A 45,651-nucleotide genomic window follows, 5' to 3' on the forward strand; every position below is an offset into this window, starting at 1 on the left:
AATTGCCGGCCAGATTCTTGCGGGAATCTATGTGCGTGAGTTGTATCAGGTTGGGCAACAAGTGCGTGTTGGCGAGGTCGAAGGTCAGATCGAAGAGATCGGCACGGTTAAAACCACATTGCTGACCGATGAGGGTGAGCTAGTCTCTCTCTCCAATCGGATCCTCCTGGAGCAGCATGTGAGTAGCCGCTAACCCGGCAAACCCTGCTAATGTATGCCGCCGCAAAATGCCCTGAAGGGCTGCGGCGGACATTGACCTGACTGTCGGCCCGACTTGTTTTGAATAAAGCTCAATCGCTCTCCACGCGCTACGACCCCCGCGAGCTCTCTGATGAGGAGTTGGTCGCGCGCTCGCATACCGAGCTGTTTCACGTAACGCGCGCCTATGAAGAATTGATGCGGCGTTACCAACGAACATTATTTAACGTCTGTGCACGATATCTTGGGAACGATCGCGATGCAGACGATGTCTGTCAGGAAGTGATGTTGAAGGTGCTGTATGGACTGAAGAACTTCGAGGGGAAATCGAAGTTCAAGACATGGCTATATAGCATCACGTACAACGAGTGCATCACGCAGTATCGGAAAGAACGGCGAAAGCGTCGCTTGATGGACGCTTTGAGTCTGGACCCCCTCGAGGAAGCGTCTGAAGAAAAGGCGCCGAAACCCGAGGAGAAGGGCGGACTTGATCGCTGGCTGGTGTATGTGAACCCGATTGACCGTGAAATTCTGGTGCTACGATTTGTCGCAGAGCTGGAGTTTCAGGAGATCGCAGACATCATGCACATGGGTTTGAGTGCAACAAAAATGCGTTACAAACGCGCTCTAGACAAATTGCGTGAGAAATTTGCAGGCATTGCTGAAACTTAGTTCGGCGCAAATATCTCTTACGTGTAGGCAAGTTCTGATAGACTTGCCGCCGAGTTGTCCCCCGGTTTGCGGGACTGCTTCACAATCACCAGATGGGGATTTAACGGATGAAACTGAAAAACACCTTGGGCTTGGCCATTGGTTCTCTTATTGCAGCCACTTCGTTCGGCGCACTGGCACAAGGCCAAGGCGCAGTTGAAATCGAAGGCTTCATGAAGAAAGAGTACTACGACAGCCAGCGCGATTTCAAAAACGACGGCAACCTGTTCGGTGGTTCGATCGGTTACTTCCTGACCGACGACGTTGAACTGCGTCTGGGCTACGACGAAGTGCACAACGTTCGTGGCGAAGATGGTAAGAACATCAAGGGCTCCGACACCGCCCTGGACGCTCTGTACCACTTCAACAACCCAGGCGACATGGTACGTCCGTACGTATCCGCTGGTTTCTCCGACCAGAGCATCGGCCAGACCGGCCGTGGTGGTCGTAACGGCTCCACTTTCGCCAACGTTGGCGGCGGTGCCAAGCTGTACTTCACTGACAACTTCTACGCCCGTGCCGGCGTTGAAGCTCAGTACAACATCGACCAAGGTGACACCGAGTGGGCTCCAAGCGTCGGTATCGGTGTGAACTTCGGTGGCGGCTCCAAGCCTGCAGCCGCTCCAGTTCCAGCACCAGCTGAAGTCTGCTCCGACAGCGACAACGACGGCGTTTGCGACAACGTTGACAAGTGCCCGGACACCCCAGCCAACGTAACTGTTGACGCTGATGGCTGCCCAGCAGTTGCTGAAGTTGTTCGTGTAGAGCTGGACGTTAAGTTCGATTTCGACAAATCTGTTGTTAAAACCAACAGCTACGGCGACATCAAGAACCTGGCTGACTTCATGAAGCAGTACCCATCCACCACCACTACTGTTGAAGGTCACACTGACTCCGTCGGTCCTGACGCTTACAACCAGAAACTGTCCGAGCGTCGTGCAAACGCCGTTAAGCAAGTTCTGACCAACCAGTACGGTGTTGAATCGTCCCGCGTTCAGTCTGTTGGCTACGGCGAATCCCGCCCAGTTGCTGACAACAAAACTGAAGCTGGTCGCGCTGTAAACCGTCGCGTAGAAGCGCAGGTTGAAGCTCAAGCTAAGTAATTAGCCCGCAGCTCTGAGAAAAGCCCGGCTTAGGCCGGGCTTTTCTTTGCCTGCGATTTGGGGGCCAGCATTGGATCTGCGGCGTGGCGAGAAGATCGCAGCCTGCGGCAGCTCCTACAAGGATGTACGCAGGGCCAATGTATGAGCTGCCGCAGGCTGCGATCTTTTGATCTGCTCGTCAGCCGCCACCGCGCCAATCACCAGAATGGCCGGGCTTTTCAGCTCAAAGGCGTAGGCATCTTCTTCCATCGCCGTCAGATCGCTGCGGCATTCCCGCTGGTGTGGCAGGGACGCGTTTTCAATCATCGCCACCGGTGTATCTGCCGCCATCCCGCCAATCAGCAACTGCTCGCGAATTTCACTCAGCTTCGCCACGCCCATATAAACCACCAATGTCGTGCCGCCTTGGGCGAGGGCTTGCCAGTTCAGGCTGCTGCCATCCTGGGTGTGGGCCGTCACCAGCGTCACGCCGCGCGCAACGCCCCGTAGCGTCAACGGAATATCGCATTGCGTTGCACCGGCGAGTCCGGCGGTGATGCCATTGACCAGCTCGACATCGACCCCGCGCTCGCGCAGCCACTGGGCCTCTTCACCGCCGCGACCAAAAATGCACGGATCGCCGCCCTTGAGCCGCACCACGCATTTTCCCTGACGGGCATAACGCAGCATCAATCGATGAATGAACGCCTGAGGCGTGGAGCGACAGCCACCGCGTTTGCCCACGGCAATGATTCGCGCCCGTGGACAATGCTCCAGCACCGCTTCGTTCACCAGATCGTCGATCAACACCACATCAGCTTCGCTCAACGCTCGAACAGCCTTGAGGGTCAGCAATTCCGGGTCGCCAGGACCTGCACCCACTAGCCAGACTTTTGCGTTCATAGTGTTTTCCTCACGAGATGACGGCGATCGGCTGCGCAGTGGCGGCCAACAAACGCTTTATTTCCGGGACGCAGGAGCCGCATTGCGTGCCGCAGCCCAATTCTTGTTTCAAACCTTGCAAGTCCAGGCCTCGGCGGATGCCGGCGCAGACCGCGTTCTGGCTGACGTTTTTGCAGTTGCACAGGGTTCTGGTGCCGGCGGCCGGCGCGCTGGCGTTACCAGGCGGCGCGCTCAGCGGTGCAAGCAGCCAGCGCCGCAGTTGCTGGTCGACGCGACCTTCGTGCCAGAGATCCTGCAGCCAGTGCTGGGCGAGGGTTTCGCCAGCGAGACGAATCGAGGTAATTCGGCCGTTCTCGATCCGCACCCGTTTACCGATGGAGCGCCGAGGGTCGTCGTAGGCCAGTACCGGACCCTCGTTGAGCCTCAGGCAGTGGTCGATATCACGCAGTAATTGCGGGTCTGGCGCTGTGGCGCTGGAAGCGCGTATGAGCAGCGCGGGGCGTTCACGGCCAACAAGGCTGAGGCTGGCGTAGGAAAACGCCTCGCAGAGTGGTCGTAGCGTCTCAAAATGCTGTTGGATATCGCCCTCGACCAAGGCGAAAAGGTTCCAGGGCAGGTTTACCGGGTCAATTCTTACTCCGGTGTGTTTGAGTTCCGGTTGTTTCGACAATGGATCAAACGCCGGTTGGGTGATCGAATTGACACCACCCTTCAGGAAGCGATCGCCCCAGTGCATGGGCAGGAAGGCCTGGCCAGGACGCACACTGTCGTCACTGCCGACGGCAACAATGAGCGCGCCGCGACGGCTTTTCAGGCTGACCAGCTCACCGGGTTGCAGTCCATGGCGGTGCAGGTCATCCGGGTGCAGGCTCAACACGGCTTCACTGACATGACCGAACAACTGCGCGGCCGTACCGGTGCGGCTCATGCCGTGCCATTGATCGCGCAGGCGGCCGGTGATCAGGGTCAGCGGGAATTCCCCATCACGTTGTTCCCGGGCGGCAAGATACGGATCGGCGATGAACCGGGCGCGTCCGCTGGCGGTCGGGAAAATCCCGTCCACGTACAATCGGGCCGTACCTTCACTGGCGTTTGCAGGAAATGGCCATTGCTGCGGCCCGAGACGGTCGATCAGCTCATGGCTGATGCCGGACAAGTCCAGATCACGGCCGCGAGTCAATTGCTTGTACTCATCGAAGATCTGCGCCGGGGTCTCGAACGCAAACAGACTGGCTTGATCGGGACGCAGATGTTTTTCCAGGCGCTGTGCGAAATCTACCGTGATCGCCCAGTCGGAACGCGCTTCACCGGGGGCGACAATCGCACGGCGGACATGGGAAATCCGCCGTTCAGAGTTGGTGACCGTCCCTTCCTTTTCACCCCAGCTGGCGGCAGGCAACAGCAGGTCGGCGAACGCGGCGGTTTCGGTGGTGCGAAAGGCTTCCTGCAACACCACGAACGGGCAGGCTTCCAGCGCTGCGCGCACGGCGGTCTGGTCCGGCATCGATTGCGCGGGGTTGGTGCAGGCAATCCACAGGGCTTTGACGGTTCCGCTACGAACCTGCTCAAACAGCTCGATCGCGCTGAGCCCGGTGCGTTCAGGCAATGGGTCAACGCCCCAGTAGGCGGCCACTTCCGCGCGGTGCTCGGCATTGGCCGCTTCGCGATGGCCGGGCAGCAAGTTCGACAAACTGCCAGTTTCCCGTCCCCCCATGGCATTCGGCTGGCCGGTCAGGGAGAAAGGTCCTGCACCCGGACGGCCAATCTGCCCGGTGGCGAGGTGAAGGTTGATCAGCGCGCTGTTTTTCGCGCTTCCGGCGGTGGACTGGTTCAAGCCCATGCACCACAACGACAGGAAACTCGGCGAGGTACCCACCCACTCGGCACATTGTTGCAGTTGTTCAACGCTGATCCCGCACAGCTGCGAAACCATTGGTGGCGTGTAATCGCGAACCAGGTCTTTCAGTTCGGCCAGCCCTTCGGTGTGGGCCTTGATGAAATCGCGGTCGATCCAGCCTTCCCACAGCAACAGGTACAAGATCCCATGGAACAACGCGACATCGGTGCCCGGAAGAATCGCCAGATGCAGGTCAGCCAAGTCGCAGGTGTCGGTGCGACGCGGGTCGATGACGATGACTTTCATCTGTGGCCGGCGGGATTTTGCCTCTTCGAGGCGCCGAAACAGTACCGGGTGGGCGTAGGCCATGTTGCTGCCGACGATCATCACGCAGTCGCTGGATTCCAGGTCTTCGTAGCTGCATGGCGGTGCATCGGCACCGAGGCTGCGCTTGTAGCCGACCACTGCCGAGGACATGCACAACCGCGAATTGCTGTCGATGTTGTTGGTACCGACCAGTGCTCGCGCCAGTTTGTTGAAACTGTAGTAATCCTCGGTCAGCAGTTGCCCGGAAATGTAAAACGCCACGCTGTCCGGGCCGTGTTCGGCGATGGTTTTGGCGAAGACGCTGGCAGCGTGATCAAGGGCCGTGTCCCAATCGGTGCGGCTGCGGGCCAGGCCCTTGCCGAGGCGCAGTTCCGGATACAGCGCTCGGGCCGCGAGGTCACCGGTCAGGTGCAGGGTCGAACCCTTGCTGCACAGTTTGCCGAAGTTGGCCGGGTGGGCCGGATCGCCGTTGACGCCGAGGATGCGCTCGCCGTCATGCTCGATCAGCACGCCGCAGCCGACTCCGCAATAGCAGCAGGTGGAGGCGGTGATCTGGCGGTTCATCAACTGGCTTCCTTCAAGGTTTCACCAAACATCAGGTGATCGCGGCGCTCGCCGATGTCCTGGTTCTCACGAATCTGCCGGAAGTACCAACCGCCATCTGCCGTATCGCCGTACAGGCAGGCACCGACCAGCACGTCATCCTTGATGACCAGCTTCTTGTAAATCCCGCTGATGGGGTCGGAGAGGGTGATGGTTTCGGTGCCTTCGCCGCCCATGAAGTCGCCGGCGGAAAACAGGTCGATGCCGGTGACTTTCAATTTGGTCGAGGTCACCGAGCCCTTGTAGGTGGCGAACCCCAGCCGGGCGAGATGGTTGGCGCAGACCCTGGCCTGTTCGAACAGCGGCGCGACCAGGCCATAGGCGATGCCACGGTGGCTGGCGCACTCGCCGATGGCGTAGACCCGCGGATCGTAGGTTTGCATCGTGTCGCTGACCAGAATCCCGCGATTGCAGGGGAGGCCGGACTTTTCCGCCAGTTCGCTCGCAGGGCGAATGCCGGCGGCCATCACCACCAGGTCGGCGGGAATGATGTCGCCATTGTGGAACTCGACCGAGCCGACCCGGCCATTGCCGGCATCGTGCAGGGCCCGGGTTTGCTCGCGAAGGCGAAACTTCAGGCCACGAGCCTCAAGCGCGGTTTGCAGCATTTGGCCGCTGACGTTGTCCAGTTGCCGCTCCAGCAACCACTCACCGTTGTGCACCACGGTGACGTGCATGCCGCGCAGCATCAGGCCGTTGGCCGCTTCCAGACCCAACAGGCCGCCGCCGATGACCACGGCGTGCTCGTGGGTTTTGGCGGTGTTGATCATGGCCTGGGTATCGGCGATGTCGCGGTAGCCGATCACGCCATGCAAAGTGTTGCCGGGGATCGGCAGGATAAACGGAGTCGAACCGGTGGCGATCAGCAGGCGGTCGTACTCGGCTTCGGTGCCGTCGTCGGCGATGACCCGGCGTTTGACCCGGTCGATCTCCACCACTTTGCGGTTGAGCAGCAACTTGATGTTGTTGTCGAGGTACCAGTCCAGGTCGTTGAGCACGATCTCTTCGAAGGTTTGTTCGCCGGCCAGTACGGGCGACAGCATAATGCGGTTGTAGTTGGTATGCGGTTCGGCGCCGAAGACGGTGATGTCGTACAGCTCGTTGCTCAGCTTGAGCAACTCTTCCAGGGTCCGAACCCCGGCCATGCCATTGCCGATCATCACCAGTTTTAGTTTTTTCATCAGGTTCTCCGGGTGCTCGGAACACATTTCGCGCAAACAAAAAAAGGCGTCCCGCTAGTTGCCTAGCGAGGACGCCTTTGTCCTGGTCCCGTTACTTCGGGAAGCGCATCCTTCGTCGTTGAAGGCTGGGCTTTATGTAAGTTGAAAGAGGTAATGCAGTGGTTGTGCCAAGTTATTCAAGGAAAGGATTTACGGGGCTGCTGGAGGGCATTTGAGGAACCGATTCAAAATTTTTGCACTGATTAGAGGCGGCTTGCCCGGTACTGGAGCATGCGAACCTGTGGCGAGGGAGCTCGCTCCCGCTCCCTCGCCACATAGGATCTGTTCGAATCAGGATGAATGGAGAACCAGAAACAACAGCACCAGATTTACCAGCAACGACCCCAGCGCCAACGTCCGCCAGACTTTCACCGGCTCGCGTTCCAGCAAAGGCCTTGGCCGCACACTCAAACTGCGCCGCTCGCCCTGTTCCAGTACCAGCAACCATTCTTCCGCCGTTTCATATCGCTCATCCGGGTTCGCCGCCACCGCGCGCTCCAGACTTTGCGCGATCCACTCGGACAGGTCGGGCCGGTAGCGACTGGCACTGACCGGTGCACCGAACCGCGGCCGCTGGAACGCTTCGATTTCGCCGTAGGGATAATGCCCGGTGAGCAGGAAATACAAAGTCACGCCGACCGCATACAAATCCTGTTGCGCCGACGGCGGATCGCCGCGAAAGGCTTCCGGCGCGATATAACTGGGCGTTCCAGGCAGGGTCGAGGCCTGGTCTTCAGACAGACCGGGGCAGTAGGCGAGGCCGAAGTCCAGCAGGCGCAGCTCGCCGTCGTCCCCCAGCAGCAGGTTTTCCGGTTTGATGTCGCGATGGAGAATCTGCCGGCGATGCAGCATGCCGACTGCCCGCAGCAAACGTTCCGCCAGGTCCTGCCATTGAGCCATGGGCAACATTGCGTTTCGCGCGCTCAGTTGTGCCAGGGTAGACCCGGAATATTCACGCATCACGTAGTACAAATGCTGACGCTGATGGGCGGCATGGACTTCAGGAAAATGCCGGCCGGCCACACGCTTGAGAAACCACTCTTCCGACAGCAATGCCTGCCCGGCCAGGTGATCGTCGCGCAGTGCCGCGGGCAAGGTTTTCAGCAGCCAGGGTTGTTGCTGAGCGTCGCGCACCCGGTAAAGCAGGGACTGCTGGCTCTGCCCGAGTATCGTTTCTACCTGCCACCCCTCAAAGGACTGGCCCGGTTTCAGCGCCGGCGGCAGTGGCCATTGCTGCAGATGAATCAGCGCGTCGCCGATACTCGTTTCACCGAGTGCGTCGACCCGCACCAGCAAAGCGCTGGCATTGTCCTGACTGCCCGCAAGATGCGCGGCACTCACCAGGGTGTGTGCCGCGCTGCGCAGATCCGGTTGATCGCGCAGGATCGCCGCAATCGCGGTGTCACCCAGCACAGCCCAGATGCCATCGCTGAGCAGCACGAAACTTTCATCCTGGCGCAACTCGCCATCGAGAAAATCCAGCACCAGATGCTGATCGAGGCCCAGCGCCCGTTTGAGCACATGCTGCATGCCCGGTTGGTCCCAGACGTGGTCTTCGCTGATCCGTTGCAAGTGATCGGCGTGCCAGCGATAAACCCTGCAGTCACCGACGTGCGCCAGGGTAAATCGCCTGCCGCGCATGACCAGGGCACTGACGGTCGTGAGCAGCGGTTGCCCACCGCCATTGGCCTGCAGCCAGCGATTCTGTGCCAGTAGCAGGCGGTCCAGTGCCTGGGCGACGCCCCAGGTTTCCGGGGTGGCGTAATAGTCCAGCGCCAGCGCCTGCAAGGTCGAACGGGCGGCGAGCCCGCCATCGGCGCACTGGCTGACGCCGTCGGCGATGGCGAACAGGTAGCCCTTGCTCGCCGCCAGCGCCGGCGCGGGAGTGACCAGGCGCAGGGCGTCCTGATTCTCCTCGCGCGGCCCCATGGCGCTGGCTTCGGCGAAACTCAGTTGCAGGCTCATTCAGCCCTCACACCCGCGCGGCGGTGACGGCCGCGGAGCCCCAGGTGGTTCTCCAGCGACGTTTCACACCGTGCAGGCCGAACCAGGCGAGGACGCCAAGACTGGCGAACAACCACAGGGCCAGTTGATAGCTGCCGGTGCTTTGCTTGATCGCACCCATGCCCGCCGCGAGGGCGAAACCGCCGATGCCACCGGCCATACCGATCAAACCGGTCATCACGCCGATTTCACGACGAAAGCGTTGTGGGACCAATTGGAAAACAGCGCCGTTACCCGCACCCAGACCGAGCATGGTGCACACAAAAAGTGCCAGCGCCGCGTAGGAACTTGGCAAGTTGAAACCCACCGCCGCAATGCAGATCGCCGCCACCGTGTACATCGCCAGCAACGTGCGAATCCCGCCGAAACGGTCCGCCAGCGCACCACCCAAGGGACGCATCAGACTGCCGCCAAACACGCAGGCCGCCGTGTAGTAACCGGCGGTGACCGGGCTCAGGCCATATTGGTCGTTGAAGTAGCCGGGCAGGGCGCTGGCCAGGCCGATGAAGCCGCCGAAGGTCACGCTGTAGAAAAACATGAACCACCAGCTGTCACGGTCACCCAGGGCCTTGAAGTAGTCGGACATCGACTTGGCTTTCGGCCGTTCAGGGGCATTTTTGGCCAGCCAGGCGAAGACGATAATGGTCAGGATCAGCGGAATCAGGGCGAAGCCGAACACGTTGCTCCAGCCAAACGCTGCGGCCAGCACCGGAGCGATCAGCGCAGCGAGCACAGTGCCCGAGTTACCGGCCCCGGCGATGCCCATGGCCTTGCCTTGATGCTGCGGCGGATACCACTGCGACGCCAGCGGCAAGGCCACGGCGAAGGACGCACCGGCCATGCCGAGGAACAGGCCCAGCAACAGCGCTTGTTCATAACTGTGGATGCCCAGTTTCCAGGCGCCGAACAGGGCGCAGATGACGATCACCTGGCCGATCAGCCCGGCGGTTTTCGGCGACAGGCGATCGGCGAGCATGCCCATGATGAAGCGCAATACGGCGCCCGCCAGAATCGGCGTGGCAACCACCATGCCGCGTTGTTGGGTGGTCAGGTGCAGGTCGGCGGCAATTTGCACCGCCAATGGGCCGAGCAGGTACCAGACCATGAAACTCAGGTCGAAATAGAGGAAGGCCGCGAACAATGTCGGGGTATGGCCGGATTTCCAGAAGCTTGAATTCATCGCGCACCTCAGCTGTGAGTCGTCTCGAGAAGGAGTCATGAGCTTGCAGGTGGGGCGCCGCAACGGCCGCACCACCGGCCCCGGGCTGTGGGGCCAAAACAAAAAAACGCCGCCACCGGATTCGCCTTGGGCAAATGAGGTGAGCGACGTCTTTGTCGTAGGTGGGGCAACCGCCGTTGGTTACCTGTAGCGGTTACCTAGCGAGATCTGTGCCACATCATGAATTGTGGCGAGGCTGCGATCTTTGCTTTGTCAGCCCAGCAACTCACTCATGGCAATAATCTGCTCCGCCACCTGAATCAGCTTCTGCTGCCGGCTCATGGCCTGGCGGCGCATGAGGGTGTAGGCCTCTTCCTCGTTGCAGTCTTTCATCTTCATCAACAATCCCTTGGCCAGCTCGATGCGCTTGCGCTCGGCCAGTTGCAGGTCGCGGGCGTGCAGCTGGGCGCGCAGGGCCTGGTCGCTTTCGAAGCGCGCCATGGCCACGTCGAGAATCGGCTGCAAGCGTTGTGCGTGAATGCCTTCGACAATGTAGGCGCTGACCCCGGACTTGATCGCCTGGCGCATCACATCGGGGTCATGTTCGTCGGTAAACATCACGATCGGCCGCGGCTGGTCGCGGGATACCAGCACCACTTGCTCCATCACATCGCGGCCCGGTGACTCGGTATCGATCAGGATGACGTCCGGACGCACCGTTTCGACGCGCGCGGGCAGGTCGATGGTCAGGCCGGATTCGTCGATCACCTCGAACCCGGCTTCGGTCAGGGCCGCTTTCAGTCGGCCGACTTTCTTCGCGGTGTCGTTGATCAGCAGGATACGCAACATGTTCGCAGTCTCCTGTCAGCGGCTGGCGAGTAGGGGCGAGCTGTCGCTCATGGCGTGCAGCTTGAAGCTGCGGGCATAACCGGCAGGGTCGCAACCGTCCCAGCGTTTGCCGTCGATCAACTGGCTGCTGCGCATTTCCTCGCCCGACGAGGCAACACCGACGGCGGCCGCGGCCTCTCGATACAAGTCTAGTTGCTGGACCTGACGGGCCACCGCGAGGTAGTCCGGGTCGTCGCGCAACAAGCCCCAGCGGCGGAACTGGGTCATGAACCACATGCCATCGGACAGGTACGGCAGGTTGACCGCGCCACCGCCATGGAAGCGCAATGCGTGCGGATCTTGCCAGTGATTGCCGAGGCCGTCGTTGTATTCGCCGAGCAGGCGCGGTTCGATGCAATCGAGCGGTGCATCGAGGTAATCCGGAGCGCTTAACAGCTGCGCGGTGCTGCGGCGATTCTCGACGCTGTCTTCGATGAAACGGCTGGCTTCCAGAATGGCCATCACCAGTGCCCGGGCGGTATTGGGGTATTGCTCGACAAACGCACGGGTGCAACCGAGGACTTTTTCCGGATGGTCGGGCCAGATCGACTGGGTCGTCGCCATCGTGAAGCCGAGCTGCTGTTTCACCGCGCTGGCGGCCCAGGGCTCCCCGACGCAGAACCCGTCGATACGGCCCGCTTGCAGGTGCGCGACCATCTGCGGTGGCGGCACCACCACGTTGTCGACGTCGTGCAACGGATGAATGCCCTGGCTTGCCAGCCAGTAGTGCAGCCACATGGCGTGGGTGCCGGTCGGGAATGTCTGGGCGAAGGTGAGTTTTGGGCGAGTTTGGTGCACGTGGCGGTCCAGTGCTTCAGGACCGGTCACGCCGAGCGCCTGCAAGCCATGGGAAAGGTTGATGCTCTGGCCGTTCTGATTCAGGCCCATCAACACCGCCATGTCGGTGGCCGCGACGCCACCGATGCCCAGGTGCACGGCGTATATCAGGCCGTAAAGACTGTGGGCGGCGTCGAGTTCGCCGCTGACCAGTTTGTCTCGCAGGTTCGCCCAGGAGGACTGGCGCTTGAGGTTCAAGGTCAGTCCATAGGGCTGGGCAAAACCCTGGGTGGCGGCGACCACCACCGAGGCGCAGTCGCTCAGGGCCATGAAACCGAGGTTGATGTCGGTCTTTTCCGGGGCGTCGCTGCCGTTGACCCAGGCCAACGGGCCGGCTGATGGTTCGTTCATCGCGTCTTCACCTTGCAAAAAAAAGCGTCGTCCCGGGTCCTCGCATGAGCAAGGCCGGGTGACGACGCCATTGTCCTGGCACTCATCCCGCCGTTGGCATGAGTGCTGATACCTCAATGGGTGCAAGGCATATGCCAGCCCGGGGTTCATCAGTTTTCCATCAGGACTTGCCGCGCCATGTCTTTCATCCTGCCGACCCTTCATCGTCAGGCTGCAAAGGAGGTTGGCGTGCAAACCGAATCATTTCATGCCCCCACATTCCCAGAGGTTCGTTCCGGCGAGCGGGTGTTGCATCTGCGTGTCAGCGAGTCGACCGACCTGCTGGGTTCGGCGCAGTGCCACCGGTTGCCCGGTGGTTGGGAGGGGCTGATCGCGGTCAGCGAGGCGCTGCAAATGCGCGGTGGCTGTGTGCAGGTGCTGCCGCTGTCCGAAACACGGCTGGTGAAACTGCAGGTCTTTTTCGATCTCAGTGACACGTTGACGGAGCAACGGCCGGGCCATGCGCCGTGGGCGCTGTTGCCGGTCACGTACGAGACCGTTCGGTCGGAGCGCGCGCTGGAGCGCTGGTACATCGGGCAGGCCATGAGCGCAAGTCCGGCCTACCACGCTTTCGCCAGCGTGCTACGTCATACCGAGAGCTACGGGCTTGTGCGATTCCTGCTGGAGCAGGGCACCCGCAGTGAAAAACTGAGCGACCTGGCGCAACGCTATGGCGTTTCCGTATCGCACTTTCGTCGATTGTGCCGACAGGCGCTGGGCAGTGCGGCCAAGCCTGCATTGCGCGGCTGGCGCACGGCCCAGGCGCTGTTGAACATGAGTCTGCGGGACTGCTCGCTAACGGATGTCGCGCTGGAATTCGGCTTTGCCTCTTCTTCGCATTTCTCCAAGGAAATCCGCGAACTGGTGGGCTTCACGCCCAGCAGTCTTGCCGATATCACCTACCTTCCAGGCAAGTGAGCCGATGAACCGCCGATCGTTCTCCTTATCCCTTTTGCCCGTCTGCCTGGCCACGGTGTTGCTGCTCGCACCCTTTGCCGCACAGGCCTCTGTCTATAATTTCGAGGCCCGCGAACAAAGCGCGCGCACTTTTTTCAGCGAGCTGTCCGGCCCGCTGGGCAAGCCGGTCATCGTCAGCAAGGCCGCTGCGGCCAAGCGGATTTCCGGTACGTTCGACCTGCTCGCGCCGCAACGCACCTTTGAGCGAGTCAGCGCGCAAATGGGCCTGATCTGGTACAGCGATGGTCAGGCGATTTATCTGTATGACGCCCCGGAACTCAAAAGCGCGATGGTGTCGCTGCAAACCCTGACCGTGGCGAAGCTGCAGGCGTTCCTGGAACGCTCCGGGTTGCACGATCGCCGTTATCCGTTGCGCCACGATGGCCTGCGTACGTTCCATGTCTCCGGCCCGCCGATGTATGTCGATCTGGTCACGCAAGCGGCCGGCCTGATGGATAACCAGCGCTCGGAACTGTTGCTGGGCAAGCAGCAGATCGGCGTCATCCAGGTGCGAAACACCTTTGTGAGCGACCGCAAATACGAGTTGCGTGATGACAAGGTGACGATTCCCGGGCTGGCCACCGTGATTGAGGCCTTGCTGCGCGGCGAACGCAACGGCGTCGAGCCCGCGGTGGCGCACGTCCCGGCACAGCGACCGCAGGGCTTGATGCCGGCGTTTCCTTTGGAAGGCCTGGCGAGTTCCCCTTCGGATCAGGACCCGTCCGCGCCGCGAATCCTCGCGCGCGACACGGCTGCCGGGAACATTCGGGTCGTGGCCTATCCCGACACCAACAGCCTGTTGGTCAAGGGGTTGCCGGAGCAGGTGCGTTTTATCGAGAACCTGGTCAGTGCGCTGGACACGCCCAAACGCCACGTGGAGTTGTCGTTGTGGATCATTGATCTGCACAAGGATGAGCTCAATCAGTTGGGCGTCAATTGGCAAGGCGTCGTGAATTCGGGCGGAAAATTCAGCGCGTCGCTCAACGCCGGCTCGGCGACCACGCTCGATGGTGCGTCGTTCGTCACCCAGGTCATGGCGCTGGAGCGCACGAGCCGGGCGAATGTGGTGTCGCGACCGGTGATCCTGACCCAGGAAAATGTGCCGGCGATTTTCGACAATAACCGCACCTTTTATGCGCCGCTGGTGGGCGAGCGCAGTGTTGATCTGCAGCACGTGACCTACGGCACGCTGGTGAGCGTATTGCCGCGTTTCGCCCAGGCGGACGAGATTGAAATGTCGCTCAATATCGAAGACGGCAACGAAATCGAGAACCCGGGCCAGGGTGAGCGGCCCAGCGCTCTGCCGACAGTCGGCCGCACCCGCATCAGTACGGTGGCGAGGGTGCCGCCGGGCAAGAGCCTGCTGGTGGGCGGTTTCACCCGCGATGACCACGGCGAACAGATTGGCCGGATACCGGTGCTGGGGTCGATTCCGTGGATAGGCCGGCTGTTCAGTTATCGGCAGAGTCGCTCGGCGAATACCGTGCGGGTCTTCCTGATTCAACCCAAGGAAATTCGCGACACGCTGGAGCCGAACGCCGTTGAACCGGCTCCACAGTTGCTGACCCCGGAACAGCACGAACGTTTGCGCCGTTCCTATTTTCGGGCGGCAATAAAATGATCCTGCCAGCGATTTCCAGCGGTGGGCGCGCGGCCCAGGCGCGGCTGAATGCCGAGAAGGCCGCCGAGCATCCGCAGCCACAGGCGACGGCGGAGACTGATCTCGACGACAGCGGCACGGCTGCCGTCCTGCAGCGTTTCGTGCAGATCAGCGATGAAATGTCGGCGGCATTGGCGCAGTTTCGTGGCCGCCGGCAGTTCGAACTGAAGTCCGACACCTTGACCGACAACTTCGAAAGGGTCCTGGACGACGACACCGTGCCCAAGGTTCGGCAGATTCTCAGCCTGGCACGGCTCGGCGACAAACCCATCAGCTGGTTGCTGCAAATGGCGCGGAAGCTGTTTGCCGATGACAGCGATCTGGCGTTGGTGCTGCGAGAACTGTTGCGCCGTAAAAAACTCGAGAAAAGCACCCGTCAGCGGCTCGAAACCCTTTTGCAGACGGTGGTCGCCCAGGCGTCTCCCAAGCGCATGAACGCCGGCATCAACGCCGCGCTCAAGGCCAGGATGTTCGGCGCGAGCATGGCTGTGCGCGCCGCGCTGTTGCGCGAAACGTACCGGGATTTTCTCGAGTCCGATGAAGGGCCGGTCAGCTGTTATCAGGACTGGATTGCGCTGTACGGCCCACTGCAACGCACGAATGTACTGGCCTTCATCGAAGCGGCGCTGCTCACCGATATCAGCGCCCAGGACCCGAGTTGCTCGCGCGCAGAGTTTGGCCAACTGCTGGCCCGGCTGAATGACCTCAAGCGCCTGCGTTCAGCCGATGGTCTGTTCATCGGCGGCCTGCTGGGCGATGAACTGATCTGCCGGCACAACCCCGATGAATCCGACTGGCTGGTGTTCCTGTTCGGCCTGTTGACCTGGCCCGATGAGCTCGACCAGTTGTTGCTCGGCGTGCTCGGTGAGCGCGTGCTGCTGAGCCTGCACCGTGAGCGCTCGACGCTGCTGCAGACGGTGCGCCGGTTCAGCCTGCAGTTGCCGTTGCAACTGTTTGCCGATGAAGAGGCGCCGCTGCGCCTGGCGCGACAGTTTTCGCTGCTGGCCGACGTTGCCTACACCCACGAATGCATTGAACAGCGTCGTCTCGGCGGTTGCTCATGATTTTTTTCCGGAACTGACCTGCCATGTTCAATGTGTTTTTGCGCAACGTCAGCGCTCGCCCGGAGCTGCTGATCCTGACTCTCATGGTGATGATCATCGCCATGCTGATCATTCCGCTGCCGACGGTGCTGGTGGATTTTCTCATCGGCCTGAACATCGTCATTTCGCTGCTGGTGTTCATGGGCTCGTTCTACATCGAACGCATCCTCAGCTTCTCGACGTTCCCGGCGTTGCTGTTGCTGACCACCCTGTTTCGCCTGGCACTGTCGATCAGCACCAGCCGCTTGATCCTGAGCCAGGCCGATGCGGGCGAGATCATCGCGTCCTTCGGCGAGTTCGTGATCGGCGAAAGCCTTGTTGTGGGCTTCGTGATCTTTTCGATTGTCACCATTGTGCAGTTCATCGTGATCACCAAAGGCTCGGAGCGGGTCGCCGAAGTCGCGGCGCGCTTCTCGCTGGACGGCATGCCGGGCAAGCAAATGAGCATCGACGGCGACCTCAAGGCAGGCGCCATCACGGCCGAGGAAGCCAAGGAAAAACGCAGCGTGCTGGAGCGTGAAAGCCAGCTGTATGGCTCCTTCGACGGCGCGATGAAATTCATCAAGGGCGATGCGATCGCCGGCATCATCATTATTTTCGTCAACTTCATCGGCGGCATGGCCATCGGTGTCGGGCAAATGGGCATGGACATGTCCACGGCCCTGTCGACCTACACCTTGCTGACCATCGGCGATGGCCTGGTCGCACAGATTCCGGCGCTGCTGATCGCCATCGGCGCCGGCTTCATCGTGACCCGCGTCAACGGCGACGACAGCAACCTGGGGCGCAACATGCTGGCCCAGATGCTCGGCAATCCGTTCGTGATGGGCGTCACCGCGCTGCTGGCGGTGGGTGTCGGTCTGCTCCCCGGGTTCCCGCTGATGACGTTTCTGCCGATTGCCGCGGTGCTGGCGCTGGTGGTGTTTATCCGGCATCGAAAGGCTTCCAGGGGCACTGTTGACGGTGAGAGCCGTGTTGCAGCCACCGAGCAGGACGTGCTGCAAACCGGGTCGGGATTGCTCGATGACGTCGATAACATCGCCACAGAGACCATCGCCTTGATGTTGCTGGTGCCCACGTCGCAACTGGCTGCGCTGAACAAAGCCCGTTGGGCGGCGCGCTTTCGCAGTCAGTTTTTCGTCGACTACGGCTTGCGGATACCCGAACCGCAGTTCCGCGCGAGCGAGGCGTTGCCGGCTCATCAAGTGGCGGTGCTGATCAATGAAGTGCGTGCCGAGCAATTCGATATCCATTTCGATCACTGGCGTCTGCTCGACTATTCGCCGGACCTCGAGCCCCTGGGTTTTGCCCTGGTGCGCGGCAACGACAGCAATCGCCTGGGCGGTGTCTGGGTCAACGCCGTCGACAAGGAGCGAGTGCAACAGTTGGGCTATCAACTGCGCCCGGCAGACGAGGAATGCTACCGCTGCCTGGTCACGTTGCTGGCGCGCAATATCCAGGAGTTTTTCGGCGTGCAGGAAACCAAGCAACTGCTCGACGAAATGGAAGCGAAATATCCCGACCTGCTCAAGGAAGTCTATCGCCATGTCACGGTGCAGAAGATCGCCGAGGTCCTGCAACGCCTGATCGGTGAGCGCATTTCCGTGCGCAACATGAAGCTGATCCTGGAGTCGCTGGCCCACTGGGCGTCACGGGAAAAGGATGTGCTGGCGCTGGTCGAACACGTTCGCGGAGCGATGGCGCGCTACATCAGCAACAAATTCGCCCACGGCAATGACTTGCGCGTCCTGCTGCTATCGGCGGAATTCGAAGAGGTGGTACGCCGGGGCATCCGGCAAACCTCGGGCGGCAGCTTCATCAACCTGGAGCCGGCCGAGTCGGAAGAGCTGATGGACCGCCTGAGCGTCGGCCTGGACAGCCTGCACATCGCGCACAAGGACATGGTGCTGCTGTGTTCGGTCGATGTGCGGCGCTACATCAAGAAACTGATCGAGGGGCGTTTCCGGGAGCTGGACGTGATGTCGTTCGGCGAAATCTCCGAGACCATCTCGGTCAATGTCATCAAGACCCTCTGAGGAAACCCTGTAAATGAGACCGATCGATATTGCTGACCTGCTGCGTGAAGCACTGCGACACAGCGGCTGCTTGGACAGCCAGATAGGGCACTTCGACAGCCACAGCACCATTGAAATGCAGATGAAAAACCTGCCCGATATCAGCGTGGCCGTGGTGGAAGGCGATGTGTGGATCTGGGCCGCCGTCGCGCAGGCGACCCCCGGCGTCATGAACCATTGCGCCTTCGAATTGATGCAGTTCTTGCTGGAAGGCAATGCTTTTTCTCGCACCGGCCAACTGCACCTGTGCGAAGTCCAGGGGCAGCTCGAACTGCGCTTGATGGCCAATGACCACGCCCTGGGGGACGCCGAGCGTTTCGCGCAGGCCCTGGATGCTTTTGTGCAGTCGATTGAAACACTGTGCGAACTGTTGCGCCGATGAGCATCCGGCTGGAACGGCAGGCCGCCCATCCCTTGCGCTTGAGCGGTCCTTTGATCGAAGCGGCGCTGGACGACGTGGTGGTCGGCGAGGTCTGCGAAGTGCGTCGTCATTGGCGTTCGCCGCTCGTGGCGGCCCGGGCGCAAGTCATCGGATTCAAACCCGGCGCCGTACTGCTCAGTTTGCTCGGCGACGCCAAAGGATTGTCCAGGCAGTCGATGATTGTCCCGACGGGTTCGACATTGCGCCTGAGTTGCAGCGATGCCTTGCTGGGCAGCGTGGTCGATCCCCAGGGCAATATCGTCGAGCGACTGGCACCGTCGACAGCCTTCGAGCCGCAGGATTATCCGGTGGATGCCGACCCGCCGTCGTACCACCAGCGTCGGCCGGTAGCAGAACCGCTGAGCACCGGAGTCCGCGTTATCGATGGCTTGTTGACCTGCGGTGTCGGTCAGCGCATCGGTATTTTTGCCGCGGCCGGGTCCGGCAAAACAACCTTGATCAATATGCTGATCAGCCACACCGATGCGGACGTTTTCGTCATTGGCCTGATCGGCGAACGCGGGCGTGAAGTGACCGAGTTCATTGAACATCTGCGCCAATCCACGAAGCGATCACGTTGCGTGGTGGTGTTTGCCACATCGGATTTTTCCTCGGTGGACCGCTGCAATTCAGCGTTGCAGGCGACAGCCATCGCCGAATATTTCCGCGATCAGGGCCAGCGTGTGGTGCTGTTGCTGGACTCGTTGACCCGTTACGCCCGTGCTCGCCGCGACCTGGCCCTGGCCGCGGGTGAAGCACCGGCCCGGCGCGGCTATCCGGCGTCGGTGTTCGATGCGCTGCCACGTTTGCTGGAGCGGCCCGGCGTGACGGCTTCCGGGAGTATTACCGCCTGGTACACGGTCCTGCTCGAGAGTGACGATGAGCCGGACCCGATCGCCGAAGAGATTCGCTCCATTCTCGACGGCCACATTTACCTCAGTCGTGCCCTGGCGGCCAAAGGTCATTACCCGGCGATCGATGTCCTGCGCAGTGTCAGCCGCGTGGCGACGCAAGTCACCAGCGCGCAGGTGCAACAACTGGCGGCGTCGACCCGTGAAACCCTGACGCGCCTGGAGCAGTTGCAGATTTTCCTCGACATGGGCGAATACACCCAGGGCGCCGATGCCGCCAACGACCAGGCCTTGCAGCGTCGCGAAGCCTTGACTCACTGGCTGCGTCAGCCGACGGACGAATGTTGCGAGCCTGACGAAACCCTGCGGAGCCTCAATGAACTCATTGCCTGACCGGCGCCGCCTGTTGGTGTTCAGCCAGTTCCGTCAGCAACGCGGTGAACAGGCCGTGCTGCGCACCCAACAACAGTTGCAGCCGCTGCGGGGGGAACTCGCCGGTTTCGAGGGGCAAGAGGCCTCGCTGCAAAACCTGCTGGCCAGCCATCGCGCCACCGATTGCGTTCTGGATCATGGGCAGTTGCTGGCGTTGCTGCGAACCCAGGCGGTCATCCGGCGGCAGATTGATCTGGTACGCCTTGAGCGCGACCGCGTGGACGGGCAGTGCAGGCAGATCGAGCTGTCGTTGCAAGCGCAACGCGAGCAACTGCGTGGCCTGCAGCGTAAACACGACACATACCAACGGTCGGTGCAGCAACTGGTGCGCGCGCAACGGCTGGAGCAGGTGCGCCGGGAAGAAAGGGAGACAGAAGAGATGACTGGAGTAAAGCGATGAAGGGGGTTTCTACGGTTTCACCGGGACCGGCGCCAACGCTGGAACCTGCTACCGAGGGTTCTGCAGATGAACTGCGCGACACACTTGTACCGGCGCAAGAAGATGAGCTGCCGCAAGGTGTGCAGGATTTGCTTGCAACGCTGATTGTGCGTCATCGGCCTGTCATGGAGGCTGGCCGCAAAGGGGCCGGGCATTCGTTGATCTCCGCCCAGGGGGTCCCGGAGCTGATGTCTCATCCGCAACCGGTCCGGTTCTCCGGCCAGCCAGTCCAACCTTCGTTGAAACAACGAATGGAGGTTGTTGCCCCGGCCTTCGACAGGGTGGCCATGCCTGCGCAAGGGATTCCAGGGCGCATTGACGTGAACCCACATTCGTCGAGTACGGCTGAATCGCTGCCGGTCGAGCGGACAGCCACCGCCAGTACCCCGGCAACACTCGCCGCCGACGCGCCACCGCCCGAAGCACTGATGAACTTTCACACCGTGCGGCATGCACCTGCGGCCGCAGCGGTTTCCATCCCCTTGCCCCCGATGCCTATGCCCAAGCCAGCCCTCGACATAATGATCGAAACGCTGCCCGGTTCCAGCCGTGGCCTGCTGCAGGTGCCCTTCAACAAAGGCGCCGCCAGCGGGCAAGTGACGATTTCCCGATTGCCCGACGAGCCCACTCAGAACTTGCTGCTCAGCCCGAGCAACACCCTGGTCTTCGAACAACTCAAGGCACCTTTTGAACTGGCTCGGGATCCCGGCTGGCGGTTGACCGACGACGGTGGCGAGCAGCAGCACCAAGGCTCCCATCACTCGCCGGATGAAGAGCAGACGGAGCAGCAGGAATTTCCAGCATGAGAGCGCTGACGTTGCGCCGGGTCGACGCAACGGCGCACGCCCGTACGCAAGCAGTTCAACGCTGGTGCGATGCCGGTCATGGTGCCGGCGTCGGCAGACCGGACCGATTGCCCGGCTACTTGCGGTTTTGCGCTCGCAGCAAGGAAGGGGACTGGCATGGCCTGATCCTGGCCCGCGACTGGCTGGATCAAGCATTACCGCAGTTGCGCTCATTGCTGATCGTCGAGTGCCCGCCGGCGAGCATCGTCGAGTTGTTCCGGGCTGTGCCGCGACCGCTGCCCATGGTGGACGAGCTGTCTTATCAAGCGTTGGTCGATCTCGAACTGATCGACGCCCCGGCCGAACTGCCGGCGCACGATTTGCTTTGGCTCGACACGGCTCATGGGCGCGTGTGGTTGACGCAGTTGCCACCGACACAGGCGTCCCGTCGCTCGCCTGGACCGTGGTCATGGCTGGCTGATTTGCCGCTTCGCCTGCAACTGCTGCTGGGCTTCAGCCACCTGCGTCCAGTGCGGCTGGGGCAGGGCGACGTCCTGCGCATCACCCACCGGACAGACCAATGCCTGTTGGCCGATCAACGCATCGGTGTGTTCACGTTCACTGAAGAGGGATTACACATGCAATCGACGGTTGCCGATTCAAATCAACAGACGGATGGCCCAGCCGATGCGGACATCGAACTGGGTGCTTTGCCGGTGCGCCTGGAATTCCTGCTCGCCGCTCATGAGATCGACCTGGGGACGTTGTCACAGATCATCGATGGCCAGCTCATTCCGCTGGCGGCCGATGCCGCCCGGCACATCGAGGTTCGCGCCAATGGCAAGCGCGTGGCCCGTGGGGAACTGGTGCAGCTGGACGATCAGTTGGGTGTGGAGTTGCTCGAAGTCTATCGGAACGACTTATCGGAACAGCGGCGATGAATGATGTCTCGCTGATTGCGCTGCTGGCGTTCGCTTCACTGCTGCCGTTCCTGGTGGCCGCCGGTACCTGTTACATCAAGTTTTCCATCGTGTTTGTCATCGTGCGCAACGCGCTGGGATTGCAGCAGGTGCCGTCGAACATGGCCCTCAACGCGATCGCCTTGATGCTGGCGATTTTCGTGATGACGCCGGTCATGAAGCAGGGTTACGGCTACTACAAGGAAGAAGCGGTGGCCTTCACCGACATCGAGTCGGTGGTGAACTTTGCCGAGAACGGACTGGGTGGCTACAAGGATTACCTGCGCAAATACACTGACCCCGAACTGGCCCTGTTCTTCGAGCGTGCACAAGCGGTCCAGAGTAGTGATGCCGAGGTGGAGCTGCCCGCTGATGAACAACTCACACCTTCACTGTTTTCGCTGTTGCCGGCCTATGCGCTGAGTGAAATCAAAAGCGCATTCAAGATCGGTTTTTATCTCTATCTGCCGTTTGTGATCGTCGATCTGGTGATCTCCAGCATCCTCCTGGCGCTGGGCATGATGATGATGAGTCCGGTGATCATTTCGGTGCCGATCAAACTGGTGTTGTTTGTCGCGCTGGATGGCTGGGCGTTGCTGTCGACCGGTCTGGTCAAGCAATACCTGACGTTGCTGACATAGGGGAATAGACATGAACGATCTGGTCTATGCCGGCAATAAAACCCTGTACCTGATTCTGTTGATGGTGGCCTGGCCGATCATTGTCGCCACGGTGGTCGGCCTGGTGGTGGGGTTGATTCAGACCGTGACCCAGTTGCAGGAGCAGACACTGCCGTTCGGATTCAAGTTGATGGCGGTGGCGGCGTGCCTGTTTCTGCTCTCGGGTTGGTATGGCGAAACCCTGCTCGATTTCAGCCGTGAAGTCATCCGTCTGGCATTGGGTTAGACCGATGTCGGTGACGCTGTTTTTCGATCTGTACGCGCTGTTCGCGGCGGCGGTCCTGGGGGTTGCACGGCTGGCGCCGATTTTTTTCATGTTGCCGTTTCTCAACAGCGGCGTGCTGACCGGGGCTCCGCGCCAGGCTGTCATCGTGCTGGTGGCGTTGGGGTTCTGGACCTCTGTCGGCGAGCCGCTGCCGCGCCTCGACGGGTTGGCATTCTTAGGCTTGTTGCTGCGCGAGGCCGGCATTGGCGTACTGCTGGGCTGCCTGCTGTGCTGGCCGTTCTGGGTGTTGCACGCCATGGGTAACCTGATCGATAACCAGCGCGGGGCAATGCTCAGCAGTACGGTGGACCCGGCCAACGGCGTCGATACGTCGGAGCTGGCGAATTTTCTCCAGTTATTCGCCGCCGCGGTTTATCTCGAAGGTGGCGGCATGCTGTTGATGCTCGAAACCGTCGGCCACAGTTATCGCATTTGTACGCCGGCAAACGGCTGTGAGATGCACCTGCCAGCCGTGCTGAGTCTGCTGGATGCGCTGGTGAGCAAAACCCTGGTGATCAGCGCGCCGGTGGTGGCGACGCTGCTGGTCAGCGAAGCGCTCCTTGGATTGCTCTCGCGTTATGCACCGCAAATGAATGCATTCTCGGTGTCGCTGACGGTCAAGAGCCTGGTGGCGCTGGTGGTGCTGATGCTGTACTTCGGCGTGCACTTGCCGGACGAAGTCCTGCGCATGGGGAGCAAGTCCCAGGCACTGGAGCACTATCTGGCTGGCGACGGGGAGGGTGGCGATGTCGTCCAGCGCCTCGAAGACTGAGAAGCCCACCCCGAAGAAACTGCGGGATGCGTCGCGCAAGGGGCAGACGTTCAAGGCCAAGGATCTGGTCGTCACCTGCCTGACCCTGTGCGGCATCACCTACATGGTGTTCAACAGCTCGTTGCTTGAGGTCATGGAAGTCTACCGGCGCATCATCGCCAGCGACTTTGATGCCGACCTGCAAAAGTACTCGGCGATGTTGGTGGTGGTCGGGCTCAAGGCACTGCTGCCGCTGCTGCTGGTGTGTGTCTTGACCAGCGCGTTGCCGGCGTTGCTGCAAAGCGGTTTTGCCCTGGCCAGCGAAGCCTTGAAGCTGAATCTCGGGGCGCTGAACCCGATCAATGGCTTCAAAAAACTGTTCAGCCTGCGCACGGTCAAGGACACGGTCAAAGCGCTGTTGTACCTGGGCAGCTTTGCCCTGGCGCTGTGGATTGTCTGGGTCACCCAGCGGCAATTGCTGTTTGCCCAATTGTTTGCCCAGGCCCCGGAGCTGTTCGCGATCTGGGGGCACTTGCTGCTGGTGCTGGTGTTGGCGTTTCTGGGCTGCGTGCTGTTGATCGTGGTGCTCGATGCGCTCAGCGAGTACTGGCTGTTCATGAAAGACCAGATGATGGACAAGGACTCGGTCAAGCGCGAACACAAGGAGCAGGACGGCAATCCCGAAATCAAGGGTCGCCGGCGTGACCTGCACCGGGAGTTGCTGTCGGAGCAGGTCAAGTCCGATGTGCGCAGCTCGCGGATGATCATCGCCAACCCCACCCACATTGCCATCGGCGTGTATTTCCGTCCGGAAATTACCGTGCTGCCGTTCATCTCCCTGATGGAAACCAACCAGCGCGCCCTGGCCGTTCGAGCGTATGCCAAAGAGGTCGGGGTACCAGTGATCAACGACATCGCCCTGGCCCGACGGATCTTCAAGACCCACCAGCGCTACAGCTTCCTCCAGGTGCAGGAAGTCGAGGAAGTCCTGCGCCTGTTGATCTGGCTCGAGCAGGTGGAGCAGGCCTGATCCACCCTTTCTTTATCCATCCCATCGTTGGCATGAGCGCAATTTGGCAGCGGGTCTGCCAGCGCTTTGGCTCAATGCGTTCGTCAGCGGCGCTGACGTTTTTTCAGGAGTGTGGCCGATGAGTCGCAACAACCAACAAGACGAGCAAATCGCTCTGGAAATCGTGGATGCCGTGCTCGCGGGGGCGCCGTTAAAGGACGTGCAGGGTCTCAGCGACGAGCACATGGACGGTCTTTATGCCTTTGCTTACCAGTTTTATGAGCAAGGCCGGCTGGACGATGCCGAGAAGTTCTTTCACTTCCTGTGCATCTACGACTTTTACAACAGCCAGTACTGGATGGGATTGGCGGCGGTGTACCAGCTCAAGCAAAACCATCAGAAAGCAATCGACCTGTACGCCATCGCCTTCGCCCAGGGCAAGAACGATTACCGACCGATGTTCTACAGCGGTCAGTGCCAGCTTGCCCTGGGCAAGATCGGCAAGGCCAGGTTGTGTTTCGGGTACGTACTGGAGCAGGCCACGGAAGAGGACCTGCGCAAACAGGCACAGGTGTATCTCGACACCTTGGCTCACATTGAAATGGACTGTTCGGAGGACTGAACATGAGTGAAATCAGAAGTACATTCAACCCGGCTTATGCCGGAGGGCTCAGCCGTACCGAAGCCTTTGAGATCTACGGCAAAGCCGCCAGCCAGGCAGCCAGAACGGTGGATTTTCAGAAGGCTGGCCAGGACGCGCTGGCCGGTTTGATGTCGGTGAATTACGACGGCGAGCACGGTAAATCCACAGCCACCCCGGGACGTCCACAGTTGCATCTGCCACTGGCCCGCACGAGTGGCAAAGAGTCGGAAGGCGATTTGTTCACGCTGCTGATGGCGATGATCAGCGAGCTGATTGGCGAGGTCGACGTCAACAAGCTGAAAAACCGTTTGGCGATGTTGCAGAGCATGGCCGGTGCCAAGCAACAGGGTCATGAAAAACTGGCGTCTGATTATGCTGAGGCCGTCGCGGCTCTGGAAGCCGCCGAGGGCGCAGTTGGCGGCAGTCAGGAACAGCTCGAGAAATTGCGCGAGCGGGTTCAGCAACTCCAGGGCTTGCTGGACGAAAGCGAGGCGCGTCTGGCGAAGCTGGACCCCGAATCACCCGAGTATGCGAGTGAGTTGGCGCGTCGCGACCAGCTCAAAGGCGAGTTGGCGACTCATACCCAGACCTTTGAAAAAGCCACCGATGCCCATCTGAAATTGATCGAAACCGCCAACGCCGCCGCAAAAGTCCTCGCGATCGTGACCGCAAAAGTCCTCGAGGCAGGCGTCGGCGGACCTCAGGTTAAACAATCGGATGAAAAGGCGCTGAGCAGCAGCGCACTGGCCCTGCTGAACCGCTTGAAGATCATCGAGTTGCTCGGCGAGTCGGCGCAGAACAAGGAGGAGCTCAATCAGGAGCTGTTTCTGGAATTGCAGGCCAAGTTGCAGGAGAAAATGCAACTCGAGTCGGAAAAGTACCTGGAAGAAGTGCGTAAAGCCGAAGCGTTGCAGAGGACCATGGGCTGCATCGGCAAGATCGTTGGCGCCTTGGTGGCCTTCGCCACCATCGCCGCCGGCGTTCTGACCGTCAACCCTGTCCTTATCGCGGTAGGTGTGATCGGGGCCGCGGTCATGATTGCCGACGAGGTGGTCAAGGAACTCACGGGCGTGTCGTTCATGGCCGAGGCGATGAAGCCGCTGATGACGGTGATGCAGGAAGCCATCCAGTTCTTTACCGACCTCTACACCAAAGCGCTCGTGGCGTTTGGTGTCGATTCCGAAACGGCGAAGGAAATCGCGCAAATCGCCGGCATGATCGCTGGCATCGCCGCCACCATTGCTGCCATCGCATTGGCCGCCATCGTCGGGGTTCAGGTAGTCGGGCCGATGATCGGCGCAGTCGCTTCGAGACTGGCATCCGTGGTGGCGCAGGCCGCTCCCGCAGCAGTGCAGGCAATGAAACAGGTGGCTTCCTCGGTCGGCAACACGCTGACTCAGATGCTGACCCAATTACGCAGTTTAGTTACCAAAGGCGCAGATGCCGTATCCCTGGCCCGTTACACCTCCAATCTCGAAATCGCTCAAGCCCTCACCGAGTTTGGCGGCGTGGCAGCCCAGGGCGTGCTGGGAGTCCGAAGCGGCGTGCATCAGGCCCAGGCGGCCGAACACCTGGCGGACGTGAAGGTGCGCATGGCAATCAGCGAAGAAATTACCTCCTACCTCACTCGGCTGGTCGAAGACTACGGCAAGGCGATGCAAGACCGGACCCGGCATATCGAACATGTTTTTGCCGATATGCAACGCAGTCACTCCGTCAGCCTGCAAATGGTCAGACACGTCTGAACCCACTCATAAAAGGTATTTGTCATGACCACGATCAACAACACCGGGGTGGTGTTTTCACGCCCAATGATTAGCCAGCAAGATGCGCTTCTTACTCAGAAAAGACCCGACGCGCTCAAAGAGCTTTCCCTTAGTAATGCGCTCACTGACAAGCAGATTCTTAATGACTCTTTGACCCGGACTCCTTTAGCGGTGGAGCTCCAGAGCGCTATTGACGCCTACCAGATCGGGGAATCCGACTGGCAGGATTTTGCCGCAACCGCACTGATGCTCAACGATGAGGTCCGCGAAGATTTGGTGTTTGACCCAGGTGCCTGGGAGAAACACGCCAACGTGCTGGTCGCCGCGATCATCGCGTTGAACATCGCGCGGGTCGCCAATGCCCAACTGCGCGGGCATTTCAGTGTGATGGCCGCTGATGCCGCCAAGTCCCAGGGCGCCGCCATCATGGAATCCGGCAAGGCCGCCATGTACAGCGCCATTACGGCAGCAGTCGTCTCCGGTGCCATCGCCGGGTTTGCCATGGCCAAGACCTTTCAGGGGCAAGGGCTCAAGCATACGGATATCGACCTGCATAAGCGCAGTTCCCTGGACGCCGGCAACATCGAACGTGACCTTAAACATGATCGCAGTCGCGGTGACTGGAACCCGGAAACGACCTACAAGATCAAGGTGTTCGATGACTTCGGCCGGACGAAATCGGTGGATTTCAAACCTCAGGGTTCGACCCTGACACCCAAGGAGCAGGCATGGTTCGACGGTGAAATTCTCAAGGCGCAAAAGGTTGGCCAGACGTCGGACTGGCTCAGCCAGATGGGCAGCAAAGGCATTGAGAAGAAACTTGATATCGGCCGCGCGCTAAACGCCATTTCGATGGGCATGAGTCAGATGGTCTCCAGCATGGTTCGCATGGCCGAGCATGCGGCGCGGGAGAAAGAGGTATTGCAACAAAGTGCGCAAAACACGCAGAAGAGCTTGAGCGATGAAATTGGGCAGAAAGACTCGGCGGATGCGGCGCTGTTGCAAAAGCTCATGGATATCGTGATGCAGCTGTTTCAATCGCGGATTGAAGTCATTGGCAAAATGGCCTGAGTAGGGACGAAAATATGAGAATTTCCGATTTCACACCGCCATCGGCTAATCTGTCGGTCGATTTCAATGTTGTGACCAACGCACCTTTACCAACTGAAATGCCCCTCGAGGCTCAGGCCGCTTTTTCCCTCGCGCAATTGCTGGAGCGTTCGGCAAAGGTATTGAATCGCAATCTTGAAAATATGCTCAAGTGCCAACCGGCCGCCAAAAAAATGGTTGAGAACCTGTTGGCTGGCGGAGCGGCGCAAACCCTCATCGCGGAGTTTGGCGAGCGGGTTCAAACGAAAGACCTTCGCTGGCAAATGTGGGCACAGTATTTACCCCAATATGGTGCGGTGATGACGCATTGCCGGGAAACCCTGCCGATGGAACAGCGTCAGCGCCTTGATGCTGCGCAGGAAACTATCTTGCTCGGCCTGGGAGCAGGACAACCGCTGCCAACGCAAATCGACGAGAAGTTCAGTCAGAGTGTCAGTTCGTCTGATGATTTCTTCGACAAACTGCTCGAATTGATCGACCTGATCAAGAACGGCTACCTGGCCGGTTATGAACATATCATCAAGGCTTACTCGGACTTCTTTGCCGATTTCAACAAAGACATTACCGCAATGATGAAGGAGTGGATTGAAGGCGCGAATGACGGGAAGGAAGTCGAAATAAACGCGGGCGCGATCAGGATCGCTTTGCAGAAGCTGATTGAAAAGTACTCACCTCCGAATCCGACGGCAGTATTGTTCCCGGCCCCAGGCATGGGCGGTGCCACAAAGGAGGAAGCAGAAAAATGGCTTAAAGCGTTAGGCTTGCCGGCCTCCTGCCTCCACCAGAACAATGACGGTACGTACAGCGTGGTCATGGACCTTAGCCCGTTGATCACCATGAGGGACAGTCTGCCACCTGACGTTTACGAGATTATTTGGGACACCGCCAAATTCCAGGCCTGGCAAACCGGCTTCAATGCCCAGGAAGAACGCATGAAAAACATGCTGCAATCCTTCACCCAGAAGTACTCCAACGCCAACTCCTATCATGACAACTTCAACAAGACGTTGTCTGCTCATCTTAGTCAGTATGCGGACATGCTTAAGGCGATGTTGAATTTCTGATCTAAGAAGTTTTTACGAAATACGTGGTTTTAAATGTTTATAACAGACGCGGTTTCGAACCTGTCAGGTCGGAGCTGTGTCTGTTGTTCTGTGGTTTCGATTGATAGCGGTGATCAGGATGCGGAGTAGTGATCTTGAAATTGAATGTCAGGTAATAAAAACCTTGTCGGATTATCTTTCGGTGGGCCACGGGGCAATCAAAACCAGTTCGCGGTTGGTGGAGGATTTGTATTTCGATTCCATGAGTATTATCGAGGTTGTCATGATGCTTAATGAAACATTTGGCGTCGAATTACCTGCCGTCGCGGTGTCCGAATGGAACACGGTCGCGGATATTCGAAATTCGGTGATACGTGTAAGGGACGTATGATGCCGGGTGGTGCGGGCTTTTTATTTTTAAGTTTGACAGGCGTTTAAATGATTAATGGTGTTGGCGGAAGTTCTCAGGTTCTAGCGGTGTCTAATATGCATTTGGCTGGCGCTGTTTTGCATGAGGTATTGCCATCGTATGAAAGACTGGATGTTCGAAGTGAATATTTTCTGGGTGATTTTTTAAGTCTTCACGGTGCACAGATCGGTAGGGATAGCGATGTTAGAGAAATGATGACCTATCATTCAGATAATAGTGATTGGTCCATTACTCCAGCGTGTAAAGAACAGTTGATGAGTGCGCTGATGGACCTTGTGCCTGAAGGCGGCAGTCAGGTGCATAATCGTGTTTTTCTTGATGCGATACGCGATTGGTATCAGGGTTTGGATAGTGCAAGTAAAGTCGATAATTACACAGCGGCTAAAGATCACTTGAGCGATAAAGGAAAAAATATCGCCAGAATGATTTTGCAAGCTAATCACAATCTTGGCAGTGGTTCTAATGAAATTCGGTTGCTGGATGTTGGTGGTAATGACGGGAAGCTCACGTCTTATGTTGCATCGCATATTGGCGATTATTTGCATGTGCCCATCAGCCCCTATGTCCTTGAGATCGAAACAGGTATAGCTTGGGATCACAATAGCAAGGTCGTTTCACTTGTTCAAAGCGAAATGTCTCGCCCCGTTAAAACTATTTATTACAACGGTAGTGACATGGCTTCTGGCAGAGTATCTGGTCAGGATGAGGGTAATCCACTTTCAGATGGTAAGGGCTTCGATTGTGCAATGTACCAGCACTCGCTGCATCATTTTCCCAGTCCGGAAATTCAGCAGGAAAGTCTGGCACGAATTTCCGAACTTCTAAATGATGGAGGCGTACTGACAATAACAGAACATGACAGCGTTTTAGGCGGGCATGAGCTTGACTTGATGCATATGGTGCTGCAAGTGTATGTGGAACTTCATCAGAATCCGGATATTTCAAGCTCGGAGTTGGAGGCTGTATTCAATGAGTTTGTTGAAAAAGAAACGCCCGCTAATTTTTTCTCCCAAACAAGACTTGTCGATATGGCGCAAAAAGTCGGGCTGACGCCGAGCAGCGTAACTGCGGTGGGAGAAAAGGCTGACCGAACTTACTCGATGACTTTCGTTAAAGACGGAGGGCTGCGCCTGGATCGCGATCGTTCATTCGAAGCGCTTGTTGATCCGGATTCATTAAAGGCCGGTATGAAAAAGTTTGAGACATCTTCTATGTTTAGTGGGAGTCGATCTTTGGATGGGATGTTTTAACCTGTAGTCAGTGGCTGTGTGTAAAACCGTGCTGATTGAATGTGTTATGGCGAATGCCTGGTTTGGAGCCAAGGCTTTTCAATCTGCAGTGCTCACGGCACTGCAGATTTTTTGTGTGGCAAGGCTGTTTTGTGACTTTGAGTGGTGCGATTTTCCAAAGACTTTTATTGTAGAAATGGGCCTACATGCTTAGTCGTATATTCCTCTTTTGTCTGTGGCGTTTTCCTACGGAATTGTCTCTACCAACTTTCTATAGTCGCGCAGCTTTCATCTTCAAGCCGGTTCAATAACGGCTTGATCGCGCTTCAGTACCTTTCTATAGAGAAGTCTCCGAGTATGGACAGTGCCACTGATCAATCGCCATTCAGGTCGTTCGTTTTCGACCGTTGGCTACTGCAAAGCGATGGAACGCTGATGCGAGACGGACATGGAGTTCACGTCCCCCCCAAAGAGCTGAACGTACTGCGCCTGCTGCTCGGTTCGGCCGGCACAGTGATCAGCAAGGATTATTTGCTCGACATGGTATGGCCCGACGCCGATGCCGCCGAAGAATCGTTGACTCGCTGCATTTATGCCTTGCGCAAGCTGCTCAAGGAGAACAAGGATTTCATTGCGACGGTGTACGGCCAGGGTTACCGATTCACTTGTCCGGCTGTCGAACTCGACGGGCCGAGCCAGGCGAGAACGTCAGCACCCTCGCTGGCCGTTTTGCCTTTTCGCCATCTGCACGAGTCAGCCGCACTGGATTTGCAGGACGCAATGACCCGCCAGTTGTCCATGGCATTCGGCGATGCGCTGCACGTCATCCCCTCAGGTTTGATGGCTGCTTATGGCCAGTCGACCGACGCCCGTTATCTGGTCGAGCGTTTGAAGCCTGACTTTTACCTCAGCGGTCGTTGCACGCTCCGGGATGACCCGTCGCAATGGTCGATCGAGTTGATCCGTAGCAGCGATCATGTGCTGCTTCATGGACAGAGCGTGGGCGGAGGGGACCTGGGGGAGGGGCTCGGTGCATTGACCTGTCTTGTTGCCCAGCGCCTACCGGGACTGCGTCCTTCTGAAAGGGGCTGTGCTTCCTATCCGGCCCTGGTCGCCTATCTCAATGGTTTGTGCAATGTGGAGCGGCACACGCCACAAAGCCTGCGCGATGCGCTGGTGCAGTTTCGATACAGCCTGCAACTGGATGACCGTTATGCCCCTGTCTGGCGTGGCGTGGCCGATGTCTGGCTGGGCCAGGCGATGCTCGGGTTATGTGAGCAGGGGCATGCGCTGGATGAAGCTCATCTGGCAATTTCCAGGGCGTTGCCGCTGGACCCGGGGAGTACGCAAACCATCGCGCGGCTAGCCCTGCTGACCAGCCTTCGCGGATGCGAGGAGGCTGCGCAGGTGCTTTTTCAGCGCTGCCTGTCGAGCGCCGATCAGGCTGATGTTCATTACTTTCACGCCTGGCATCACTGGTATTGGCAGCGCCATGATCTGGCGATTCAAAGCATCGACAAGTGTCTGCGCCACGACGCGAACTGCATGCGGGCGCAGATTTTGCGGGTACGTATCGCCCTTGTCGGTGATCCCCAGGAAGCCGTGATGCTGCATCGCGCAATGCAAGGCAACCGGCAAGCCGCGTCGTTTGACAGCGGCAGGCGGTTGGCATGATCCGCTGGGGCACTGGCGGCCTTCTGATGCTGATGTCTCTGGGTGCGGTTCCGGCGCATGCCTATTGTTGGGTCTCGGCGGGGCAGCAACATGCCATCGAGCCCGAGCTGCTTCAGGCCATTGCCGACGTGGAGTCGGGACAAATGGCGGACGCGATGAATTACAACAAGAATGGCACCCGCGATATCGGGCTGATGCAAATCAACAGCAGTCATCTGCACCGACTGAGCGCACAGGGCATTACCGAGCAGCGTCTGTTGGATGAGCCTTGTCTGTCGGTCGAAGTCGGGGCGTCGGTGCTGGCCGGTTTTGTATCACTTTATGGCTACAACTGGACGGCCGTGGGGGCCTATAACGCCGGCAATGCTCCGGGTCGGCAGGCAGCCCGTTTGCGTTATGCGCGCAAGGTCTGGCAACGCTACCAGACCTTGATGCCAAACACGCTTGCGCAGCCGCAGGACCTACTGGAGAAAACCCCGCGGCATTAGCCCGGTCCATTCGGGTGGGATTCTGATCCCGCCCGGGGCCGTTCGGCAGAATTCGATCAGGAACTTCCCGGGCAGCGCTTCTAGGATGGGTTTTCATTCACTGCCTGGAACGTGATCGGTGACAGAACTGTCAGCCCCCCCTCTACAGCCCTGTGTTCTGCGGATCCTCAACGGCCCGCTTCAGGGGTGCGAATTCCCGCTTGGTGAGCCTCGAACGCTGTTCATTGTCGCACCGCTCGATTTGTTGGGCCGAGAAGCTCATTCAATCAGCGTTCCCGAGGATGCCATCTTCATTCCCTTGGACGCGGGCGGCTGCAATTTCGAGGTGCTGCTGGCAGACGGCGGGCAGGGCGGTGTGACCTTGCGACTGCTCAACGAGCACGGAGAAACCCGGCAGTGCGAATTCCAGCATCTGGAGCAGATCGGTGACTTGCAGGTGGCCTTGCGCGGTGAAGACCAAGGCTGGGCACCTGAACTCCTCGGCAAACAGCCCCCTTCTTTGACCGAAACGACTGCCCGCCACTGGCCGCAGCCAACCCTCGTCAAATGGGGCGGCGCAGGGTTGGCCCTCGTGCTGCTGATCACTTCGTTAGGCTTTTGGTCAGTGCCCGAGCCGGCGCCCGAAACCGATGTTCGCAGCCTGATCGGCGGCGCCAGTGCCGAGGTCGACGTGGTGCAGGGGCGGGACAAAACGGTTTACGTGTTTGTCGCTTCCGAGCGGGACGCCGGTTGGAGCCGGCAGGTGTTGATGCGCAACAACGGGGTGTCCGGCAAGGTGTTGGTGATCGATCAGGAGCGCCGTCGGCTGGAGAAACTGCTGGTCGACCACGACCCGCAACTGGCCTGGCATTCCCTCGACCTCAAGGACCCCGCGGTGCCGCGGCTGCTGCTCAGTGCCCAGCGCAATCTGCTCACGCCGCAAATGCAGGCGCAACTGCTCGACGTCTTGCTCAAGGCCGCGCCCTACGCTCGGGAAGTGACGGTTCAGGTCCAGGACGACAACCTGCTGGCAGACCTGGCCGAACAGGGGTTGCGTCGCCTTTCTCTGGCGTTCGACCGCGTCGGGCACGACGACAGTGTCACGTTCGCCATCGAAGGCGATTTGCAGGATTCCGAGTTGGCTGCGGCTCGCCAATACGTCGACGGCTTTTATCGGCAGTGGGGTGATCGCTACGTGAACTTCGCTGTCGCGCTCAAGGATGACTCGCTCAAGGGCAAGTCGTTTCAAACCGGCCCTCAGGGCTACATCAAGATGACGTCGTCGTCTTGGCATTTTCCCAAGCAAATCTAGAAGGTGACACATGTCTGGTATCGATTTCCCAATCGACTTTCACGATGATTTTCTCGGACGTCAGGCCGAAGCGTTCGAAAACGGTGCAGCAGGGCTCAAGACTGCTTTGGACAAGGCACTGGAGGATCTCAAGCTGGATGCGTCAGATCCCGGGAAGCTGGCGGCTTACCAGACCGCATTCTCCTCCTACACCGTATTCCGAAACGCCCAGACCAACACGATCAAGGGCTTCAAGGACATCGACATGGCGATCATCCAGGCCGCTCGCTGATTCCATTCCTTTTGACTGGCCATCGTTGTTCGGTGGCCATTTTCATGAGTGCACTGCATGTCTATTCAAAGCATTTCCCGTTCGTTCATTGAGCCCACGGCCGTTACTGAACTGCGCAGCCTGCAGGAAGGCCCGATCGTTTCCCTTGAAAATCGACTGATCGACGCGTTCGCCGGTGCAGCGGTCAACAGCGGCCAGGACGTGTCGTCGATCAATCAACTGATGCAGCGCCCTGATATCACCAGCCCCGAAGTATTGGCGCAGCTGCAGGAGCAAATGGGGCAATACAACGTCGACATCAATTTGCTCAACGTGTTGGTCCGTAAGGCCGTGAGCACCGCCGAAACGTTGTTGCGCGCGTCATGAGGGCGGGTGCGTTGCTGATGTTCCTGTGTCTGGCGTTGGTCGGCTGCCGGCAGCCGAGTCTGCTGGAAGGGCTCGATCAACAGCAGGCCAACGAAGTGCTTTCAGTCCTGCAACGCAACAACATCGCGGCGACGAAAGTCGACGCCGGCAAAACCGGGTACGCGGTGAAAATCAACCCGGTCGATTTCTCCGCCGCTGTCGATTTGCTCAACCTCTATTCGCTGCCGTCCAGGCCACGACTGCAAGTGGCGGAGATGTTTCCCAGCGATTCGCTGGTCGCTTCCCCCAGGGCTGAAAAGGCACGGCTTTACTCGGCGCTGGAACAGCGAATCGAACAGTCCCTGGGTCTGCTCGAAGGTGTGGTGTCGGCGCGGGTCCATGTCAGTTATGACCTGGATGCCGGTGAAGGCGGACGCAAGGCCGGGCCCATTCACCTGGCGGCCGTGGCCATTCATGAGCGAGACATCGAGCCACAGTTGCTGATTACCGACATCAAGCGCTTTCTCAAAAACAGTTTTGCCGCCGTCGAGTACGCAAACATCTCGGTGGTGTTGTCACAGCGCTCGCCCACGCAGCACGTCGCGCCGTCGATGTCAGCAACGCAAAGTGATTCGCGCCCGGTCTGGCTGCTGGCGTCGTTGGCGGCGGTGCTGTTGGCAGGTTGCGCAGGGTTAGGTTATCGACTGTTGAAAGGGGCGCCGCGTGACATCGTGCGCTGAACGCCTGCGGCGGATTCTTGCGGAGCCGCTGGATTATGTGCACCCGCAGCGGTTGAACATACCGATGGGGTTTGACAGCCCCGATGCTCGGCGCGTGCTCAACCGGATGCTTCTGGAAGGGCTTGGCGAGCAAGGACCATGGCCCCCGATGCCGCTGACGGCCGTCGCACAGCAGTGGATCCGGCAGTGGCGACAATTGCCTTACATCGCGTGCCTGATGGGTGCCTGGCGACTGTGTCCACAGCTCGCGCGAGGCGGTGCATTGCAGCAGTTGCCGATGCCGTTACGTCAATTCGCCAATTGCAGACCGGGGCCTCGCGCCAGCGTGCCGCTTGAGTCGTCATCGGAACCGTTGAAGCAAGTTGAAGCGGCGGGCTTCAACGCGCTGTCGGGTTTGTCCGGGTTCCTGCCGCCGCTGCTGCTCGAGCGGCTGGCGTTGCAATTCTCTCCACACGTGGTCGGCCTGCACACCCAGTGGCCGGCGACAGAAGCCGATCCGGCTCTTTTCTTTCTGGCGGTGCAGCATGCTCGACTCCATCCGAATCCTGACTGATGTGCCGGCATCGAGTGATGCCCTCGTGGCTCGCGCAGACCTCGACGCGGCGCGCCAGCGGCGCTCATTACAGCAACAGGCGCAACGCCGGGCCCGTGAATGCGTCGAGCAGGCTCAATCTGAAGCCCAGGCCATTCGTGCCCAGGCGTTTCAGGAGGGTTATGCAAATGGCATTCTGCGCGCCGCCGAAAACCTGGCGAACGGTTTGCTCGAGTCGCAGACGCTCGGGCTGCAGTTGCGCAAGGATCTGGCTCAGGCCGCGCGTCAGTTACTGCAAGAATTGCTGACGCGCGTTGAATGGCTGGATGAAATGCTCGAGCGCTGGCTGACGGAGCGGTCCGACACCGGGGCGCCGCTGCAGGTGGTGCTGCCTGCGCGCTGCAAACCTCAAGGTCAGGCGCTGCGGCTGCGCTTGCAAGGACTTTGGCCTGGCGCACTGGTGCTCGACTATCAACCCGAGGAGCGTTACGTGTTCCGTCTGTCCGATCAATTGCTTGAGTTTGATATCGAATCGGTCTGCCAACGACTGGAGCCACAGTTGTTGGCCCGACTGGGAAATCTGCCCGAGTCGGTGCGATGTCTCGATCAGGCCTCGATGACGCGATTGGGTGAGCTGTGTTCAGGTTTCGGTACGAATCCTGTCGGAGGTGTGGAATGAAGATTGAAACGGTGATGAACACTCATCGGCTTGAGCAGATGTCTGCGGTCGTGCCGCTTGACTCACGCCTGTTGCAGGCGTCCGGCATAGCGCCCGATGTCAACGGCAGCAAGCGACCCGGCCCGGACCCCGAATTCGATGAGTTGTATCAGCGGCTATTGGCAATGGAGGGGCAGGGGGAAAAGGCCATCTACGAGTTCCTGCGTTCGCTGCGTGGCACGGACGGAGTCACACCGGCGTATCCAAGTGCGAAGGCGTTGATGGCTGTGACGCTGCAATTATTGGTTCGCTTGAAAGACGACGGGTTGGAAAAAACACAGCTCTATAAGGAGATCAAAGGCGCCAACGGTATGGCCTTAAGCATGAATGTGTTTGTCATGAGTTACACACGCGATGTGTTCCAGCCGATCGGCGACGATGCATGGGAAAAGAGCGAGTGGTGAGGCAGGGAAAACAACCCGCATAACAATAAAAGAGAGGATACAAGGATGACATTGATTGCTGGCTCGGCAGTAAGGGGTACTGCATTACCAGGCTTAACTCTCACATCGGCAGGTAATCCGACGCCGCGTAACGAGTCGGTGGCGCTTGATCCATCAGCACTCGTTGCATCGTCGCGTTTTTCAGCACTCGCATTGGGGACGCCCAGGCAAGTGGCTGCTGGCATGCAACGGGTGAATCGTGAAGTGACCCTTCAGATGGAGGAATGCTACAGGCCATTGGGTGAGACAGAGCGGATTGTGGTTGGGCGGGTCAACGCATTCATTGAGCGTGGGCATCTGCCTGAGGAACTTGTCGATGAGTCACTGTTTGCACGGGTAATTGAGTTGAATGCTGCAGATACCGGGCAAACCCATGAAAGTCGAATGCAAACCGTGCTTCAGGCGGGCATGGAGTGGCTGGACGCGGTCAAGGGGCCCGGACTCAATCTACTCAATGTCGCTGGTCGTACAGGATTGATCGTTGCGTTGACGGTGGTGCTGCGCCAGGTCGTTGCCTACCACGTCGAACAATCTCTGCGCGCAGGCGATTCACCTGAGGCCGGCCGAGCGTGGGCAATGGTTGCAATGACAATGATCGGCCCGGCGCTGACCTTGATCGGAGCGATTCGAAATGAGTGTGACGGTACGGCGAATCTATCGTCGCGCCTGGGGCGTGTGTGCATGGCCAGCATCACGATGGGTGCCCTGATTGCGGCGCACCTCACAGGCGCGTCTGACAAGTTGCTTCCGGTGGTCGTCGGCGGGTCGATTTATACAGTGGCCAGAGGCTTGGCCAATGTTTTCATTCCATTACAGGACAATGCCGGCTCCGCCAACGCGGCAACCACCGGCGTAGCGACCGCAGCTTATGGCGCGGCGCAGTTTTTTCTGGCAGAACTGGGGCAGCTGGCACCGCTGAGTGGTGCGGCCCGAGCCACGGCAGAGCTTGGTTACAGTCTGGGCGCGGATGCTATCCAGGGCGTGCTCAATGGCTTCGGCATTGTTGTGGACGACGTCATTTCCATTCTTTGCAAAAGTTCGCACGTGTTATCTCCAGACCCTGGGTGGGACTCGGTGTTTTCCGATCCGGAAGCTTTGCGGCAAATGGTCCTGGAGGTCCGAGCGGAGGTCCGGCGACCGACGCGGACGCAGTTGGCGGATGCGCTGCTTGATATCGGGGCGTTACGTCTTTCGGCGGGGCACGCCATCGCTTTGGTCATGGGCGCGGTAGCGTCGTTGCTGAGCAGTTCCAGGGTCGATGACGGTGACCAGGGCCATATCATGAGCGGCTGTCTCGCTCTGATGGCGATGATTATTTACTTTCCGCTGGTCTTTGGCAGTGCCAAACGCACCGATAACACCTACACACTGCAGGAGACGGTGGTTCCTTGAGCCCGGGCAAAGAGATCGCCTGTGCCGGTCAACCCCGGCTATAATCGCCGCCACTTTTCATTGCCCAGAGTCAAACCCGCCCATGTACACCCTGGCCCGTCAGCTGTTGTTCAAACTTTCCCCGGAAACCTCCCACGATCTGTCCCTGGACCTGATCGGCGCGGGCGGGCGTTTGGGCCTCAACGGCTTGCTGTGCAAGGCTCCGGCGAAGATGCCGGTGACGGTCATGGGGCTGGACTTCCCGAACCCGGTAGGCCTGGCGGCGGGCCTGGACAAGAACGGCGCGGCCATTGATGGTTTTGCGCAACTGGGTTTCGGTTTTGTCGAAATCGGCACCATCACCCCGCGTCCGCAGCCGGGCAACCCGAAACCACGGATTTTCCGCCTGCCGGAAGCCGAGGCGATCATCAACCGCATGGGCTTCAATAACCTCGGCGTCGATCACCTGCTGGCCCGCGTGGCAGCGGCCAAGTACAAGGGTGTGCTGGGCATCAACATCGGCAAGAATTTCGATACGCCGGTCGAACGCGCGGTTGACGATTACCTGATCTGCCTGGACAAGGTCTACGCCCACGCCAGCTACGTGACGGTCAACGTCAGCTCGCCGAACACGCCAGGCCTGCGCAGCCTGCAATTCGGAGACTCGCTCAAGCAGTTGCTGGCTGACCTGGCGACCCGTCGTGCGGAGCTGGCTTTGCGCCACGGCAAGCACGTACCGCTGGCCATCAAGATCGCACCGGACATGACCGACGAAGAAACCGCTCAAGTCGCGCAAGCGCTGATCGAAACCGGGATGGATGCGGTGATTGCCACCAACACCACCTTGAGCCGCGTCGGTGTTGAAGGCATGGAGCACGGTGACGAGGCGGGCGGCTTGTCCGGCGCACCGGTTCGCGACAAGAGCACCCACACCGTAAAAGTGCTGGCCGCAGAATTGGCCGGTCGCTTGCCGATCATCGCTGTGGGTGGCATCACCGAAGGCAAGCATGCAGCCGAGAAAATCGCGGCGGGTGCGAGCCTTGTTCAGATCTACTCTGGATTCATCTACAAAGGCCCGGCGCTGATTCGTGAATCCGTCGACGCCATCGCGGCGCTGCGCTGAAGGGCTCTTGTGGCGAGGGGATTTATCTGTGGCGAGGGAGCTTGCTCCCGCTCGGCTGCGAAGCAGTCGTAAACCCTGCAACCGCATTTTACCTGACATTCCGGATTGACCCGTTCCGGGGCCGCTTCGCAGCCCAGCGGGAGCAAGCTCCTCGCCACAAAAGCAGATTTCGGATTCCAGGTAATTTGCAGGCATAAAAAAGGGCTCCTCGAAGGAGCCCCTGGGCCGGAGCCCGCCGCCCGGATGGGGCGTGCGTGGTAAGTCGTTCAGTAATCAGGTTGTCGTGTCGGAGTGTGTGCCCTGTGTTAGCCGACGGCGTGAAGTTCGTTGAGTCTGTGGATTCCCGCAGTGCCGGTCATACCGTCCCAGTTGTCGCCGCGTCCTTCTCGCCAGCCGTTAATCCAGGCTTGGCGTACCGACGGTAGAGTAAATGGGCAAAGCTCACGGGATTTGCCACCAACGCCATATTGATATCCGCGCAAAAATGCTCTTTCCAACGGATCACGCTTAAGTCTTCTCATAGGGTGTTGCCCTCACTTGTTGACTGTATTTATCGCGTTGACCTCAATCGAGGTCTGGCAGAAATGTCTGCCGTTGGGGGGCTCGCTGCCGGCGTGGCGAGCCAGGGTGTTGACGTCCGTTGTGGCGCCAACCTGTGTTGAGTTCTAACCAATGCGTCACATCGAGGGAATGATCATTTTGTCATAAGGACGTAACCATAAAGATGCTATGGCCATAAGTAACACGATGTTTGCCCCGTATTTATTGGTCAAAGCCCTGTATGATCGGCCCTCCGCAAGATGATGGGGTTAATCCTTTAGTGAGAATGGCTCGTGTTGCGTCGAGGCATTATTCGACGAAGGGTCAAGTTATGACATTTTGTTGCTTCAACTTTTTTATCTGCCCGTGCATCTAAGCTCTTCTAACCCGAGCAGCACGGGTGGGACGGCACACCTTCGTGCCACGCGGGCGCTCTTTTAGAAAAGCGCCTGATTGAAAACCGGGCCGGCAATGCGTTGCCGGTCCACTTCGCCAAAGGCTCTGGAATTACCATGTCCGATCGTTTCGAACTCTTCCTCACTTGCCCCAAAGGCCTTGAAGGCCTGCTGATCGAGGAAGCCGTCGGGCTTGGCCTTGAAGAAGCGCGTGAGCACACCTCTGCCGTGCGCGGCATGGCGACCATGGAAACCGCTTATCGCCTGTGCCTGTGGTCGCGTCTGGCGAACCGGGTACTGCTGGTGCTCAAGCGTTTCCCGATGAAAGATGCCGAGGACCTGTACCACGGCGTGCTCGATATCGAGTGGCAAGACCACATGCTCAACGACGGCACCCTGGCCGTCGAGTTCAGCGGCCATGGCTCGGGTATCGACAACACCCACTTCGGCGCCTTGAAAGTCAAAGACGCCATCGTCGACAAACTGCGCACCCCGCAGGGCGACCGCCCGTCCATCGACAAACTCAACCCGGACCTGCGCATTCACCTGCGTCTGGACCGTGGCGAAGCCATCCTCTCCCTCGACCTCTCCGGCCACAGCCTGCACCAGCGCGGCTATCGCTTGCAGCAGGGCGCGGCGCCGCTGAAGGAAAACCTCGCGGCGGCCATCCTGATCCGTTCCGGCTGGCCACGTATTGCGGCCGAGGGCGGCGCACTGGCTGACCCGATGTGCGGTGTTGGTACGTTCCTCGTCGAAGCGGCGATGATCGCTGCCGACATGGCGCCGAACCTGCGTCGTGAGCAGTGGGGTTTTACTGCCTGGCTCGGTCACGTACCGGCGCTGTGGAAAAAGCTGCACGAAGAAGCCACCGAGCGCGCCGCGGCCGGCCTGGCCAGGCCACCGCTGTGGATTCGCGGTTACGAAGCCGATCCCCGCCTGATTCAGCCGGGCCGCAACAACGTCGAACGCGCCGGCCTGAGTGAGTGGATCAAGATCTACCAGGGCGAAGTCGGCACCTTCGAACCACGTCCGGACCAGAACCAGAAAGGCCTGGTGATCTGCAACCCGCCGTATGGCGAGCGTCTGGGCGACGAGGCGAGCTTGCTCTACCTCTACCAGAACCTTGGCGAGCGCCTGCGCCAGGCCTGCCTGAACTGGGAAGCGGCGGTGTTCACCGGCGCCCCGGATCTCGGCAAGCGCATGGGCATCCGCAGCCACAAACAGTATTCGTTCTGGAACGGCGCGTTGCCGTGCAAGCTGCTGCTGATCAAGGTCACCCCGGACCAGTTCGTCACCGGTGAACGTCGCACCCCGGAACAGCGTCAAGTCGAGCGCGAACAAGCTGAAGTCGAAGTCGCCGACAACGATGTGGCGCCGGGCAAGTACGAGAAGTACAACAAGAACGGCAACCCGATCAAACCGGCCCCGGTAGTCGTCGAGCAGCCGCGCTTGAGCGAAGGCGGGCAGATGTTTGCCAATCGCCTGCAAAAAAATCTCAAGGCGCTGGGCAAGTGGGTCAAGCGTGAAGGCATCGACTGCTACCGCGTCTACGATGCCGACATGCCGGAATATTCGATGGCCATCGATCTGTACCAGGATTGGGTCCACGTCCAGGAATACGCCGCGCCGAAATCCATCGACCCGGAAAAAGCCTCGGCCCGCATGTTCGACGCCCTGGCAGCCATTCCGCAGGCGTTGAACATCGACAAGAGCCGCGTGGTGGTCAAGCGTCGCGAACGTCAGAGCGGCACCAAGCAATACGAGCGTCAGGCCGCGCAGGGCAAGTTCGTCGAGGTCAACGAAGGTGGCGTGAAGCTGCTGGTCAACCTCACCGACTACCTCGACACCGGGCTGTTCCTCGACCACCGGCCAATGCGCATGCGCATTCAGAAAGAGGCAGCCGGCAAGCGCTTCCTCAACCTGTATTGCTACACAGCGACCGCCAGCGTCCACGCGGCCAAAGGCGGCGCGCGCAGCACCACCAGCGTCGACTTGTCGAAAACCTACCTCGACTGGGCGCGCCGCAACCTGTCGCTGAACGGTTTCTCCGACAAGAACCGTCTGGAGCAGAGCGACGTGATGGTCTGGCTCGACGCCTGCCGTGACGAGTTCGACCTGATCTTCATCGACCCGCCAACCTTCTCCAACTCCAAGCGCATGGAAGGGATTTTCGACGTGCAGCGTGACCAGGTGCAACTGATCGACCTGGCGATGGCACGACTGGCGCCGGGGGGCGTGTTGTACTTCTCCAACAACTTCCGCAAGTTCGCCCTTGAGGAAAATCTCACCGAGCGTTACGCGGTCGAGGAAATCACGGCGCAGACCATTGATCCGGATTTTGCCCGCAATGGGAAGATCCACCGGGCCTGGAAAATCATGGCACGTTGACGCTTTCCGGCATTGGATCCACAGAGCCTTGATTTTTAAAGGCTCTTGGCTTCTTTCAGTGCTGGTCAAATTGATGGCTAATAGCTATAACTCAAGGCATGGCCAATGGGCTTTTCCGGCACCTGGCGTTTTGAGTTGCCTCTATGTCGCTGCACGCCGTGCGCCCCAAGATCCTGGGTTTTATCAGTGAAGATGTTTCGGCCTGGCTGGTCGCGCTGCTGGTATTGATCATCGGCGGAGTGCTTACGGGGCTGTTGGCCTGGTCGACCCTGAACCTGTTTCACCAGCAATTGCGGCAACGTTTCCAACTGATGGCCAGTGAACGTTACAGCCGTATCGAAGAGCGTTTTGAAGATCAGGAGCAGCGCCTCGACGGCCTGCGCCGGTTCTTCGCCAATTCCGATGACGTCGACCGCGAGGAATTCAACGGTTACACCCAACCTCTGCTGCACCGAACCCAGGCGTATTCGTTTGCGCGGCGGGTCAGCGGTGCCGAGCGCGCGGAATTCGAGCGCCAGGTGCGCGAGGAAGGTTTATCCGATTTCAGCATTCGTGAGCTCAACGCCGAAGGCCAGCTGCAACTGGCGGCCGAACGGGATGAATACGTGGTGGTGGTATATAGCCAGACGCAAAGCCGGCTCGGCTCGCCGTTGGGTTACGACTTGCTCGCGCAACCCCTGCGCCGCTCCACCCTGGAACGGGCCGACCAGAATACCCGGATGGCGGTGTCGCAGCCGCTGCACCTGGTCAGTATCGAGCCGGCGTATGCCCGGGGCGTGCTGCTGGTCGCGCCGGTCATCTCCCGCGACAGTCCGGGGTCCAAACCCTACGGTTACGTGATGGCGGTGATCAGCATGCGTCAGTTGCTGGCCGACGGGCTGCCGGAGGCGGGACACGATTACCTGTCGGTGCGCATCCTCGACCTGTCCACCGAGGATCAACACGAAGTGCTCTATGAATCCCCCAACGGACCTGCCGTCAGTGAGTTGGCTGCGACCCGATTGCTGGGGCTTGCCGATCACGATTATCAAGTCGATATCCAGCCAAGCGAAGCGTTCCTGCAAGCCAACCATTCTTCGGTCACCAGCGTGGTGGTGTTGGGAGGTTTGCTCAGCCTGATGCTCAGCGCGCTGCTTTATGTGCTGGTCAGCCAGCGCCAGCGGGCGTTGAGCATGGTGGAACAGCGGACCGAGGAGCTGCGCGCTCGTGAGCAGGAACTGCGCGGCACCCATGGTCAGCTGCGCGGCGTGCTGAATGCCGCGACTCAGGTGGCGATCATCGCCACCGACCTGCGCGGCGTCATCAGCACGTTCAACGCCGGAGCGGAGCAGATGCTCGGCTACTCCAGCATGGACGTGGTGGGCCACATGACCCTGGAAAACCTGCACCTGCCCCGGGAATTGGCGGCGCGCTCGGCGGAATTGAGCGCGCGCTACGGCAAGCCGATTCCGACCTGCCAGGCCATGTTGGTCGAGGGCGGCGAGGAGGGCGGTCACGAAGCGCGGGAGTGGACCCTGGTTCGCGGCGACGGCAGCCATTTGACGGTGAACATGCTGGCGACCCCGGTGCTCGACGAGCAAGGGCTGTGGGTCGGGCACCTGGCAATCTGCATCGACGTCACCGAGCGCAAGCGGGTGCATGAGGCGCTCGCCGCACGGGATCTGCTATTGAAGAAACTCAGCGCCCATGTGCCCGGCGGGATCTACCAGTTCAAGATGGAATTCGACGGACGCTTCAGTGTGATCTACGCCAGTGATGGCATTCGCGAGATTTACGAACTCGAACCGGACGTGTTGCTGCTCAACGCTGAAGCTATTTTCACCCGGATCCATCCCCAGGACACCACCCGGGTTCGCGCCTCCATCCGGGCCTCGGCAGACACGCTCAGCCCGTGGCGCGAAGAATACCGTGTGCTGCTGCCGGTGCGTGGCCTGCGCTGGGTCCGGGGTGAAGCGACTCCGGAAGAGCTGCCCGGCGGTGGCGTGCTCTGGCATGGCTACATTTCGGACATCTCCGACCTGAAACGGGTGGAAGAAGAGCTGCGGGCGCTGTCGATTACCGACTCGCTGACCGGGATCCACAACCGCCGCTACTTCCAGGAGCGCCTGACCTCCGAAATGGCCCGAGTCGAGCGCGGTGGCGGCGAATTGTCGGTGATCATGCTCGACATCGACCACTTCAAACGCATCAATGACCAGCACGGACATGCGGTGGGCGATCGGGTGTTGCAGGCCGTTTGCGAGCGTATCGGCCATCGGCTGCGTCGCACCGACGTGTTCTGTCGCCTGGGCGGCGAGGAGTTCATGGTGCTCTGCCCGGATATCGACGGCGAGCAGGCGTATGGGTTGGCGCTGGAGCTGTGGCAAGGATTGCGCAGCTCGCCGATCGAGGACGTCGGAATCGTTACCGCGAGTTTCGGGATCGCCAGCTGGCGCGTCGACGAGGGCGCGGATGCGTTGCTGCTGCGGGCAGACTCGGGGGTGTATGCGGCGAAGCAGGCGGGACGGGATCGGGTTCAGGGCGAGATGAATTAACCCCGACGGTACACAACCCCCCCCTGTGGGA

The 45,651-nt window shown here is 59.6% G+C and carries 42 protein-coding genes and 1 pseudogene (1 of these 43 only partly in view); 35 read left to right on the plus strand and 8 right to left on the minus strand.

Going from position 1 to position 45,651, the window contains the following annotated elements; genetic code table 11:
- The 3 genes from ACM6I5_RS06290 to ACM6I5_RS06300 form a co-directional block, all read left to right on the plus strand.
- Positions 1-193, plus strand: partial view of a mechanosensitive ion channel family protein gene (locus ACM6I5_RS06290; protein ID WP_414883414.1) — the 3' portion only. The gene continues 632 nt to the left of window position 1, outside the view; 193 of the gene's 825 nt are visible here — the last part of the coding sequence; the start codon falls outside the window, past its left edge; it ends in the stop codon at positions 191-193.
- An 86-nt stretch (positions 194-279) separates the two neighbouring features.
- Entirely contained in the window at positions 280-870 is a 591-nt protein-coding gene (sigX, locus tag ACM6I5_RS06295; protein WP_017337463.1) for an RNA polymerase sigma factor SigX, read from the plus strand.
- A gap of 107 nt (positions 871-977) precedes the next feature.
- Positions 978-2,012: an OmpA family protein gene (locus tag ACM6I5_RS06300; RefSeq protein WP_414883415.1), complete on the plus strand. Its 1,035-nt coding sequence runs from the start codon at positions 978-980 to the stop codon at positions 2,010-2,012.
- 114 nt (positions 2,013-2,126) lie between these two features.
- On the opposite strand, the gene cobA is transcribed toward ACM6I5_RS06300, so the two are convergent.
- The 7 genes and pseudogenes from cobA to ACM6I5_RS06335 all read right to left on the minus strand — a co-directional run bounded on the left by cobA (position 2,127) and on the right by ACM6I5_RS06335 (position 12,120).
- Positions 2,127-2,894, minus strand: a complete 768-nt coding sequence (gene cobA / locus ACM6I5_RS06305; RefSeq protein WP_414883416.1) for a uroporphyrinogen-III C-methyltransferase — start codon at positions 2,892-2,894, stop codon at positions 2,127-2,129.
- A gap of 10 nt (positions 2,895-2,904) precedes the next feature.
- Positions 2,905-5,622 (minus strand): molybdopterin-dependent oxidoreductase, encoded by a 2,718-nt coding sequence (locus tag ACM6I5_RS06310; protein WP_414883417.1) that lies wholly within the window; start codon positions 5,620-5,622, stop codon positions 2,905-2,907.
- A 20-nt stretch (positions 5,623-5,642) separates the two neighbouring features.
- A pseudogene (locus ACM6I5_RS06315) lies at positions 5,643-6,842 on the minus strand (NAD(P)/FAD-dependent oxidoreductase); the annotation flags it as partial.
- Between the two features lie 330 nt (positions 6,843-7,172).
- Positions 7,173-8,846, minus strand: coding sequence for a bifunctional protein-serine/threonine kinase/phosphatase (locus ACM6I5_RS06320; RefSeq protein ID WP_017337468.1), 1,674 nt, complete (start codon positions 8,844-8,846; stop codon positions 7,173-7,175).
- Between the two features lie 7 nt (positions 8,847-8,853).
- Positions 8,854-10,065, minus strand: coding sequence for a nitrate/nitrite transporter (locus tag ACM6I5_RS06325; protein WP_214381833.1), 1,212 nt, complete (start codon positions 10,063-10,065; stop codon positions 8,854-8,856).
- A 252-nt stretch (positions 10,066-10,317) separates the two neighbouring features.
- Entirely contained in the window at positions 10,318-10,893 is a 576-nt protein-coding gene (locus ACM6I5_RS06330; protein ID WP_017337471.1) for an ANTAR domain-containing response regulator, read from the minus strand.
- A gap of 15 nt (positions 10,894-10,908) precedes the next feature.
- The gene (locus ACM6I5_RS06335) at positions 10,909-12,120 is read right to left on the minus strand and encodes a CmpA/NrtA family ABC transporter substrate-binding protein (RefSeq protein WP_017337472.1); all 1,212 of its coding nucleotides are present in this window, start codon (positions 12,118-12,120) and stop codon (positions 10,909-10,911) included.
- Positions 12,121-12,297: 177 nt separating this feature from the next.
- On the opposite strand from ACM6I5_RS06335, the gene ACM6I5_RS06340 reads away from it, so the two are divergent.
- The 30 genes from ACM6I5_RS06340 to ACM6I5_RS06485 all read left to right on the plus strand — a co-directional run bounded on the left by ACM6I5_RS06340 (position 12,298) and on the right by ACM6I5_RS06485 (position 39,763).
- The gene (locus ACM6I5_RS06340) at positions 12,298-13,077 is read left to right on the plus strand and encodes a helix-turn-helix domain-containing protein (RefSeq protein WP_017337473.1); all 780 of its coding nucleotides are present in this window, start codon (positions 12,298-12,300) and stop codon (positions 13,075-13,077) included.
- A gap of 4 nt (positions 13,078-13,081) precedes the next feature.
- Positions 13,082-14,737 carry a type III secretion system outer membrane ring subunit SctC gene (gene sctC / locus ACM6I5_RS06345; protein ID WP_414883418.1) on the plus strand — a complete coding sequence of 552 codons (1,656 nt, stop codon included), beginning with the start codon at positions 13,082-13,084 and terminating at the stop codon, positions 14,735-14,737.
- A complete protein-coding gene (gene sctW, locus ACM6I5_RS06350) occupies positions 14,734-15,840 on the plus strand; it encodes a type III secretion system gatekeeper subunit SctW (protein WP_414883419.1) in 1,107 nt (368 codons plus the stop codon). Before sctC ends, sctW begins: the two co-directional genes overlap by 4 nt.
- A 23-nt stretch (positions 15,841-15,863) precedes the next feature.
- The gene (locus ACM6I5_RS06355) at positions 15,864-17,915 is read left to right on the plus strand and encodes an EscV/YscV/HrcV family type III secretion system export apparatus protein (protein WP_017337476.1); all 2,052 of its coding nucleotides are present in this window, start codon (positions 15,864-15,866) and stop codon (positions 17,913-17,915) included.
- Between the two features lie 13 nt (positions 17,916-17,928).
- Positions 17,929-18,336 (plus strand): Invasion protein B family, encoded by a 408-nt coding sequence (locus ACM6I5_RS06360; protein WP_414883420.1) that lies wholly within the window; start codon positions 17,929-17,931, stop codon positions 18,334-18,336.
- Positions 18,333-19,619, plus strand: coding sequence for a type III secretion system ATPase SctN (gene sctN / locus ACM6I5_RS06365; protein WP_414878612.1), 1,287 nt, complete (start codon positions 18,333-18,335; stop codon positions 19,617-19,619). The genes ACM6I5_RS06360 and sctN overlap by 4 nt, the downstream gene beginning before the upstream one ends.
- Entirely contained in the window at positions 19,603-20,058 is a 456-nt protein-coding gene (locus ACM6I5_RS06370; protein WP_017337479.1) for a type III secretion protein, read from the plus strand. The genes sctN and ACM6I5_RS06370 overlap by 17 nt, the downstream gene beginning before the upstream one ends.
- Positions 20,055-20,903 (plus strand): hypothetical protein, encoded by an 849-nt coding sequence (locus ACM6I5_RS06375; protein WP_017337480.1) that lies wholly within the window; start codon positions 20,055-20,057, stop codon positions 20,901-20,903. The genes ACM6I5_RS06370 and ACM6I5_RS06375 overlap by 4 nt, the downstream gene beginning before the upstream one ends.
- Positions 20,900-21,823: a FliM/FliN family flagellar motor switch protein gene (locus tag ACM6I5_RS06380; protein ID WP_414883421.1), complete on the plus strand. Its 924-nt coding sequence runs from the start codon at positions 20,900-20,902 to the stop codon at positions 21,821-21,823. The genes ACM6I5_RS06375 and ACM6I5_RS06380 overlap by 4 nt, the downstream gene beginning before the upstream one ends.
- The gene (locus ACM6I5_RS06385) at positions 21,820-22,482 is read left to right on the plus strand and encodes an EscR/YscR/HrcR family type III secretion system export apparatus protein (RefSeq protein ID WP_017337482.1); all 663 of its coding nucleotides are present in this window, start codon (positions 21,820-21,822) and stop codon (positions 22,480-22,482) included. Before ACM6I5_RS06380 ends, ACM6I5_RS06385 begins: the two co-directional genes overlap by 4 nt.
- A 10-nt stretch (positions 22,483-22,492) precedes the next feature.
- Positions 22,493-22,747, plus strand: a complete 255-nt coding sequence (locus tag ACM6I5_RS06390) for an EscS/YscS/HrcS family type III secretion system export apparatus protein (protein ID WP_017337483.1) — start codon at positions 22,493-22,495, stop codon at positions 22,745-22,747.
- 4 nt (positions 22,748-22,751) lie between these two features.
- Complete coding sequence (sctT, locus tag ACM6I5_RS06395) at positions 22,752-23,558, plus strand: type III secretion system export apparatus subunit SctT (RefSeq protein WP_017337484.1); 807 nt, start codon at positions 22,752-22,754, stop codon at positions 23,556-23,558.
- Complete coding sequence (locus ACM6I5_RS06400) at positions 23,533-24,567, plus strand: EscU/YscU/HrcU family type III secretion system export apparatus switch protein (protein ID WP_017337485.1); 1,035 nt, start codon at positions 23,533-23,535, stop codon at positions 24,565-24,567. The genes sctT and ACM6I5_RS06400 overlap by 26 nt, the downstream gene beginning before the upstream one ends.
- 118 nt (positions 24,568-24,685) lie before the next feature.
- Positions 24,686-25,168: a type III secretion system translocator chaperone SicA gene (gene sicA / locus ACM6I5_RS06405; RefSeq protein WP_017337486.1), complete on the plus strand. Its 483-nt coding sequence runs from the start codon at positions 24,686-24,688 to the stop codon at positions 25,166-25,168.
- Positions 25,169-25,170: 2 nt separating this feature from the next.
- Positions 25,171-26,934, plus strand: coding sequence for a type III secretion system translocon subunit SctE (gene sctE / locus ACM6I5_RS06410; RefSeq protein ID WP_414883422.1), 1,764 nt, complete (start codon positions 25,171-25,173; stop codon positions 26,932-26,934).
- 24 nt (positions 26,935-26,958) lie between these two features.
- Entirely contained in the window at positions 26,959-28,026 is a 1,068-nt protein-coding gene (locus ACM6I5_RS06415; protein WP_414883423.1) for a cell invasion protein, read from the plus strand.
- Positions 28,027-28,040: 14 nt separating this feature from the next.
- Positions 28,041-29,129: an IpaD/SipD/SspD family type III secretion system needle tip protein gene (locus ACM6I5_RS06420; RefSeq protein WP_414883424.1), complete on the plus strand. Its 1,089-nt coding sequence runs from the start codon at positions 28,041-28,043 to the stop codon at positions 29,127-29,129.
- Positions 29,130-29,247: 118 nt separating this feature from the next.
- Positions 29,248-29,499, plus strand: a complete 252-nt coding sequence (locus ACM6I5_RS06425; protein ID WP_414883436.1) for an acyl carrier protein — start codon at positions 29,248-29,250, stop codon at positions 29,497-29,499.
- A 47-nt stretch (positions 29,500-29,546) separates the two neighbouring features.
- A complete protein-coding gene (locus tag ACM6I5_RS06430) occupies positions 29,547-30,788 on the plus strand; it encodes a class I SAM-dependent methyltransferase (protein WP_414883425.1) in 1,242 nt (413 codons plus the stop codon).
- Positions 30,789-31,202: 414 nt separating this feature from the next.
- Positions 31,203-32,441, plus strand: coding sequence for a winged helix-turn-helix domain-containing protein (locus ACM6I5_RS06435; protein ID WP_414883426.1), 1,239 nt, complete (start codon positions 31,203-31,205; stop codon positions 32,439-32,441).
- 26 nt (positions 32,442-32,467) lie between these two features.
- Positions 32,468-32,929, plus strand: coding sequence for a transglycosylase SLT domain-containing protein (locus tag ACM6I5_RS06440; protein WP_414883427.1), 462 nt, complete (start codon positions 32,468-32,470; stop codon positions 32,927-32,929).
- A 118-nt stretch (positions 32,930-33,047) separates the two neighbouring features.
- Positions 33,048-34,220 carry a PrgH/EprH family type III secretion apparatus protein gene (locus tag ACM6I5_RS06445; RefSeq protein ID WP_414883428.1) on the plus strand — a complete coding sequence of 391 codons (1,173 nt, stop codon included), beginning with the start codon at positions 33,048-33,050 and terminating at the stop codon, positions 34,218-34,220.
- Between the two features lie 10 nt (positions 34,221-34,230).
- Positions 34,231-34,491 carry a type III secretion system needle filament subunit SctF gene (gene sctF / locus ACM6I5_RS06450; protein ID WP_017337497.1) on the plus strand — a complete coding sequence of 87 codons (261 nt, stop codon included), beginning with the start codon at positions 34,231-34,233 and terminating at the stop codon, positions 34,489-34,491.
- A gap of 57 nt (positions 34,492-34,548) precedes the next feature.
- Positions 34,549-34,857: a type III secretion system inner rod subunit SctI gene (sctI, locus tag ACM6I5_RS06455; RefSeq protein WP_017337498.1), complete on the plus strand. Its 309-nt coding sequence runs from the start codon at positions 34,549-34,551 to the stop codon at positions 34,855-34,857.
- Positions 34,854-35,576: an EscJ/YscJ/HrcJ family type III secretion inner membrane ring protein gene (locus ACM6I5_RS06460; RefSeq protein WP_414883429.1), complete on the plus strand. Its 723-nt coding sequence runs from the start codon at positions 34,854-34,856 to the stop codon at positions 35,574-35,576. Before sctI ends, ACM6I5_RS06460 begins: the two co-directional genes overlap by 4 nt.
- Positions 35,560-36,129, plus strand: coding sequence for a secretion system protein (locus ACM6I5_RS06465; RefSeq protein WP_414883430.1), 570 nt, complete (start codon positions 35,560-35,562; stop codon positions 36,127-36,129). Before ACM6I5_RS06460 ends, ACM6I5_RS06465 begins: the two co-directional genes overlap by 17 nt.
- Entirely contained in the window at positions 36,101-36,787 is a 687-nt protein-coding gene (locus tag ACM6I5_RS06470; RefSeq protein WP_414883431.1) for an oxygen-regulated invasion protein OrgB, read from the plus strand. The genes ACM6I5_RS06465 and ACM6I5_RS06470 overlap by 29 nt, the downstream gene beginning before the upstream one ends.
- The gene (locus ACM6I5_RS06475; protein WP_414883432.1) at positions 36,784-37,230 is read left to right on the plus strand and encodes a hypothetical protein; all 447 of its coding nucleotides are present in this window, start codon (positions 36,784-36,786) and stop codon (positions 37,228-37,230) included. The genes ACM6I5_RS06470 and ACM6I5_RS06475 overlap by 4 nt, the downstream gene beginning before the upstream one ends.
- Positions 37,231-37,275: 45 nt before the next feature.
- Positions 37,276-38,661, plus strand: a complete 1,386-nt coding sequence (locus tag ACM6I5_RS06480; protein ID WP_414883433.1) for a hypothetical protein — start codon at positions 37,276-37,278, stop codon at positions 38,659-38,661.
- An 82-nt stretch (positions 38,662-38,743) separates the two neighbouring features.
- Positions 38,744-39,763, plus strand: coding sequence for a quinone-dependent dihydroorotate dehydrogenase (locus ACM6I5_RS06485; protein WP_017337504.1), 1,020 nt, complete (start codon positions 38,744-38,746; stop codon positions 39,761-39,763).
- Between the two features lie 305 nt (positions 39,764-40,068).
- On the opposite strand, the gene rmf is transcribed toward ACM6I5_RS06485, so the two are convergent.
- Entirely contained in the window at positions 40,069-40,284 is a 216-nt protein-coding gene (gene rmf, locus ACM6I5_RS06490) for a ribosome modulation factor (RefSeq protein WP_003223300.1), read from the minus strand.
- 531 nt (positions 40,285-40,815) lie between these two features.
- On the opposite strand from rmf, the gene rlmKL reads away from it, so the two are divergent.
- Together rlmKL and ACM6I5_RS06500 are read left to right on the plus strand one after the other, a co-directional pair.
- Positions 40,816-43,086: a bifunctional 23S rRNA (guanine(2069)-N(7))-methyltransferase RlmK/23S rRNA (guanine(2445)-N(2))-methyltransferase RlmL gene (gene rlmKL, locus ACM6I5_RS06495; protein WP_414883434.1), complete on the plus strand. Its 2,271-nt coding sequence runs from the start codon at positions 40,816-40,818 to the stop codon at positions 43,084-43,086.
- 143 nt (positions 43,087-43,229) lie between these two features.
- Complete coding sequence (locus ACM6I5_RS06500) at positions 43,230-45,620, plus strand: GGDEF domain-containing protein (RefSeq protein WP_017337506.1); 2,391 nt, start codon at positions 43,230-43,232, stop codon at positions 45,618-45,620.
- Positions 45,621-45,651 lie beyond the last annotated feature (31 nt).

It is taken from the genome of Pseudomonas sp. IT-P171 (assembly GCF_949767765.1).
In the GTDB taxonomy this organism is placed as follows: domain Bacteria; phylum Pseudomonadota; class Gammaproteobacteria; order Pseudomonadales; family Pseudomonadaceae; genus Aquipseudomonas; species Aquipseudomonas fluorescens_B.

What these genes read in the sequence shown, in the direction of transcription:
- ACM6I5_RS06300 (WP_414883415.1), top strand. Translation starts at nt 978, where the DNA reads ATGAAACTGAAAAACACCTTGGGCTTGGCCATTGGTTCTCTTATTGCA.
- cobA (WP_414883416.1), bottom strand. Translation starts at nt 2,894, where the DNA reads ATGAACGCAAAAGTCTGGCTAGTGGGTGCAGGTCCTGGCGACCCGGAA.
- ACM6I5_RS06310 (WP_414883417.1), bottom strand. Translation starts at nt 5,622, where the DNA reads ATGAACCGCCAGATCACCGCCTCCACCTGCTGCTATTGCGGAGTCGGC.
- ACM6I5_RS06320 (WP_017337468.1), bottom strand. Translation starts at nt 8,846, where the DNA reads ATGAGCCTGCAACTGAGTTTCGCCGAAGCCAGCGCCATGGGGCCGCGC.
- ACM6I5_RS06325 (WP_214381833.1), bottom strand. Translation starts at nt 10,065, where the DNA reads ATGAATTCAAGCTTCTGGAAATCCGGCCATACCCCGACATTGTTCGCG.
- ACM6I5_RS06330 (WP_017337471.1), bottom strand. Translation starts at nt 10,893, where the DNA reads ATGTTGCGTATCCTGCTGATCAACGACACCGCGAAGAAAGTCGGCCGA.
- ACM6I5_RS06335 (WP_017337472.1), bottom strand. Translation starts at nt 12,120, where the DNA reads ATGAACGAACCATCAGCCGGCCCGTTGGCCTGGGTCAACGGCAGCGAC.
- ACM6I5_RS06340 (WP_017337473.1), top strand. Translation starts at nt 12,298, where the DNA reads ATGTCTTTCATCCTGCCGACCCTTCATCGTCAGGCTGCAAAGGAGGTT.
- sctC (WP_414883418.1), top strand. Translation starts at nt 13,082, where the DNA reads ATGAACCGCCGATCGTTCTCCTTATCCCTTTTGCCCGTCTGCCTGGCC.
- sctW (WP_414883419.1), top strand. Translation starts at nt 14,734, where the DNA reads ATGATCCTGCCAGCGATTTCCAGCGGTGGGCGCGCGGCCCAGGCGCGG.
- ACM6I5_RS06355 (WP_017337476.1), top strand. Translation starts at nt 15,864, where the DNA reads ATGTTCAATGTGTTTTTGCGCAACGTCAGCGCTCGCCCGGAGCTGCTG.
- ACM6I5_RS06360 (WP_414883420.1), top strand. Translation starts at nt 17,929, where the DNA reads ATGAGACCGATCGATATTGCTGACCTGCTGCGTGAAGCACTGCGACAC.
- sctN (WP_414878612.1), top strand. Translation starts at nt 18,333, where the DNA reads ATGAGCATCCGGCTGGAACGGCAGGCCGCCCATCCCTTGCGCTTGAGC.
- ACM6I5_RS06370 (WP_017337479.1), top strand. Translation starts at nt 19,603, where the DNA reads ATGAACTCATTGCCTGACCGGCGCCGCCTGTTGGTGTTCAGCCAGTTC.
- ACM6I5_RS06375 (WP_017337480.1), top strand. Translation starts at nt 20,055, where the DNA reads ATGAAGGGGGTTTCTACGGTTTCACCGGGACCGGCGCCAACGCTGGAA.
- ACM6I5_RS06380 (WP_414883421.1), top strand. Translation starts at nt 20,900, where the DNA reads ATGAGAGCGCTGACGTTGCGCCGGGTCGACGCAACGGCGCACGCCCGT.
- ACM6I5_RS06385 (WP_017337482.1), top strand. Translation starts at nt 21,820, where the DNA reads ATGAATGATGTCTCGCTGATTGCGCTGCTGGCGTTCGCTTCACTGCTG.
- ACM6I5_RS06390 (WP_017337483.1), top strand. Translation starts at nt 22,493, where the DNA reads ATGAACGATCTGGTCTATGCCGGCAATAAAACCCTGTACCTGATTCTG.
- sctT (WP_017337484.1), top strand. Translation starts at nt 22,752, where the DNA reads ATGTCGGTGACGCTGTTTTTCGATCTGTACGCGCTGTTCGCGGCGGCG.
- ACM6I5_RS06400 (WP_017337485.1), top strand. Translation starts at nt 23,533, where the DNA reads ATGTCGTCCAGCGCCTCGAAGACTGAGAAGCCCACCCCGAAGAAACTG.
- sicA (WP_017337486.1), top strand. Translation starts at nt 24,686, where the DNA reads ATGAGTCGCAACAACCAACAAGACGAGCAAATCGCTCTGGAAATCGTG.
- sctE (WP_414883422.1), top strand. Translation starts at nt 25,171, where the DNA reads ATGAGTGAAATCAGAAGTACATTCAACCCGGCTTATGCCGGAGGGCTC.
- ACM6I5_RS06415 (WP_414883423.1), top strand. Translation starts at nt 26,959, where the DNA reads ATGACCACGATCAACAACACCGGGGTGGTGTTTTCACGCCCAATGATT.
- ACM6I5_RS06420 (WP_414883424.1), top strand. Translation starts at nt 28,041, where the DNA reads ATGAGAATTTCCGATTTCACACCGCCATCGGCTAATCTGTCGGTCGAT.
- ACM6I5_RS06425 (WP_414883436.1), top strand. Translation starts at nt 29,248, where the DNA reads ATGCGGAGTAGTGATCTTGAAATTGAATGTCAGGTAATAAAAACCTTG.
- ACM6I5_RS06430 (WP_414883425.1), top strand. Translation starts at nt 29,547, where the DNA reads ATGATTAATGGTGTTGGCGGAAGTTCTCAGGTTCTAGCGGTGTCTAAT.
- ACM6I5_RS06435 (WP_414883426.1), top strand. Translation starts at nt 31,203, where the DNA reads ATGCGAGACGGACATGGAGTTCACGTCCCCCCCAAAGAGCTGAACGTA.
- ACM6I5_RS06440 (WP_414883427.1), top strand. Translation starts at nt 32,468, where the DNA reads ATGCTGATGTCTCTGGGTGCGGTTCCGGCGCATGCCTATTGTTGGGTC.
- sctF (WP_017337497.1), top strand. Translation starts at nt 34,231, where the DNA reads ATGTCTGGTATCGATTTCCCAATCGACTTTCACGATGATTTTCTCGGA.
- sctI (WP_017337498.1), top strand. Translation starts at nt 34,549, where the DNA reads ATGTCTATTCAAAGCATTTCCCGTTCGTTCATTGAGCCCACGGCCGTT.
- ACM6I5_RS06460 (WP_414883429.1), top strand. Translation starts at nt 34,854, where the DNA reads ATGAGGGCGGGTGCGTTGCTGATGTTCCTGTGTCTGGCGTTGGTCGGC.
- ACM6I5_RS06470 (WP_414883431.1), top strand. Translation starts at nt 36,101, where the DNA reads ATGCTCGACTCCATCCGAATCCTGACTGATGTGCCGGCATCGAGTGAT.
- ACM6I5_RS06475 (WP_414883432.1), top strand. Translation starts at nt 36,784, where the DNA reads ATGAAGATTGAAACGGTGATGAACACTCATCGGCTTGAGCAGATGTCT.
- ACM6I5_RS06480 (WP_414883433.1), top strand. Translation starts at nt 37,276, where the DNA reads ATGACATTGATTGCTGGCTCGGCAGTAAGGGGTACTGCATTACCAGGC.
- ACM6I5_RS06485 (WP_017337504.1), top strand. Translation starts at nt 38,744, where the DNA reads ATGTACACCCTGGCCCGTCAGCTGTTGTTCAAACTTTCCCCGGAAACC.
- rmf (WP_003223300.1), bottom strand. Translation starts at nt 40,284, where the DNA reads ATGAGAAGACTTAAGCGTGATCCGTTGGAAAGAGCATTTTTGCGCGGA.
- rlmKL (WP_414883434.1), top strand. Translation starts at nt 40,816, where the DNA reads ATGTCCGATCGTTTCGAACTCTTCCTCACTTGCCCCAAAGGCCTTGAA.
- ACM6I5_RS06500 (WP_017337506.1), top strand. Translation starts at nt 43,230, where the DNA reads ATGTCGCTGCACGCCGTGCGCCCCAAGATCCTGGGTTTTATCAGTGAA.